At 73.6% G+C, this 57,671-nt stretch carries 47 protein-coding genes, 1 tRNA gene and 1 riboswitch; of the genes, 31 read left to right on the forward strand and 17 right to left on the reverse strand.

The window, feature by feature from the left end; translation table 11 throughout:
• Nucleotides 1–737: 737 nt before the first annotated feature.
• Nucleotides 738–1,361, reverse strand: coding sequence for an alpha-ketoglutarate-dependent dioxygenase AlkB (locus tag ACI78V_RS11570; protein WP_456851048.1), 624 nt, complete (start codon nt 1,359–1,361; stop codon nt 738–740).
• 39 nt (nt 1,362–1,400) lie between these two features.
• On the reverse strand, nt 1,401–3,620 hold the full coding sequence (locus ACI78V_RS11575) for a RecQ family ATP-dependent DNA helicase (protein ID WP_456851049.1): 2,220 nt from the start codon (nt 3,618–3,620) through the stop codon (nt 1,401–1,403).
• Between the two features lie 81 nt (nt 3,621–3,701).
• Here ACI78V_RS11575 and ACI78V_RS11580 point away from each other — a divergent pair, with 81 nt between their 5' ends.
• From ACI78V_RS11580 to bar, 3 genes are all read left to right on the forward strand, one after another.
• Nucleotides 3,702–4,520, forward strand: coding sequence for a PHP domain-containing protein (locus ACI78V_RS11580; RefSeq protein ID WP_456851050.1), 819 nt, complete (start codon nt 3,702–3,704; stop codon nt 4,518–4,520).
• A gap of 61 nt (nt 4,521–4,581) precedes the next feature.
• Nucleotides 4,582–5,556 (forward strand): carbamate kinase, encoded by a 975-nt coding sequence (locus ACI78V_RS11585; protein ID WP_456851051.1) that lies wholly within the window; start codon nt 4,582–4,584, stop codon nt 5,554–5,556.
• 28 nt (nt 5,557–5,584) lie between these two features.
• The gene (gene bar / locus ACI78V_RS11590; protein WP_456851052.1) at nt 5,585–6,688 is read left to right on the forward strand and encodes a barbiturase; all 1,104 of its coding nucleotides are present in this window, start codon (nt 5,585–5,587) and stop codon (nt 6,686–6,688) included.
• 201 nt (nt 6,689–6,889) lie between these two features.
• Here bar and ACI78V_RS11595 read toward each other — a convergent pair whose 3' ends face one another.
• Together ACI78V_RS11595 and ACI78V_RS11600 are read right to left on the reverse strand one after the other, a co-directional pair.
• On the reverse strand, nt 6,890–7,426 hold the full coding sequence (locus ACI78V_RS11595) for an RNA 2'-phosphotransferase (protein WP_456851053.1): 537 nt from the start codon (nt 7,424–7,426) through the stop codon (nt 6,890–6,892).
• A 4-nt stretch (nt 7,427–7,430) separates the two neighbouring features.
• Nucleotides 7,431–8,222 (reverse strand): IclR family transcriptional regulator domain-containing protein, encoded by a 792-nt coding sequence (locus ACI78V_RS11600; RefSeq protein WP_456851054.1) that lies wholly within the window; start codon nt 8,220–8,222, stop codon nt 7,431–7,433.
• A gap of 121 nt (nt 8,223–8,343) precedes the next feature.
• On the opposite strand from ACI78V_RS11600, the gene ACI78V_RS11605 reads away from it, so the two are divergent.
• The 7 genes from ACI78V_RS11605 to pcaD all read left to right on the forward strand — a co-directional run bounded on the left by ACI78V_RS11605 (nt 8,344) and on the right by pcaD (nt 14,333).
• Nucleotides 8,344–8,910 (forward strand): flavin reductase family protein, encoded by a 567-nt coding sequence (locus tag ACI78V_RS11605; RefSeq protein ID WP_456851055.1) that lies wholly within the window; start codon nt 8,344–8,346, stop codon nt 8,908–8,910.
• A gap of 118 nt (nt 8,911–9,028) precedes the next feature.
• Complete coding sequence (locus ACI78V_RS11610; protein ID WP_456851056.1) at nt 9,029–10,627, forward strand: 4-hydroxyphenylacetate 3-hydroxylase family protein; 1,599 nt, start codon at nt 9,029–9,031, stop codon at nt 10,625–10,627.
• Between the two features lie 56 nt (nt 10,628–10,683).
• On the forward strand, nt 10,684–11,556 hold the full coding sequence (gene catA, locus ACI78V_RS11615) for a catechol 1,2-dioxygenase (RefSeq protein ID WP_456851057.1): 873 nt from the start codon (nt 10,684–10,686) through the stop codon (nt 11,554–11,556).
• Between the two features lie 78 nt (nt 11,557–11,634).
• Nucleotides 11,635–12,756, forward strand: coding sequence for a muconate/chloromuconate family cycloisomerase (locus ACI78V_RS11620; protein WP_456851058.1), 1,122 nt, complete (start codon nt 11,635–11,637; stop codon nt 12,754–12,756).
• Nucleotides 12,757–12,781: 25 nt separating this feature from the next.
• Entirely contained in the window at nt 12,782–13,069 is a 288-nt protein-coding gene (catC, locus tag ACI78V_RS11625) for a muconolactone Delta-isomerase (RefSeq protein ID WP_456851059.1), read from the forward strand.
• Nucleotides 13,066–13,575, forward strand: a complete 510-nt coding sequence (locus ACI78V_RS11630; protein WP_456851060.1) for a nuclear transport factor 2 family protein — start codon at nt 13,066–13,068, stop codon at nt 13,573–13,575. Before catC ends, ACI78V_RS11630 begins: the two co-directional genes overlap by 4 nt.
• A complete protein-coding gene (pcaD, locus tag ACI78V_RS11635) occupies nt 13,572–14,333 on the forward strand; it encodes a 3-oxoadipate enol-lactonase (protein ID WP_456851061.1) in 762 nt (253 codons plus the stop codon). The genes ACI78V_RS11630 and pcaD overlap by 4 nt, the downstream gene beginning before the upstream one ends.
• A gap of 94 nt (nt 14,334–14,427) precedes the next feature.
• On the opposite strand, the gene rpsD is transcribed toward pcaD, so the two are convergent.
• Nucleotides 14,428–15,030, reverse strand: a complete 603-nt coding sequence (gene rpsD / locus ACI78V_RS11640; RefSeq protein ID WP_456851062.1) for a 30S ribosomal protein S4 — start codon at nt 15,028–15,030, stop codon at nt 14,428–14,430.
• 69 nt (nt 15,031–15,099) lie between these two features.
• Here rpsD and ACI78V_RS11645 point away from each other — a divergent pair, with 69 nt between their 5' ends.
• Nucleotides 15,100–15,870 carry a DUF2470 domain-containing protein gene (locus ACI78V_RS11645; RefSeq protein ID WP_456851063.1) on the forward strand — a complete coding sequence of 257 codons (771 nt, stop codon included), beginning with the start codon at nt 15,100–15,102 and terminating at the stop codon, nt 15,868–15,870.
• Nucleotides 15,871–15,889: 19 nt separating this feature from the next.
• Here ACI78V_RS11645 and ACI78V_RS11650 read toward each other — a convergent pair whose 3' ends face one another.
• Complete coding sequence (locus ACI78V_RS11650; protein WP_456851064.1) at nt 15,890–17,311, reverse strand: DUF1116 domain-containing protein; 1,422 nt, start codon at nt 17,309–17,311, stop codon at nt 15,890–15,892.
• On the reverse strand, nt 17,308–18,810 hold the full coding sequence (locus tag ACI78V_RS11655) for an FdrA family protein (protein ID WP_456851065.1): 1,503 nt from the start codon (nt 18,808–18,810) through the stop codon (nt 17,308–17,310). The genes ACI78V_RS11650 and ACI78V_RS11655 overlap by 4 nt, the downstream gene beginning before the upstream one ends.
• 177 nt (nt 18,811–18,987) lie before the next feature.
• On the opposite strand from ACI78V_RS11655, the gene ACI78V_RS11660 reads away from it, so the two are divergent.
• From ACI78V_RS11660 to ACI78V_RS11680, 5 genes are all read left to right on the forward strand, one after another.
• Complete coding sequence (locus ACI78V_RS11660; RefSeq protein ID WP_456851066.1) at nt 18,988–20,460, forward strand: uracil-xanthine permease family protein; 1,473 nt, start codon at nt 18,988–18,990, stop codon at nt 20,458–20,460.
• A 341-nt stretch (nt 20,461–20,801) separates the two neighbouring features.
• Complete coding sequence (locus ACI78V_RS11665) at nt 20,802–21,680, forward strand: FAD binding domain-containing protein (protein WP_456851067.1); 879 nt, start codon at nt 20,802–20,804, stop codon at nt 21,678–21,680.
• A 73-nt stretch (nt 21,681–21,753) separates the two neighbouring features.
• Entirely contained in the window at nt 21,754–22,269 is a 516-nt protein-coding gene (locus tag ACI78V_RS11670) for a (2Fe-2S)-binding protein (RefSeq protein WP_456851068.1), read from the forward strand.
• A 73-nt stretch (nt 22,270–22,342) separates the two neighbouring features.
• Nucleotides 22,343–24,763 (forward strand): aerobic carbon-monoxide dehydrogenase large subunit, encoded by a 2,421-nt coding sequence (cutA, locus tag ACI78V_RS11675; RefSeq protein WP_456851069.1) that lies wholly within the window; start codon nt 22,343–22,345, stop codon nt 24,761–24,763.
• A complete protein-coding gene (locus tag ACI78V_RS11680; RefSeq protein WP_456851070.1) occupies nt 24,760–25,446 on the forward strand; it encodes an SRPBCC family protein in 687 nt (228 codons plus the stop codon). Before cutA ends, ACI78V_RS11680 begins: the two co-directional genes overlap by 4 nt.
• A 152-nt stretch (nt 25,447–25,598) precedes the next feature.
• Here the strand turns inward: ACI78V_RS11680 and ACI78V_RS11685 are convergent, their stop codons facing one another.
• Nucleotides 25,599–26,684, reverse strand: a complete 1,086-nt coding sequence (locus ACI78V_RS11685) for an alkene reductase (protein WP_456851071.1) — start codon at nt 26,682–26,684, stop codon at nt 25,599–25,601.
• Nucleotides 26,685–26,875: 191 nt separating this feature from the next.
• Nucleotides 26,876–27,030: riboswitch (cyclic di-AMP (ydaO/yuaA leader) on the forward strand.
• A gap of 247 nt (nt 27,031–27,277) precedes the next feature.
• On the opposite strand from ACI78V_RS11685, the gene ACI78V_RS11690 reads away from it, so the two are divergent.
• The 9 genes from ACI78V_RS11690 (at nt 27,278) to ACI78V_RS11730 (ending at nt 41,163) form a co-directional block, all read left to right on the forward strand.
• Entirely contained in the window at nt 27,278–27,715 is a 438-nt protein-coding gene (locus ACI78V_RS11690) for an aggregation-promoting factor C-terminal-like domain-containing protein (RefSeq protein ID WP_456851072.1), read from the forward strand.
• A 394-nt stretch (nt 27,716–28,109) separates the two neighbouring features.
• Nucleotides 28,110–28,919, forward strand: a complete 810-nt coding sequence (gene trpC, locus ACI78V_RS11695; protein WP_456851073.1) for an indole-3-glycerol phosphate synthase TrpC — start codon at nt 28,110–28,112, stop codon at nt 28,917–28,919.
• Between the two features lie 118 nt (nt 28,920–29,037).
• Nucleotides 29,038–30,387, forward strand: coding sequence for a tryptophan synthase subunit beta (gene trpB / locus ACI78V_RS11700; protein ID WP_456851074.1), 1,350 nt, complete (start codon nt 29,038–29,040; stop codon nt 30,385–30,387).
• A complete protein-coding gene (trpA, locus tag ACI78V_RS11705) occupies nt 30,384–31,187 on the forward strand; it encodes a tryptophan synthase subunit alpha (RefSeq protein ID WP_456851075.1) in 804 nt (267 codons plus the stop codon). The genes trpB and trpA overlap by 4 nt, the downstream gene beginning before the upstream one ends.
• Nucleotides 31,184–32,155, forward strand: a complete 972-nt coding sequence (lgt, locus tag ACI78V_RS11710) for a prolipoprotein diacylglyceryl transferase (protein WP_456851076.1) — start codon at nt 31,184–31,186, stop codon at nt 32,153–32,155. The genes trpA and lgt overlap by 4 nt, the downstream gene beginning before the upstream one ends.
• 386 nt (nt 32,156–32,541) lie before the next feature.
• Entirely contained in the window at nt 32,542–37,158 is a 4,617-nt protein-coding gene (gene gltB / locus ACI78V_RS11715; protein WP_456851077.1) for a glutamate synthase large subunit, read from the forward strand.
• A 53-nt stretch (nt 37,159–37,211) separates the two neighbouring features.
• Nucleotides 37,212–38,702 (forward strand): glutamate synthase subunit beta, encoded by a 1,491-nt coding sequence (locus tag ACI78V_RS11720; protein ID WP_456851078.1) that lies wholly within the window; start codon nt 37,212–37,214, stop codon nt 38,700–38,702.
• Between the two features lie 173 nt (nt 38,703–38,875).
• Nucleotides 38,876–40,291: a pyruvate kinase gene (gene pyk / locus ACI78V_RS11725; protein ID WP_456851079.1), complete on the forward strand. Its 1,416-nt coding sequence runs from the start codon at nt 38,876–38,878 to the stop codon at nt 40,289–40,291.
• On the forward strand, nt 40,288–41,163 hold the full coding sequence (locus ACI78V_RS11730) for an acyl-CoA thioesterase (RefSeq protein ID WP_456851080.1): 876 nt from the start codon (nt 40,288–40,290) through the stop codon (nt 41,161–41,163). Before pyk ends, ACI78V_RS11730 begins: the two co-directional genes overlap by 4 nt.
• Nucleotides 41,164–41,173: 10 nt before the next feature.
• Here the strand turns inward: ACI78V_RS11730 and ACI78V_RS11735 are convergent, their stop codons facing one another.
• Both ACI78V_RS11735 and ACI78V_RS11740 read right to left on the reverse strand, forming a co-directional pair.
• A complete protein-coding gene (locus tag ACI78V_RS11735; protein WP_456851081.1) occupies nt 41,174–42,997 on the reverse strand; it encodes a pyridoxal-dependent decarboxylase in 1,824 nt (607 codons plus the stop codon).
• Between the two features lie 145 nt (nt 42,998–43,142).
• Nucleotides 43,143–43,216 (reverse strand) — tRNA-Leu (locus ACI78V_RS11740).
• A 78-nt stretch (nt 43,217–43,294) separates the two neighbouring features.
• On the opposite strand from ACI78V_RS11740, the gene ACI78V_RS11745 reads away from it, so the two are divergent.
• Both ACI78V_RS11745 and ACI78V_RS11750 read left to right on the forward strand, forming a co-directional pair.
• The gene (locus tag ACI78V_RS11745; RefSeq protein WP_456851082.1) at nt 43,295–43,891 is read left to right on the forward strand and encodes an ANTAR domain-containing response regulator; all 597 of its coding nucleotides are present in this window, start codon (nt 43,295–43,297) and stop codon (nt 43,889–43,891) included.
• A 191-nt stretch (nt 43,892–44,082) separates the two neighbouring features.
• Nucleotides 44,083–45,414: an ABC transporter substrate-binding protein gene (locus ACI78V_RS11750; RefSeq protein ID WP_456851083.1), complete on the forward strand. Its 1,332-nt coding sequence runs from the start codon at nt 44,083–44,085 to the stop codon at nt 45,412–45,414.
• Between the two features lie 112 nt (nt 45,415–45,526).
• Here the strand turns inward: ACI78V_RS11750 and ACI78V_RS11755 are convergent, their stop codons facing one another.
• The 5 genes from ACI78V_RS11755 to ACI78V_RS11775 all read right to left on the reverse strand — a co-directional run bounded on the left by ACI78V_RS11755 (nt 45,527) and on the right by ACI78V_RS11775 (nt 50,195).
• Nucleotides 45,527–45,946, reverse strand: a complete 420-nt coding sequence (locus tag ACI78V_RS11755; protein ID WP_456851084.1) for a DUF7712 family protein — start codon at nt 45,944–45,946, stop codon at nt 45,527–45,529.
• Between the two features lie 151 nt (nt 45,947–46,097).
• The gene (locus tag ACI78V_RS11760; protein WP_456851085.1) at nt 46,098–46,955 is read right to left on the reverse strand and encodes an ABC transporter ATP-binding protein; all 858 of its coding nucleotides are present in this window, start codon (nt 46,953–46,955) and stop codon (nt 46,098–46,100) included.
• Complete coding sequence (locus ACI78V_RS11765) at nt 46,952–47,998, reverse strand: ABC transporter ATP-binding protein (RefSeq protein WP_456851086.1); 1,047 nt, start codon at nt 47,996–47,998, stop codon at nt 46,952–46,954. Before ACI78V_RS11765 ends, ACI78V_RS11760 begins: the two co-directional genes overlap by 4 nt.
• The gene (locus tag ACI78V_RS11770; protein ID WP_456851087.1) at nt 47,988–48,986 is read right to left on the reverse strand and encodes a branched-chain amino acid ABC transporter permease; all 999 of its coding nucleotides are present in this window, start codon (nt 48,984–48,986) and stop codon (nt 47,988–47,990) included. Before ACI78V_RS11770 ends, ACI78V_RS11765 begins: the two co-directional genes overlap by 11 nt.
• A 3-nt stretch (nt 48,987–48,989) precedes the next feature.
• On the reverse strand, nt 48,990–50,195 hold the full coding sequence (locus tag ACI78V_RS11775; RefSeq protein ID WP_456851088.1) for an ABC transporter permease subunit: 1,206 nt from the start codon (nt 50,193–50,195) through the stop codon (nt 48,990–48,992).
• A gap of 343 nt (nt 50,196–50,538) precedes the next feature.
• On the opposite strand from ACI78V_RS11775, the gene ACI78V_RS11780 reads away from it, so the two are divergent.
• The gene (locus tag ACI78V_RS11780) at nt 50,539–51,180 is read left to right on the forward strand and encodes a GNAT family N-acetyltransferase (protein ID WP_456851089.1); all 642 of its coding nucleotides are present in this window, start codon (nt 50,539–50,541) and stop codon (nt 51,178–51,180) included.
• Nucleotides 51,181–51,211: 31 nt separating this feature from the next.
• Here the strand turns inward: ACI78V_RS11780 and ACI78V_RS11785 are convergent, their stop codons facing one another.
• Complete coding sequence (locus ACI78V_RS11785; protein ID WP_456851090.1) at nt 51,212–51,622, reverse strand: PaaI family thioesterase; 411 nt, start codon at nt 51,620–51,622, stop codon at nt 51,212–51,214.
• Nucleotides 51,623–51,712: 90 nt separating this feature from the next.
• Between ACI78V_RS11785 and polA the strand changes: the two genes are divergently transcribed.
• Complete coding sequence (polA, locus tag ACI78V_RS11790; RefSeq protein WP_456851091.1) at nt 51,713–54,457, forward strand: DNA polymerase I; 2,745 nt, start codon at nt 51,713–51,715, stop codon at nt 54,455–54,457.
• Nucleotides 54,458–54,517: 60 nt separating this feature from the next.
• Complete coding sequence (locus tag ACI78V_RS11795) at nt 54,518–55,051, forward strand: GNAT family N-acetyltransferase (protein WP_456851092.1); 534 nt, start codon at nt 54,518–54,520, stop codon at nt 55,049–55,051.
• Nucleotides 55,052–55,132: 81 nt separating this feature from the next.
• Here the strand turns inward: ACI78V_RS11795 and ACI78V_RS11800 are convergent, their stop codons facing one another.
• On the reverse strand, nt 55,133–55,984 hold the full coding sequence (locus ACI78V_RS11800; protein ID WP_456851093.1) for a class I SAM-dependent methyltransferase: 852 nt from the start codon (nt 55,982–55,984) through the stop codon (nt 55,133–55,135).
• 214 nt (nt 55,985–56,198) lie between these two features.
• On the opposite strand from ACI78V_RS11800, the gene rpsA reads away from it, so the two are divergent.
• A complete protein-coding gene (rpsA, locus tag ACI78V_RS11805; protein WP_456851094.1) occupies nt 56,199–57,659 on the forward strand; it encodes a 30S ribosomal protein S1 in 1,461 nt (486 codons plus the stop codon).
• Nucleotides 57,660–57,671: the final 12 nt, after the last annotated feature.

Raw genomic sequence — 57,671 nt, forward strand, 5'->3', positions numbered from 1 at the left:
GCTAGCACTCTTGATGTCAATCAACCAAAGGAATCCCTCACCACACAAACCTGTGCAGTGCGGGGGAAATAAAACTTGGCACTGACTTTCGGCACGCTGTTGAGTTCTCAAGGAGCGGACGCGCAGGAACCCCGGCCTTTTCGGCCTTCGTTCGAGGCGGTGTCTCCACTGTACACCGCGCTCCGCAGCAGTCAAACCGCGGGGGCTCGGCTGGCGGTGGACCAGGCTGGCGGCCCGGTCCGTTCTCGCTCGGTGCAGGAAGAACAGTACACCATCCGCGGGGCCCTCTGCAGGGGGGTCCGCGGAGGGGCTCGCCCTCCCGGCCGACCACCCTGTCGTCAGGGCTTCGGCACCGCCGAGGGTGGGTGGTGGGTCCACCGTCCGGAGGCATCGGGGACAACGCCGTCGGTCGGCTCCCTGTTCCCGATGCCGCCGGCCCGGCGTCCCCGGGGCGGGCGCAGGCCCCGAGCGCCCGGCGCGCATCCCGGTGTCGGTGTCGGTGTCGGTGTCGGTGTCGGTGACCACGATGCACTGCGGCGCCTCCGTCCCGCCGCGTCCGAGCTGCCCGTCGTGGAGCCGGGACGGAGGTGGACGGTGGGGTCGCCGTCCCGACCTGGGGTGGCCACGACGCGGGCCGACCGCACGCGGTCGGGACCGGGGCGCCGGGGCGGTGGACCGGTGCCGCGGGGAGACCGCCCGGGGACCGCGGTCTCGCGGGCGCGGAGAGAGGGGAGCGCTCAGAGCACCCCGCGGGGGCGGAACTGGACGCTGACGCGAGGCCCGACCGGCTTGGCCGTCTTGGGGATGCAGTGCTCCCACGTGCGCTGGCAGGAGCCGCCCATGACGACCAGGTCACCGTGCCCCAGCGGGAGACGCAGGCTCGCGCCGCCACCGACGGGTCGCAGCAACAGCGGCCGCGGACACCCGAAGGAGACGATCGCGACCATCGTGTCGGCGCTGCGCCCCCGGCCGATGCGGTCGCCGTGCCAGGCGACGCTGTCACGGCCGTCCCGGTACAGGCACATGCCGGCGCTCACGAAGGGTTCACCGAGCTCGGGCCCGTAGTGGGCGTTCAACGCCGACCGCGCCTCGGTCAGGAGCGGATGGGGCAACGTCTCGTCGCCGCCGTACCACCGGAGCAGCCGCGGGACCGCGACCTCGCGCTCGTACATCTGTCGGCGGTCGGCCCGCCACCCGATGTCCCCCAGCAGGACCTCCAGGACGGTGTCCGAGCCGGAGACCCAGCCGGGGAGGTGGTCCACCCAGGCGCCCCGGCTCAGGTGGTGGCGGGCCACGGTCAGCGGGCCCAGGGCCGGCTCCTCGGCGACGTCCCACATGGACGGCTGGTGCGCGAGCGACATGGGCGCAGGCTACGCCGGATCGAACGTGTGTACGACGGCCTACGCCGTGAGGGCCAGGGCGAACGGCAGGACCCGCGACGCGCCGGCCAGTCGCAGCTCGCGGCCGGCGACGGTCATCGTCCACCGGGAGTCGGCTAGGTCGTCGACGAGGAGCACGGGCGCCGGGCCCAGCGCCGCCAGCCGCTCGGCCAGCTCGGGACCCACCACGATGCGCTGCCACACCCCCGCCAGGCGGAAGGCGCTGTTGCCGCCGGGATGGCCCGTCGGCCCGCCGTGGGCCAGGGAGAGCTCACCGAGGTAGGGCAGGCGACCGAGGCCGGCCAGCCCCTGTGCCAGACCGGAGACCAACCGCGGCCGGCGCCGGGAGGGCACCGCCACGACCGCCGCGGGCCGTTCGGCCCAGTCCCAGGCGCCCAGCACGCGCGCGCACGCGCGCAGGAGCTCGTCGTCCGGCGGGGCGTCGGAGACGGCGTGCCGCACCGGGACGTCGAAGGCGGCGTCCGGGTCCTCCTCGAGACCCGGTGCCTCCAGGTCGACGACGCCACCGACGCCGTCGTCACCCAGCAGGGTGCGCAGCCGCTGCCCCCAGCCGAGGTCGGTGAGCCGGGCGACGGCCCGGCCGGGGTCGAGCTGCTCGCCTGCGGCGATCCTGCCCTTCACCGACACCCCGAGGCGGTCGGCCCCGGTCGGCCACTGCGCGCGGGGCGGGAGCTCCACACCGGGGCGGTCGAGCACCGCCGAGGCCGCCTCCGCGGCCGCCGCGGGCACCTCCGTCGAGTACCAGGGCCCGGCGCACACGTCGCAGCGTCCGCACGGTGCGGCGGTCGGGTCGTCGAGCGCCTCCTGCAGGAACGCCATCCGGCACCGGGCCTCGTCCACGGGCCCGGCGTAGGCGATCATCGCCCGCTGCTCGGCCTCCCGGGTGCGCGTCACCCGGGCGTAGCGGTCGGCGTCGTAGACCCAGGGCCGCCCGGTGGCTCGCCAGCCGCCCTGCACCCGCTCGACCGCGCCGTCGACGGCGAGCACCTTGAGCAGCAGCTCCAGCCGTGACCGGCGGACGTCGGCGACGGTCTCCAGCCGTGCGACCGACCACGCCTTCCCGTCCGCCATCGCGCCGAGCACCGCCGCGGCGTGGTCCTCCCGGGGCATGGAGGAGGTGGCGAACCACTGCCAGATCGCGAGGTCCTCCGGGCCGGGGAGCAGCAGCACGTCGGCGTGCTCGACGGCGCGGCCGGCGCGGCCCACCTGCTGGTAGTAGCTCACCGGCGAGGAGGGGGCGCCCAAGTGGACGACGAAGCCGAGGTCGGGCTTGTCGAAGCCCATCCCGAGGGCGGAGGTGGCGACCAGCGCCTTCACCTCGTTGGCGCGCAGGGCCTCCTCGGCGTCCTTGCGGTCGGCGTCGTCGAGCCGGCCGGTGTAGGCGCGGACCTCGTGCCCGGCGTCGCGCAGGAGCGCGGCGGTCTCCTCGGCCGCGGCGACGGTGAGGGTGTAGACGATGCCGCTGCCCGGGAGGTCGCCGAGGTGGGTGGCGAGCCAGGCCAGCCGGGCGCGGTCGGTCGGCAGCCGCAGCACGCCCAGGCGCAGGGAGTCGCGGGCCAGCGGGCCGCGCACCGTCGTCACCGAGACACCGCCGGCGCCCAGCTGCTCGGCGACGTCGGCGACCACGCGCTCGTTCGCCGTCGCGGTGGTGGCCAGCACGGGGGTCCCCGCGGGCAGGGTGCCCAGCAGGTCGCGGATGCGGCGGTAGTCGGGGCGGAAGTCGTGCCCCCAGTCGGAGACGCAGTGGGCCTCGTCGACCACCAGCAGGCCACAGCGGGCGACCAGCCCGGGCAGCTGCTCCTCGCGGAACCGCGGGTTGGTGAGCCGCTCCGGGGAGACCAGCAGGACGTCGACGTCGTCGGCGGCGAGGCGGGCGGCGACGTCGTCCCACTCCGTGGCGTTGGCGCTGGAGATCTCCACCGCCCGGATGCCCGCGCGAGACGCCGCGGCCACCTGGTCGCGCATGAGCGCGAGCAGCGGGCTGACCAGCAGGGTGGGGCCGGCGCCGCGGCGGCGCAGCAGGGCGGTGGAGACGAAGTAGACCGCCGACTTGCCCCATCCGGTGCGCTGCACGACCAGCGCCCGCTCGGAGCGCTCGACCAGCGCGGCGACGGCGGCGTCCTGCCCCTCGCGGAACTCGGCGTCGGCGCGGCCGGTCAGCTCGCGGAGGACCTCGAGGGCCTCCGAGGTCAGCGCGGACGGCGGCGCGGCAGTGCTCATGGCTCCCGACAGTAGGCAGCGCGGCCGACGGAACCGGCCGCCGCGCGCGGGCCGGGGACGGAGGAGGACAATCCACAGGCGATGCGACCGCCGGACAACCACGTGCACACCAGGTGGTCCTGGGACACCTCGGGGACCTCGACGATGGCGCGCGCCTGCGAGCGCGCGGTCGCCCGCGGCCTGCCCGCCATCGCCTTCACCGAGCACCTGGACTTCACGACCTGGTCGCCGGACGACCGCGCCACCGCGGAGGGCCTGGTGGACCGGCACGCCTCCCGGCACCTGCCCATCGACGTCGAGGGCTACTTCGCCGAGCTGGAGGAGTGCCGCGGGCGTTTCCCGGAGCTGCGGATCTGGTCGGGGGTGGAGACAGGGGAACCGCACCTGTTCGCCGCCAGCGTGGCGCGGCACCTCGGCGACGCCCCGGTGGACCGGGTGCTCGGCTCCCTGCACTCGCTGAGCCAGGACGGGCGGCTCCACGGCGTCGGCCGGCTGCTCTACCCGGACCCCGACTCGACGATGCGCCGCTACCTGGCCGAGGTCGTCGACATGGTGGAGAGCAGCGACGTCTTCCAGGTGCTCGCGCACGTCGACTTCCCGCGGCGCTACTGGCCGGGCGGCAGCGACCGGTACGCGGAGAAGGACTACGAGGAGGAGTACCGGGCGGTGTTCCGGGCGCTGGCCGGCACCGGGCGTGCCCTGGAGGTCAACACCTCCAGCCCGCTGGCGTCGGTCGACCAGGTGCGCTGGTTCTTCGAGGAGGGCGGCGAGGCGGTCAGCTTCGGCAGCGACGCCCACCAGCCGGCCGCCGTCGGCCAGTACTTCGACCTGGCCGTGGACGTCGTCGAGGCAGCCGGGTTCCGCCCCGGCCGGGACGCGTTCGACTTCTGGCGCCGCTGACCGTCCCGCAGCCGGAAACAGGTACTTCACCGCTAAGGCACTTTCCCGCTAGGGTCCTCGGGTGACCTCTTCCCGCCGCGTCGTGATCGCCCTCGGCGGCAACGCGATGACCGGACCCGACGGGTCGGCGACCCCGGGCGCGCAGCAGGCCGCGATCGCCGCCGCGTGCGCGCACGTCGCGGCCGTCGTGGCCACCGGGGTCGAGGTCGTCCTCACCCACGGCAACGGGCCGCAGGTGGGCAACCTGCTGGTCAAGAACGAGCTCGCCGCGCACGAGGTGCCCCCCGTCCCGCTGGACTGGTGCGTGGCCCAGACGCAGGCGACGATCGGTTTCACGCTGGCCGACGAGCTGGACGCCGCCCTGGCCGCGCGCGGGCTCCCGCAGCGCACCGCCAGCCTGATCACCCGGACGCTCGTCGACGGCGACGACCCCAACTTCCGCGAGCCGTCGAAGCCGGTCGGTCGCTTCCTGCCGCGGGAGAAGGCGGAGACCTTCATCGCGCACGGCCAGATCTGGGAGGACCGCGGTCCCCGCGGCTGGCGACGCGTCGTCGCCTCCCCGGAGCCGCGCTCGGTGGTCGACGTCCCGGCGATCTCGGCGCTGGCCGGTGCCGGCTTCGTCGTCGCCTGCGCGGGCGGCGGCGGCATCCCGGTGGTGGACAGCGGCGACGGTGGCGCGCTGCGCGGCGTCGAGGCGGTCATCGACAAGGACCTCACCGCCGCGCTGCTGGCCGCCGAGCTGGGCGCCGACACCCTCGTCATCGCCACCGACGTCTCCCACGTGATGGTCGACTTCGGCACGCCCGCCGCCCGGCCGCTGGAGGGGGTGACCGCCGCCGAGCTGCGCGCGCACGCCGCCGCCGGGCAGTTCGCCCGCGGCAGCATGGGCCCCAAGGTCGACGCCGCGCTGCGGTTCGTCGAGGGCGCCGGCCCCACGGCCACCCCCGGGCCGGCCCGCCGCGCCGTCATCACCAGCCTCGAGCACATCTCCGACGCCGTCCGTGGGGACGCCGTCGGCACCGTCCTGACCGCCTGAGCCGTCCGAACCGACCGAGAGGAACGCCGTGCCCGCACCGATCGAGGTCCGCAAGGTCCCGCTGCACAACGTCAGTGACGCCTCCGAGCTGGCCAAGCTCATCGACGAGGGCGTCATGGACGCCGACCGGGTCGTCGCCGTCATCGGCAAGACCGAGGGCAACGGCGGGATCAACGACTACACCCGGATCATCGCCGACCGCGCCTTCCGCGAGGTGCTGCTGGAGAAGGGCACCCGGTCGCTGGAGGAGGTCAAGCAGATCCCGATCGTGTGGTCCGGTGGCACCGACGGTGTCATCAGCCCGCACGCGACGGTCTTCGCCACGCTGCCGGAGGACGCCGTCGAGAAGACCGACGAGCCGCGCCTGACCGTCGGCTTCGCGATGAGCGAGGTGCTGCTGCCCGAGGACATCGGCCGCGTCGCGATGGTGGAGAAGGTCGCCGCCGGCGTGAAGCAGGCGATGGCCGAGGCCGGCATCACCGACCCGGCCGACGTGCACTACGTGCAGACCAAGACGCCGCTGCTGACCGTCGACACGATCCGCGACGCCCACGAGCGCGGCCAGACCACCATCCTGGAGGAGCCGCACGGCTCGATGGACATCTCCAACGGCACGACGGCGCTGGGCATCGCGGTGGCGCTCGGCGAGATCGAGATGCCGACGCAGGAGCAGATCATGCGCGACCTGTCCCTGTACTCCTCGGTGGCCTCCTGCTCCTCGGGTGTGGAGCTGGACCAGGCGCAGATCGTCGTCGTCGGCAACGCCCGCGGGCACGGCGGCGACTACCGCGTCGGCCACTCGGTGATGAAGGACGCCCTCGACCAGGACGGCATCTGGGCCGCGATCCGCGACGCCGGTCTCGACCTGCCGGAGCGTCCGCACCACACCGACCTCGGCGACCGCCTGGTCAACGTGTTCCTCAAGTGCGAGGCCTCCCCCGACGGCAAGGTGCGCGGCCGTCGCAACGCCATGCTCGACGACTCCGACGTCTCCTGGCACCGCCAGATCAAGGCGTGCGTCGGTGGCGTGACGGCGTCGGTGACCGGCGACCCGGCCGTGTTCGTGTCGGTCGCCGCGGTGCACCAGGGCCCCTCGGGCGGCGGCCCCGTGGCCGCGATCGTCAAGGCCTGACGACAGCACGCAGACGCCGGAGGCGCCGGTCGGGGGACCCCCGGCCGGCGCCTCCGTCGTCCACCGGGGCCCGGTCCTGCCGCGTGACCGGTGCGCTCCCGCCGATCGGGTCCCTCGGCGTCGCCGGCGGATCGACCTCCACCTCCACCGGCGGACGCCGCACGCGGACCGCCCGCGGGACCGACCGCCCACCGACCGCGGTCAGCGCCGGACGACCGAGAGGTACGCGGGCGGAACGGCGTCGACCAGCCAGACGCCGTTGGCCGAGCGGGTGAAGGCGGCACCGGCTGCGGCCAGCCCGCCGGCGTCGACCCGCAGGAGGACCGGGTGGCCACGGCGGGCACCCACCCGGCGCGCGGTCCCGGCGTCCGGGCTCAGGTGGACCGCGTGCCGGCGTCCCGGGCGCAGGCCCTCGGCGAGGATCGCCGGCAGGAACCGCTCGACCGTCCCGTGGAACAGCACCGCCGGCGGCTGCTGCGCCGCGTAGCCGAGGTCGACCGCGACGCTGTGCCCCTGGCTGGCGCGGATCCGGGTGCCCGTCGCGTCGAAGGCGAACCGCTGCTTGTCGTCGGTGGCGACGACGTGCTCGAGCTCCCCGCGGGTGAGGTGCAGTGCGGCCAGCAGGTCGTCGACGTCGACCCAGCCGGCGGCGTCCAGCTCGAGCCCCGCGCTGGACGGCGCGTGCCGCAGCACGTACGACAGCCGCTTGCCCAGCCGGACGACGTCGCGGGGCGCCACGCGGTCACGACCGGCCGCTCAGGTCGACGCTGATCCGGTTCGCCGTCTCGACCAGGAGCGGGACCACCTCCCGCTGCAGCTGCCCGAGGGTCGACCGCCCGGCGGACGTGGACGACGCCAGCGCGGCGACCACCCGCCCCGACCGGTCGCGGACCGGCGCGGAGGCCGACAGCAGCCCGGCCTCCAGCTCCTCGCCGACGATCGACCAGCCCTGCTCGCGCACCCGGGCCAGCTCCGCCCGCAGCGCCGAGGGGTCGGTCACCGTGTTCCGCGTGATCGCCCGCAACGGCCGGCGGTTGAGGGCCGAGTCCACGACCTCCGTCGGCGCCCAGGCCAGCAGCACCCGGCCCATCGACGTGGCGTAGGCCGGCACGCGGGTCCCCACGGAGACGTTGATGCTCATGATCCGCCGCACCGGCACGCGGGCGACGTAGACCACCTCGTCGCCGTCCAGGGTGGCCAGCGAGGCCGACTCGTGGGTCTCCTCGGCGAGCTTGAGCAGGTGCGGCTGGGCGAGGTCGATCAGCGCGTTGGACGCCGTGTAGTGCTGGCCGATGCTGAGCACCCGCGGGGTGAGGGACCACCGGCCGCTGCTGCCGCGCACGTACCCGAGCCGCTCGAGGGTGATGAGGAACCGCCGCACCGCCGGGCGGGAGAGACCGGTCAGCTGGGCGAGCTCGGCGAGGGTGGGCTCCGGGTGGTCGGCATCGAAGGCCAGGAGGACGGCGAAACCGCGCTCCAGGCTCTGCACGTAGTCGCGGTCCCCGTTCGCGGAGTCGCCACCCTCGCCGGTCATCGCCCCCATCTTCCTGCACGCAGGGGGTTGACGGTCGTCCGTGACGTGGAGCACACTCGCTGCACGCTCTGCGGACGCCTAGTACGCACAGCGTACACACTCCCCGCGAGGAGGAGCACGGATGCTCGACTCACGCACGGTCCGGAACGCCTTCGGCCGGTTCGCCACGGGCGTCACCGTGGTCACCTGCGCGAAGGAGGACGGCGTGCCGCACGGCGCGACCGTCAACGCCTTCACCGCCGTCTCGCTGGAGCCGGCGCTGTGCCAGGTGACGCTCACCCGCCGCTCGAAGGCGTGCGGCTACCTCGAGGGGGCGCCGTTCGCGGTCAACGTCCTGGCCAGCGACCAGCTGGACACGGCGTGGCACTTCGCCGGCCGCCCCCAGGAGAAGGAACCGGAGTGGGCCGAGGGCCCGACGGCGCCGGTGCTGGTCGGCAACGCCGCCACGCTGTCGTGCCGGCCGTGGCGCACCTACGACGGCGGTGACCACCTGATCGTGATCGGCGAGGTCGTCGACCTCGACATCACCGACGAGGACCCGCTGCTGTTCTTCGGCGGCCGGTTCCGCGAGCTGGCCGCGCCGGCCACCGGCGTCCACTGGAGCGGCTCGCTCGACTGCCCCGAGCTGGGCTGGTTCGACGCCAGCTCGTCCTTCACCACGCTGCACCCGCACCGCGCGGCGTCCTGAGCCAGGACCCCGTCCTGCTCACCCCTCGCAATCCGAGACGAGCCCCGGACGGGCCTGCGCACCAGTTGTCCAGCACCGCACGCAGTACCCGACTCCACCGACGAAGAAGGGTCTCCCCGTGACGCTCGAGCAGGAACGCGAAGTCGTCAGCCCCCGTGGTACCGACGGCACCCCCGACCCGGACAAGCCGACCGCATCGCGGCCGATGACCGGCGACGAGTACATCGAGAGCCTCCGCGACGACCGGGAGGTGTGGATCTACGGCGAGCGTGTCAGCGACGTGACGACGCACCCGGCCTTCCGCAACCCGATCCGGATGACCGCCCGCCTCTACGACTCCCTGCACGACCCGGCGAACAGGGACGTCCTCACCACGCCGACCGACACCGGTTCCGGCGGGTTCACCCACCCGTTCTTCCGTGCCCCCCACTCGGTGGAGGACATGGTCCGCGACCGCGACGCGATCGCGGCCTGGGCGCGGATGTCCTACGGCTGGATGGGCCGCGCCCCCGACTACAAGGCCGCCTTCCTCGGCACCCTGGGCGCCAACAGCCCGTTCTACGAGCCCTACGAGGCGAACGCGAAGCGCTGGTACAAGGAGTCGCAGGAGAAGGTCCTGTACTGGAACCACGCGATCATCAACCCGCCGGTCGACCGCAACCTCCCGCCCGACGAGGTCGGCGACGTCTTCATGAAGGTGGAGAAGGAGACCGACGCGGGGCTGGTCGTCTCCGGCGCCAAGGTGGTGGCCACCGGCTCGGCGATCACCAACTACAACTTCATCGCCCACTACGGCCTGCCGATCAAGAAGAAGGAGTTCTCCCTCATCTGCACGGTGCCGATGGACGCACCGGGCGTGAAGCTGATCTGCCGGAGCAGCTACACCCAGCAGGCCGCGGTCATGGGCAGCCCCTTCGACTACCCGCTGTCGTCCCGCATGGACGAGAACGACACGATCTTCGTCTTCGACAAGGTGCTCGTGCCGTGGGAGAACGTCTTCCTCTACGGCGACCCGGAGAAGACCAACGGGTTCTTCCCGGTCTCCGGGTTCCTCCCCCGGTTCACCCTGCACGGCTGCACCCGCCTGGCGGTCAAGCTGGACTTCATCGCCGGCCTGCTCATGAAGGCCCTGGAGGCCACCGGCAGCAAGGACTTCCGCGGCGTGCAGACCCGGGTCGGCGAGGTCATCGGCTGGCGCAACGTGTTCTGGGCGCTGACCGACGCGATGGTGCACAACCCCGACGAGTGGGTCGCCGGCACCAAGCTGCCCAAGCTCGACTACGGGCTGACCTACCGGATGTTCATGATCCACGGCTACCCGCGGGTCAAGGAGATCATCGAGTCCGACGTCGCCAGCGGGCTGATCTACCTCAACTCGCACTCCATGGACTTCAAGACCCCCGAGGTGCGGCCCTACCTGGACAAGTACGTCCGGGGCTCCAACGGCATCGACGCCGTCGACCGCGTCAAGGTCATGAAGGCGCTGTGGGACTCCGTCGGCACCGAGTTCGGCGGCCGGCACGAGCTCTACGAGCGCAACTACTCCGGCAACCACGAGAACGTCAAGGCCGAGCTGCTGTTCGCCGCCGAGGCCCAGGGCACCACCGGCGCGATGAAGGGCCTGGCCGAGGCCTGCCTGGCCGAGTACGACCTCGACGGCTGGACCGTGCCCGACCTCATCGGCAACGACGACGTCTCGTTCTTCCGCAACCGCTGACCCGTCCACCCCGCGCCGGGGAACCGGCGCACCCGACCACCGAGGAGCACGTCCGCATGACCGCCACGCAGAACTCGCCCACCGCGGCCGGCTCGGGCGCCAACGCCACCGCGTCGTTCCGGACCACCGAGCAGTACCACGCGGGAGCCGCCGAGGTCTCCCCCGAGCGGGTCAGCACCGTCGTCAGCGCCGTCCTGGCCGGTGTCCACCAGGCCATCCGCGACCACGACGTCACCTATCCGGAGTTCCAGGCGGCCAAGGCCTGGATGATCGAGGTCGGGGAGGGCGGCGAGTGGCCGCTGTTCCTCGACGTCTTCGTCGAGCACGTCGTCGAGGAGGTCGCCGCCCGCGCCCAGACCGGCACCAAGGGCAGCATCCTCGGCCCCTACTACCTGCCCGGTCAGAAGCGCCTGCCGGCGAAGGCCACCCTGCCCATGCGGGACGACGAGCAGGGCACCCCGCTGGTCTTCGCCGGCCAGGTCCGCGACGTCGACGGCACCCCGCTGGCCGGCGCCGAGGTCGACATCTGGCAGGCCGACCACCAGGGCTACTACTCCGGGTTCGCCCCCCACATCCCCGACGGCAACCTGCGCGGCGTCGTCGTCACCGACGACGAGGGCCGGTTCGAGATCCGCACGATCCAGCCCGCGCCCTACCAGATCCCGACCGACGGGCCGACCGGCAAGCTCATCACCGCCGCCGGCTGGCACCCCTGGCGGCCGGCCCACCTGCACCTGCTGGTCCGCGCCCCCGGGCACCGCACCATCACCACCCAGCTGTACTTCGCCGGCGGGGAGTGGCTCGACAGCGACGTCGCCGAGGCCGTGAAGCCCGAACTCGTCCTCGACCCGCAGGACCAGGGCGACGGCACGCGGGCGGTCAGCTACGACTTCGTCCTCGAGCCGGAGAGGGAGGCCGCCGCCGCCTGATACGCCCTCCGGGCCGTGTGGGCGGTCCCCGCACGGCCCGGGCGGGCCCACCCATCGACCAGCGGAGAGCGGCGGCGCATGCACGACCTGACGATCGACCACGTCCGGACGACGGTCCTCGACGTCCCCCTTCGGCGCCCGCACCGGTTCGCCCGGACCGGCATGGACGCCCAGCCGGTCCTGCTCGTCACCCTCCGCACCCGCGGCGGGGCGACCGGAGTCGGGGAGGGCGTCGTCCCGGGCGGCCCGTGGTGGGGCGGTGAGTCGGTGGAGACCATGCAGGTCGTCGTCGAGCGCTACCTCGCCCCGCTGCTGCTCGGCCGTCGCGTCGACGACGTCGCCGGCATCCAGCAGGCGATGGACGACGTCGTCAACGCCAACCTCTTCGCCAAGGCCGCCGTCGAGGTGGCGCTGCACGACGCCTGGGCCCGCTCCCTCGGCGTCCCGGTGCACACCCTGCTCGGCGGGCTCGCCCGGACCTCGGTCCCGGTCACCTGGGCGCTGGGCACCGAGTCGGCGGCCGAGGTCGTCGAGGAGGCGCGGGGGAAGCTCGACGCCGGCCTGCACACCAGCTTCAAGCTCAAGATGGGCGCGCAGGAGCCGGCCGACGACGTCGCCCGCGTCGTCGAGGTCGCCCGGGAGCTGGCCGACGACGCCAGCGTCCGGGTCGACATCAACGCCCGCTGGGACCTGCTGACCTCGCTGCGCTGGCTGCCCCGGCTGGCGGAGGGCGGCATCGACCTGGTCGAGCAGCCCGTGCCCGGCGCCGAGGTGGAGTGGCTGGCCGAGATCAACGCCGCCCTCCCGATCCCCGTCATGGCCGACGAGAGCCTGCGGACGCCGTCGGACGCGCTGCGGCTGGTCCGGCTGCGGGCCGCGGACGTCTTCTCCCTGAAGACGACGAAGTCCGGCGGGCTGCGCCACACCCGGCAGATCGCCGACGTCGCCGCCGCGGCCGGCGTCCCGTGCCACGGTGGGACGTCGATCGAGGGCCCGATCGGCACCGCGGCCTCGCTGCACCTGGCCTGCGCGATGCCCGGCGTCACGTACGGCAGCGAGTTGTTCGGTCCCCTGCTCATGCGCGAGGAGCTGCTCACCGAGCCGCTGCGCTACGCCGACGGCGCCTTGCACCTGCCGGAGGGCCCGGGTCTCGGCGTCGAGCTCGACCCGGCCGCCGTCGCCCGCTTCACCCGGTCCTGACCCCTACCTGCAAGGAGCCCCCAGCATGCTTTTCCACGTGCGGATGGACGTCGCCATCCCCCGGGACCTCGACCCCGAGGAGCGCACCCGGCTGGTGACCACGGAGAAGGCCCGCGCACTGGAACTGCAGCGCAGCGGGAAGTGGGTCCACCTGTGGCGGGTGGTCGGCGCGTACAGCAACGTCAGCGTCTTCGACGTCGAGGGCAGCGACGAGCTGCACGAGATCCTGTGGAACCTGCCGCTGTTCCCCTTCATGACGATCGCGGTGACCCCGCTGACCGAGCACCCCTCGGCCCTCTCGGCGAACCCGTGACCGGCGGGGTCGCGTCGGCCTCCGTCGAGGAGCGGCTGCGGCGGCTGGAGGACGTCGAGGAGATCCGCCGCCTGGACGCCGTCTACTGCCGCTTGCTCGACGACGGCGACTGGCCCGCGCTGGTCGCCCTGTTCACCGAGGACGGCGTCTTCGACGGGCTGTCCCGGGTGGCGGGCCGGTCCGGTCTGCTGACCTTCTTCTCCGGCCTGGCCGCCGGCGGGCTCACCGCCTTCTGGCACCACGTCTCCAACCTGGAGGTGGAGGTGGCCGGCGACGCGGCGACGGTGCGCTCCCTGCTGTGGCAGCCGTGCGTCGTCGACGGCGTGCCGCACGTGGCGGCCGGGCGGTACACCGACCAGCTCGTGCGGACCCGGGAGGGGTGGCGGTACCGCGTCAAGCAGGTCCGGTTCTCCTACTGGGCACCGATGACGGTTGGATGGGACCAGCACCGGTTCAGCCTCGAGGCGGCTCGCGCCGCCGCCGTCCCCAGGGGAGTCCACGCATGACCGCACGCCTGTCCGCCGTCGTCGACGGCCCGGACGACGCCCCCGTCCTCGTGCTCGGCCCGTCGCTGGGCACCGACACGGGACTGTTCGACGCCCAGGCCGCCGAGTTCGCCGGCGACTTCCGCGTGGTCCGCTACGACCTGCGCGGGCACGGCGGGTCGGAGGTCGTCCCGGGCCCGTGCACGATGGCCGACCTCGCCGACGATGTGATCGCCCTGCTCGACCGGCTCGGTGTCGACCGGTTCTCCTACGCCGGGGTCTCCATCGGCGGCGCGATCGGGCAGCAGCTGGCACTGACCGTGCCCGAGCGGCTGGAGAAGCTGGCGATCATCGCCTCGGCCGCACAGTTCGCCGACCCGCCGTCGTGGCCGGTCCGCGCCCAGCAGGTCCGCGAGCACGGCACCGAGACGCTCGTCGGCTCCCGCACCGGCACGTGGTTCACCGCGACCTGGGCCGAGAAGAACCCCGACGAGGCGGTGCGGCTGCTGCAGATGCTGCGCGACACCCCCGACGAGGGCTACGCCGCCTGCTGCGAGGCGATCGGCGCCTTCGACGTCCGCGACCGCCTGGGCGAGATCAGCACGCCGACGCTGGTGGTGGCCGGCGAGGAGGACCCGGCCACCCCGCCGGACATGGTGCGGCTGATCGCCGACGGCATCGCCGGCGCCCGGTTCCTCGTCGTCCCCGCGGCGGGCCACCTGCCCAACGCCACCGACCCGGAGACGGTGAACGCGGCACTGCGCGACCACCTGGGCTGAGCCCGGCGCCGCGGGCGCGAGATCGGCGATCCGGTGGCCCTCAGCCGCTGATCGCCAGGAGATCGCCGATCTCGCGCCCGGGGTCGCGCGCGGGTCAGCGGGAGTAGTACTCCACGACCAGCTGCTCCTCGCAGATCACCGGGACCTCGTCGCGGCCCGGCGTCCGCTCGTAGCGGGCGACCAGGTCGGCCAGGCGCACCTCGAGATAGGCCGGCGCGGCCGCGTGCGCACCGGAGGCGGCGACGACGAACGGCTCCTTGGCGCGGGACCGCTCCGCGATCTGCACGAAGTCGCCCGGCCGCAGCCGGTAGGAGGGCCGGTCGACCCGCTCGCCGTTCACCAGCACGTGCTGGTGCGTGACGAACTGGCGGGCCTGGTAGATCGTGCGCGCGAAACCGGCCCGCAGCACGGTGGCGTCCAGCCGCGACTCGAGGTCCTGGATCAGGGCCTCGCCGGTCTTGCCGCCGGAGCGCCTGGCCCGGTCGAACGCCGCTCGCAGCTGGCTCTCGCTGATGTCGTACTGGGCCCGGAGCCGCTGCTTCTCCTTGAGACGGGTGGAGTAGTCGCTGTCCTTGCGGCGCTTGCGTCCGTGCTCACCCGGCGGGTAGGGACGGCGCTCGAAGTACTCGACGGCCTTCGGCGTGAGCGGGATGCCGAGAGCGCGACTGATCCGGACCTTGGGGCGCGGGGTGTTCACGGGACCTCCTGGTTTGGTTAGGCTCACCTTACTCGCGCACGACACCCTGCCGTCCACCCCGAGGAAGCCATGACCGCAGCACCCCGCCCCGCACCACGGACGCCCGCCGGCGGCGCCGCCCGCGCCACCGCGGCCGACGCCGCCGAGCGGGCCCGCACGGTCGCCGCCGAGCAGGCCGCCTCGATCACCGCGCTGGGGCTGGGCACCAGCCGGCTGCTGGCGGCCACGACCACCGACGACGGGGACGTGCTGGTCGTCGTCCCTCGGTCCGGTGGGCTGGCCGCCGCGGTCGCCGCCGCACCCGAGGGCGACCTGCCCGCGCGGGTGACCGTCACCTCCCGCTCACCGCTGCCCCTGCGCAACCCGCTGCGGGCGCGCCTGGAGCTGGCCGGCTGGCTCTCCCCGGTACCGGCCCGCGACGAGCCCGAGCAGGTGCTGGCCTTCGCCGCCGCACACCCCGCCGACGTGCTGCTCGACGTCGGGCTCACCGCGACGCTGCTGCGCCTGGACCTGGCCGAGGTCCTCCTCCACGAGGGCGGCGGGTGCACCGAGATCACGCCGGAGGAGTACGCCGCGGCCCGGCCCGACCCGCTCGGGTCCGCGGAGACCGACCTGCTCGCCGACTCGGCCGCTCCGCTGGCCGAGCTGTGCGCGCGGGTGCGGGCGTGGACCGGCGACGACGACGTCCACCTGCTGGGCGTCGACCGCTTCGGCGTCGTCTTCCGCGTCGAGCACCGCCGCGGCTGCTACGACCTGCGGACGCCGTTCGCCGCCCCGCTGGCCGGCCCGGCCGACTTCCCCGCCGCCGTCGACCGGCTGCTGGCCTGCGCCCGCGCCTGAGGACGCCGGGGGACGTGCGTCAGGCCGCGGTGCGGGCCTCCTCGGCCAGCGCCACCAGCGCCTGCTCGAAGCACTGCTGCGGCGGCTGGACCAGCCCGGCACCGACCTGCCCGGTGCCGGCCACGCGGCCGGCCATCCCGGTGTTGATCTGCGGCAGCCAGCCCGAGCGCGCCACCTTGAGGACGTCGATGCCGGTCGGCGAGCCGCGGAAGCCCAGGATCGGCACCTGCATCGCCGGGTTCTCGGCGAGGGTGAGCTGGTACATCCGCTCGGTGGTGGCGAGCGCGTCGGGCACCGTGCCGCCGACGAACCGGACGATCGCGGGGGCGGCCGCCATCGTGAACCCGCCGACGCCGTAGGTCTCCATGATCGCGGAGTCGCCGATGTCGGGGTTGGCGTCCTCGGGGCCGTAGTCGCCGAGGAACAGGCCGACCGGGGTGTTGGCGGGTCCGGTGAACCAGCGGTCGCCGGTGCCGGCGGTCTGGATGCCGAACTCCGTCCCGTTGCGGGCCATCACGGTGACCATCGACGAGCCGGGGATGCCGCGGGCGGCGTCCATGGCCAGCTTCGCCGTCGGCATGCCGAGGTTGAGGAAGAAGTGTTCGTTGCCGCCGATGAAGGCCAGCACCTGCGCGATGTCGGACGACGGCGCGTCGACGGCCACGATGGCCGGCGACAGCTCGCGGAGGGTCATCAGCGAGCCGGCGCGGTTGCGGTTGTGCCCCTCGTCGCCCATCTGCAGCATCTGGGCGAGCACGGCCTTGACATCGAGCGGGTCGGCGCCGGCGTCGATCGGGCCGCGCACCGCCTTGGCCAGCACCGGGCCCAGCACGTCGCGCATCCAGCGCAGCCGGGTGATCACCTCGTCGTTGTAGGCGCCCATCCGCAGCACCTTGCCCAGGCCCTCGTTGAGGTTGCAGAACGCCTGGCCGCCGTGGACCGGGTCCTGCAGGCACCACATCCACATCGACGGGCTGGTCACCCCTGCCATCGGGCCCACGGCGCGGTGGTGGTGGCACGGGTCGAGGGTGATCTCGCCGGCGGCGAGGACCCGCTCCGCCTCCTCGGCGGTGTCGGCCCAGCCCTCGAACAGGCACGCGCCGATCAGCGCCCCGCGCAGCGGGCCACTGGCGTCGGCCCACGCGATCGGGGGCCCGGCGTGCAGCAGCGTGCGGTCGGGCAGGCCGAGCACCTCGCGGGCCGGCCGGACGTCGACGAGCTGGGACCCGGCGGCCATCACCCGCTCCACCGCGGTCCGGTTGGCCGCGGCCCGGCGCGTGTCGAGGGCGAGCACGGCGAGGTCGGCGGGGTCGCCGAAGCCCGGCGGGCGCCAGTCGACGTCGTGCACCTGCGCGCCCTGGGCGCGCAGCGCGTCGGAGAAGACGTCGACACCGGCGGCGACGATCACCGGCGGGGCGGAGAGCAGGTCGGCGAGGGTCATCGGGCGGCTCCCAGCAGGTCGAGGGCGTACCGCGTGGCCGCGGCGTTGGAGGCGAAGACGGTGGCACCGGCGGCGGCGAGGGCGTCGGCCTGACGGGACCAGCCCTGCGGGTCCCCCTCGGTGCCGACCAGCGCGACCACGACCGGCAGCGGGCCGGCCGCGGCCTGACGGGCGGCGTCCAGCGCGGGCACGAGCGAGGCCGCGGGGTCGGCGTCGGCCCCGTACCCGAGGACCACGTCCAGCAGCAGGACGGCGGGCTCGTCGGCGGCCGCGACCGCGGCGAGGGCCTCGAGCCGCAGCGTGGGGTCGATCATCGGGTGCGCCCGGCCGACGGTGAGCGCGTCGTCCCCGAAGTCGATGACGACGTGCCCGGGGGCGGACAGGTCCGTCCCGAGGTCGAGCTCGGGGCGCAGCGGGGTGTTCGAGCGGATGTCGCCGAGCGCGGGGGCGGCCAGGAGCATGGCCTCGTCGGCGAGGGTGCCGCCGGAGTAGAGGCCCTTGAGCACCGCGCCCGGGGCGGCGGTCGCGCCGTCGCCGGGCCGGGACGGCCACTGGGGCACCGCGACGCCCATGTCGTCGAGCAGCGCCTCGACCGCGGCGGTGAGGTCGGGGGTCTGCGCCGACAGCGCGGCCGACCGGACCGGGACCGACAGCTGCGCCGCCGCCTCGGCCACCGCGGCGGCCACCGACGGCGCCGGCGGCTTGGAGACCAGCAGCACCCGCTCCGTGGCCGGGTCGGCGTCCAGGGCCGCCAGCGCGTCGAGCGTGGCGAGGCCGCCGACGGCCTCGGACAGGTCGCGGCCGCCGACGCCGATCACGTGGCTGACGCCGACACCGGCCATGTCGAGCAGGCAGGAGACCTGCTGGGCGCCGGTGCCGCTCGCCGCCACGAGCCCCACCGGCCCGGGCCGGACGACGTTGGCGAAGCCCAGCGCCACCCCGGAGACGATCGCCGTCCCGCAGTCGGGGCCCATGACGAGGACGCCGGCGTCGTGCGCGGCACGCTTGAGCGCGACCTCGTGCTCGACGGGGACGCCGTCGGAGAAGACCAGCACGCTGCGGCCGGCGGCGATCGCGTCGGCGGCCTCGGCGACGGCGTACTGCCCGGGGACGCTGACGATGGCCAGTGCCGAGCCGTCGGTGGGCAGGGCGTCGAGGCCGGCCCCGATGGTGCGCGCCGGGATGGCGTCGGCGGTGGTGGCGGTGCGCTCGCGCGCGGCGAGGGCGGCGTCGACGGCGGCGACCGCGGCGACGAGCGTCTCGTCGTCAGCGGCCTTGACGGCGATGAGCAACTGGTCCGGGGAGACGTCGCCCTCCGGCGCCAGGCCCATGTTCTGGGCCAGTTCCAGGTTCAGCGGCGTGGCCATCGCGACCAGGACGGCGGAGACGCCGTCGCGGGCGCCGATGTCCCGGCTGACCTGCATCAACTTGACCGAGTCGGCGTAGACGCCGCTGCGGAGGGAGACGTGCCGGGCTCCGGCTGCGGATGGGGCGGTCACGACGCGAACCGTACCTGCATGTTGCCTCAGCGTTAAGAGATCTCCCGCAATAACGATTTAGCACTGAGGTACTTCCGCTTCCCCGCCCGCGGTGACAGATTGGCGCCTCATCTGGTGCCGGGACACGCCATCATCCGGTTGCCGGCCTGGTCTGTGGTGCACGTCGAGGAGGCACTCATGGCGTTCGGTTGGAAGCTCTACGGGGACGGCAAGACCCCGCCACTGGGCGAGGCCGTCGCCCCGGACGAGCGGCTGTCGTGGCCGCGCACCGTCGGCATCGGCGCGCAGCACGTGGTCGCCATGTTCGGGGCGACGTTCGTCTTCCCGATCGTCATGGGGCTCGACCCCAACCTGGCGATCATGATGAGCGGCATCGCGACGATCGTCTTCCTGCTCATCGTGAGGAACAGGGTGCCCAGCTACCTGGGCACCAGCGCGGCGTTCGTCGGCGGCGTGGCCGCCATCCGCGCCAACGGCGGTGACTCCGGCGACGTCGTCGGGGCCATCCTGGTCGCCGGTGTGGTGCTGGCGCTGGTCGGTCTGCTGATCCACTTCGCCGGCCTCGGCCTGATCAACAAGGTGCTGCCGCCGGCGGTCACCGGTGCCGTCGTCATGCTGATCGGCTTCAACCTGGCTCCGGTCGCGGCCGGCATCTACTGGCCGCAGGACCAGTGGGTCGCCCTGGCCACGATGGCCTTCGTCATCGTGGCGTCGCTGGCGCTGCGCGGCTTCCTCGCCCGCATCGCGATCCTGCTCGGGCTGGTCTTCGGCTACCTGCTGTCGGTACTGCTCGACGTCACCGCCGGTCAGATCACCTCGCCCGACGGCACGGGCACGGTGAGCACGCGTGACCGGATCAACTTCGACGCCGTGGGCCAGGCGGACTGGTTCGGTCTCCCGGACTTCACCGCGCCGAGCTTCTCGCTGAACTACAGCCTGCTGGTCATCCCCGCGGTCATCGCGCTGGTCGCCGAGAACGTCGGTCACGTCAAGGCGGTCGCCGAGATGACCAAGCGCGACCTCGACCCGGTGATGGGCCGCGCCGTCTTCGCCGACGGCGTGGGCACCGTCCTCGCCACGTCGGTCGGCGGCTCGCCGACCACGACGTACGCCGAGAACATCGGCGTCATGGCCGCCACCCGCGTCTACTCGACGGCGGCCTACTACGTGGCCGCACTCGTGGCCATCCTGCTCGGCCTGTGCCCGAAGTTCGGCGCGCTGATCAACATCGTCCCCGGTGGCGTGCTCGGCGGCATCACCGTCGTCCTCTACGGGATGATCGGTCTGCTCGGTGCCAAGATCTGGAAGGAGAACCGGGTCGACTTCGCCAACCCGATCAACCTGGTGCCGCTGGCCGCCGGGATCATCATCGGCATCGGCAACGTCACACTGACCTTCACCGACGAGTTCTCGCTCAACGGGATCGCCCTCGGCTCGATCGTCGCCGTCGCGGCCTGGCACGTGGCGCGGGCGCTGGCCCCTGCCGAGATGAAGAACGCCCTGCTGCGCGAGGGCTCCCACCCCGCCGCGGGGTCCACGCTGGGCCACGGCGGCGAGGCCGTCACCCCCGACCCGTCGTCGGTGGACGAGGTCGGCCGGCCCGGGGTCCCCGGCTCGCGCACCCCGGGCGACAACCGGCTCAACAAGTGACCGCCCGCGTCGGGTCCTGAGGCCCTGAGGCCCGACGCGGCACTCGACGGAGGGGACCTCGCCGGCTCGGCGGGGTCCCCTCCGCGCGTCCGGGGCCGCTTCCCCGGGCCCCGCGGAGCCGCCGTCCGCGGGGCCTCCGGGCTCGTGTCGCGGCGTCCTGACGGGGCCGAGACAATTTAGCGCTGAGGTACTTCCGTCCCGGCTGACCTCGTGAAAGATTCGCCTCTCCGGCCAGCACCGCTCCTCCAGCGGCGCCTCCACCCGGACCCGTACGACGAGGAGGCACTCGTGGCGTTGCCCCAGACGTTGCACCGCGGTGACGGCCGGGGAGCCGGCGCCCGGTGAAGCCCGCTCCGTTCCGGTACACCGACCCGCGCTCCCTGGACGAGGCCCTCGAGGTGCTCGCCACGGAGGAGGGCGCCAAGGTCCTCGCGGGTGGCCAGTCGCTGCTGCCCCTGCTGTCGATGCGGCTCGCGGCCCCGGCCACGCTGGTGGACATCAACAAGGTGCCCGGCCTCGACGCGGTCGAGGTCACCGGGGAGGGCGTGCGGGTGGGCGCCCTCGTCCGGCACGCCGCGCTCCTCGCGCACGACGCCGCGGCGGGGGTCCAGCCGCTGCTGGCCCGGGCGACGGCGAACGTCGCCCACCCCGCGATCCGCAACCGCGGGACGACGGTCGGCTCGATCGCGCACGCCGACCCCTCCGGCGAGATGACCTCCGTCCTCGCCCTCACCGACGGCTCCGTCACCGTGGCCACGCCCGGCGGCGTCCAGACCGTGCCGTGGCGGGAGCTGTTCGTCGGCCCGCTGGAGACGTCGCTGTCCGGGCCCGCCCTGGTCACCTCGGCCTTCTTCCCGGCCCTCCCCGGGCGCTCGGGCACCGCCTTCGCCGAGGTCGCCCGCCGCAAGGGCGACTACGCGGTCTGCGGCGCCGGCGTCGTCGTCACCCTCGACGACTCGCGTCGGGTGTCGGCCGCGAAGGCCGCCTACATCTCCGTCGGGCTGGTGCCCGAGGTGCACGACCTGACCGACGCCGTCGCCGGCCAGCCGGTGGACGAGGCCGACTGGGCCGCCGCCGGCGAGTTGGCCCGCACGCTGGTCGAGCCGGACGGCGACATCCACGCCAGCGCGGACTACCGCCGCCTGCTGGTCGGCGTGCTGACGGAGCGGACGCTCGCGTCGGCCGCCGCCGAAGCCGCCGCGGGGGTGTCCGGCGGGTGAGCACCGCAGGCAACGCCGGCGCCCGAGGAGCGGGGCGGGTCCGGAACCGAGCCATGAGCACCGAGAGGACCGCATGAGCACCGTCGACACCGAGCGGACCGTCACCATCACCGTCAACGGTGTTCCACGTGAAGCCACCGTGCCGGTGCGCCGGCTGCTGTCCGACGCGCTGCGCCACGACCTCGGCCTCACCGGCACGCACGTGGGCTGCGAGCACGGCGTCTGCGGAGCGTGCACGGTGCTGGTGGACGGCGCCCCGACGCGCTCCTGCCTCGTGCTCGCCGTCCAGGTCGACGGCGCGTCGGTGGAGACGGTGGAGGGCCTGGCCCGCGAGGACCACCAGGGCGGCCAGGTGCTGCACCCCGTGCAGGAGGCCTTCCGCGAGTGCCACGCGCTGCAGTGCGGCTTCTGCACCCCCGGCTTCCTCATGACCATCAAGGCCGGGCTGGAGAACCGCGACGCGTCGGCCGAGCTGACCGAGGACGAGGTCGAGGAGATGGTCGGCGGCAACCTCTGCCGGTGCACCGGCTACGCCAACATCAGGAAGGCCGTCCACCACGCCGCCGCAGCGATGAAGGGCGCCCGGTGATCCCGCGTCCGTGCACATCCGCGGATGAGCGCGGCGCGGATCCGCAGACGTGCACGACGGACGGGGGATGGCGATGACGACGAAGCTGTTCGGTGAGCCGGTCCGCCGGCGTGAGGACGCCCGCCTGATCACCGGCAAGGGGCGCTACCTCGACGACATCGGGCACACCGCCCTGGCCGCCGCCTTCGTGCGCAGCCCGCACGCGCACGCCCGCATCGTCGACATCGACGTCGAGGCCGCGCTGGACGTCGAGGGCCTGGTCGCGATCTACACCCACGAGGACCTCACCGGCCCGCTCGCCGAGCCGCTGCCGGTGCTCATCCCGCACCCGCAGCTGCACGCCCCGCGCACCGGGTACCCGCTGGCCAAGGGGGAGGTCAACCACGTCGGGGAGCCGATCGTCATGGTGGTGGCGACCGACCGGTACCTCGCCGAGGACGCCGCCGAGCGGATCGTGGTCACCTACGAGGAGCTGCCGGTCGTCGTCGGCGTCGACGCCGCTCGCGAGGCCACGGCCGCCGTCCACCCCGACGTCCCGGACAACGTGGCGGCACGGCACCACCAGGAGACGGGGGACGTCGAGCCGGCCCTGGCGTCGGCGCCGCACACGCTGTCGTTCACGCAGTACATCGAGCGCAGCGCGTGCATGCCGATGGAGGGCAAGGGCGTGCACGCGCGGTGGGACGCCGCCGACTCCTCGCTGCGCGTCTACACCAGCACCCAGGCCTCGACGTCGGTGCGCGCGGCCATCGCGGCGAAGCTGGGGCTCTCGCTGGACAGGGTCGAGGTCATCGCGCCTGACGTGGGCGGGGGCTTCGGCGTCAAGATCGTGCACCCGTGGCCGGAGGAGCTGCTGGTGCCGATGGCGGCCATCGCGCTGGGCCAGGAGGTGAAGTGGGCGGAGGACCGCCGCGAGCACTTCATCTCCAGCGCCCACGAGCGCCAGCAGCGGCAGGAGATCACCGTCGGGTACGACGACGACGGCCGGATCACCGCCCTCGACGTCCACATCTGGCACGACAACGGCGCGTACACGCCCTACGGGATCATCGTGCCGATCGTGACGGCGACCCAGCTGGTCGGCCCGTACGCGATCCCGGTGTACCGGGTGATCGTGGAGAGCGTCTTCACCAACACCGTCATCGTGACGCCGTACCGCGGCGCCGGGCGGCCGCAGGGCTGCTACGCGATGGAGCGGACGATGGACCGCGTCGCCGACGCGCTCGGGCTCGACCGCGCGGTCGTCCGGGAGCGGAACCTCATCCGGCCCGACCAGTTCCCCTACGACCACCGGCTGACGTTCCAGGACGGCCGGCCGGTCATCTACGACTCCGGCGACTACCCGGGCCTGCTGGACAAGCTGCGCACGCTGGTCGGCTGGTCCGCCGCGGACGAGCTGCGGGCCGACGCCGAGGCGCGCGGGAAGCTGCTCGGCGTCGGCATGGCGCTGTACGTGGAGGGCACCGGGCCCGGTCCGTACGAGGGCGGGCACGTGCAGGTGCTCGGCAGCGGCAAGGTGCTGGTCTCGACCGGGCTGACCTCGCAGGGCCAGGGCCACGAGACGGCGTTCGCGCAGATCGTGGCCTCGGAGCTCGGCGTGCCCATCGAGGACGTCGAGGTGACCACCGGCGACACCCGGCGCTTCGGGTACGCCGTCGGCACGTTCGCCTCGCGCGCGGCGGTGATGAGCGGCAACGCCATCGCCCTGGCCGCGCGCGGCGTGCGGGAGAAGGCGCTGCGGATCGCCGCCGACGTCCTGGAGGCCGACCCCGGCGACCTGGAGATCGAGGACGGCGTCGTCCAGGTGCGCGGCACCCCCGGGGCCTCGATCCCGCTGCGGACGGTCGCGGTCCTCTCCAACCCGCTCCGCTACGCGTTCGACGAGGCCGCCAAGCAGGCCACCCAGTTCGCCACGCACGACGACACGAAGCCGCCGGTGGCCGAGGGCGACGCACCCGGCCTGGAGCACCGTGACTACTACTCGCCGATCCGGTCGACGTTCGCGTCAGGGGCCCACGCGGCGGTGGTGGAGATCGACCCGACCACGTGGGAGATCGACGTCGTGAGGTACGCGGTGGTCCACGACTGCGGGAACATCGTCAACCCGATGATCGTCGAGGGCCAGGTGCACGGCGGCGTCGCGCAGGGCATCGGCGGCGCGCTGTACGAGCGGATGGTCTACGACGACTCCGGCCAGCTGCAGAACGCCTCGTTCATGGACTTCCTCATGCCGTACGCGTCGGAGATCCCGGACGTGGTGATCGACCACCAGCAGACGCCCTCGCCGCTGAACCCGCTCGGGCTCAAGGGCGCCGGTGAGGCCGGCGTCATCCCGGGGACGGCGGCGATCGCCTCGGCCATCGAGGACGCGACCGGACGCCGGATCGCCGCCATGCCCATCTCACCCACCGAGCTCTACGACCTGATGCGATCACCCGATTCGGAACGGACCGCCGCGGCCGCGCGCCGGGCGAGGACAGGAGTGAGTGCGTGAACCTCGACGGCTCTGCGGTGCTGCACGCCGACCCGGACCGCGTCTGGAGCGTGATCACCGACCCCGCGGTGCTGGCCCGCACGATCCCGGGTTGCGAGTCGCTGCGGAAGGTCGGGGACGACGAGTACGAGATGAACGTCTCGGTCGGTGTCGGCGCGATCAAGGGCACGTACGCCGGCGAGGTGCGGCTGACCGACCAGAACAGGCCGAAGTCCTACGTCATGCACGCGTCGGGGGCGGGCGCGCCGGGGAACGCGCGGGCGCAGGTCACGATCAACCTCGAGCCGTCCGACGCCGGGACCACCACGCTCACCTACTCCGCCGACGCGGTGATCGGCGGCCCGGTCGCGGGTGTGGGGCAGCGGATGATCAGCGGCGTCGCCAAGCGGATGGCCGGGCAGTTCTTCAAGGCGATCGACGACGAGCTGACCGGTGCCGCGGCGCCGGTGGCGGCTCCGGCCGAGGCCCGCCCGTCGGCGGCCGCGGTGAGCGACACGCAGGTGGCCGCTCCGACCGCTGCCCCTGCGGCCGCCGGCCAGCCGCAGGTGTTCGCCGGCCGGGCCGCCGCGGCGCCGGCTGCGCCGTCCGACGTCCGGACCCTGGTGACCGGCGCGCTCGGCGGTGCCGGGCTCACCCTGCTCGGCGTCCTCGTCGGCTGGCTCCTGGGCCGCCGCCGGGGCTGAGTCCCCGGGGAGGGGCCGACCTCTCCCGTACACGCGTCGAGGGCCCTCCCGATCCGATCGGGAGGGCCCTCGACGTCCGGTCGTCACGCGTCCTGGACGGGGGTCGCGGTCTCGGGCGACGCGAGACCACGACCCGTGCACGGACTGCGGGCTCAGCTGGCCTGACGGTCCTGCAGCGTCGGGTAGTCGGTGTAGCCCTCGGCGCCGCTGGCGTAGAACAGGTGGGCCCTCGGCTCGTTCTCCGGGTGCTCCCCGGCCCAGCGCTCGACCAGGTCGGGGTTGGCGATGACCGGGCGGCCGACGGCGACGGCATCGGCGTGGGCGGCCTCGATGAGCTGCACCGCCTCCTCCCGGGTGGTGACCGAGCCGAAGCCGCTGTTGGCGATCAGCGGGCCACCGAAGCGCCGGCGCAGCTCCTGCACCAGGTCACCGGCGGGCTCGCGGTGCAGCACCGACAGGTAGGCCAGGCCCAGCGGGGCCAGCTGGTCGAGGAGGGTGCCGTAGGTGGCGAGGACGTCGTCCCGGTCGGTCTCGAGGGCGTCCTGGATGCCGTGCTCCGGCGAGATCCGCAGCCCGACCCTGCCGGCGCCGATCGCCGCGGCCACCGCGGCCACCACCTGGACGACGAACCGCGCCCGGTTCGCAGGGGAGCCGCCGTACTCGTCGGTGCGCTGGTTGGACGTCGGCGAGAGGAACTCGTGCAGCAGGTAGCCGTTGGCGCCGTGGATCTCCACGCCGTCCAGGCCGGCCTCGATCGCCCGGCGGGAGGCGGAGACGAAGTCCTGCACCGTCGCCCGGGCCTCCTCGACGGTCAGCGCGTGGGGCACCGGGTAGGCCTGCTTGCCCTTCTCGGTGTGCCCCTCGCCGTTGATGGCGATGGCGCTGGGGGCGACGACTCGGCGACCGCCGTTGACGTCGGGGTGCGTGACCCGGCCGCCGTGCATGACCTGCAGGACGATCCGGCCGCCGCGGGCGTGCACGGCCTCGGCGACGCGGCGCCAGCCCTCGACCTGCTCGTCGGTGACGATGCCGGGCTGGCCGACGAACGCCTGGCCCGCCTGGTCGGGATAGGTGCCCTCGGTGATGATCAGGCCGACGCCGGCGCGCTGCCGGTAGTGCTCGACGACCAGGTCACCGGGGACGCCGGACGCGCCGGAGCGCATGCGGGTCAGGGGGGCCATCACGACGCGGTTGGCGAGCTCGAGGTCGCCCAGGGTCACGGGAGAGAACAGGTCCACGTGGGTTCCAAGGGGCCGCCCACGGCGCCCATTCCGGAACGCCACGGTCATGACGCTCACAGTGACGCACATCCCGCCGCCAGGCGCATGGCGCCACAGAGGACCGGCGACCATCGAGTGGCGCGATGTGCGTTGCGTTCTTACGGTGGCGGTGTCCGGCCGATCGTCGCCTCCCGAGCCTGGGGAGCCCGCGCCGGACGCCGCCGAGTCGCTCCCACCGTGGGCGCGAGCCGGGGACCCACCCGCACCACCGGGGTGAGTCCCGCTCCCGGGCACACCCGGGAGCGGGTAGGGCACTCCCAGCCCGAACCCGTCAGCTGACCCGGTAGGCGGCCAGGGAGGAACGGAGAACCACCCCGCCCGGGGCCTCAGCTCCCGCGCGCCCCCGCAGGTCCGGGACCGTCGCGCTCCCGCCTGCCCACATCCCAGGAACCAGCCGTGCGGCCCGCACTGTCGACCGACGGCTCCAGCCGGGCGCCTGTGTCCGGCCGGTGCCGCATGCCCGGTTGACGGCACGACCACCGCCGCGGCCGGTCCCGCACGCCCGCCGGGCGCCGACGGCGCCGGGCTCCACACAGCTCGAGGACCGCACCATGCACAACCAGCACACCCACCGATCCGGCTCCCTGCACCGGCTCGCCACCGTCGGCGTCCTGACCCTCGCCCTCGCTCTCGCCCCCACCGGACAGTCGGTCGCCCGGGCGGACGGGGCGTCCACGACGTCGACCAGCGCCGGTGAGAAGCAGGCCTACAAGAACCACGCCCTGGGCCAGGTCGGTGGCAACAGGACCCAGTTCGGCTGCCTCGACCGGCTCTGGGAGCGGGAGAGCGGCTGGAACCCCAGGGCCCAGAACCCGAGGAGCACCGCGTACGGCATCCCCCAGTTCCTCGACTCGACGTGGGCCATGACCGGCATCCGCAAGACCTCGGACCCGTACCGGCAGATCAAGGCGGGGCTGATCTACATCGGAAAGCGGTACGGCACCCCCTGCGGGGCGTGGAACCACAGCCAGGCCCGCGGCTGGTACTGATCCCGGCACGCCCGGGGGGCCCCCCCCCCCCCCCCCGGGGGGCCCCCCCCACCCCCCCCCCCCGCCCCCCCCCCCCCCCGCCGCGCCGGGCGCCCCCCCCCCCCCCCCCCCCCCCCCCCCCCCCCCCCCCCCCCCCCCCCCCCCCCCGCCGCGGACCGACGAGGACCGCGCCCTCGACGCCTGGCGCGCTCTGGACCGGGGGGTGGACCCGACGGAGCCGGGTGGACGCGAACCCTGATCCCTACCCCGGACCGGATGGCGCCAACCGCCCCGCCGCAGCGTGCAGCGGCCCCCCGGGCAGGCGGGGTCCGCGCCGCCTCTAGAGTGGGAGCCCGGGTCCGGTGGAGGCCGGGTCCGGACCGCCAGGCCAGTCCGACGATCAGCGGGAGGACACGTGTCCGTGCTCGACGAGATCGTCGCCGGTGTACGTGAGGACCTCGCGGCCCGTGAGGCCCTGACCCCCCTCGCCGAGGTGAAGGCCGCCGCGCAGGACGCCCGGCCGGCGCGCGACGCCCTCGCCGCCCTGCGGGCCCCCGGCGTCGGGGTCATCGCCGAGGTGAAGCGGCAGAGCCCGTCGAAGGGTGCCCTCGCCGCGATCCCGGACCCGGCCGTCCTGGCCGCGCAGTACGCCGACGGCGGGGCGCGGGTGATCAGCGTGCTCACCGAGCGGCGCCGGTTCGGCGGTTCGCAGGCCGACCTCGCCGCCGTCCGGGCCGCGGTCGACGTGCCGATCCTGTGCAAGGACTTCATCGTCAGCAGCTACCAGGTGCACGAGGCCCGCGCGCACGGGGCCGACGTCGTCCTGCTGATCGTGGCCGCACTCGAGCAGAACGCACTGGTGGGCCTGCTCGAGCGGGTCGAGTCCCTGGGGATGACGGCGCTGGTCGAGGTGCACACCGAGGCCGAGGCCGACCGCGCCCTGACCGCGGGCGCGGCGGTCATCGGGGTCAACGCCCGCGACCTCACCACCCTGCAGGTCGACCGCTCCACGTTCGAGCGCATCGCCCCCGGGCTGCCGTCGGGGGTGGTGAAGGTCGCCGAGTCCGGCGTCCGCGGGCCGCACGACCTGATCAGCTACGCCGCCGCCGGGGCCGACGCCGTCCTCGTCGGCGAGGGTCTGGTCACCGCCGGGGACGCCCGCCAGGCGGTCGCCGACCTGGTCACCGCCGGCTCGCACCCCGCCACGCCCCGCACCAGTCGCTGATCTTGGTCGCCCGGTAGGGGCCCGCCGCCGGCCTCGTCCGGGGCTCGTCCCGAGCGTGCGGACGAGGAGGACGGGGTCCTTCCACGGTGGCGGGCCTGGAGGTCCTTAGGCTGGGGGCATGACGACGACCAGCCCACCGCAGCCCGAGGAGCAGCTCCTTCCGGCGCGCCCGGGCTGGCCCGACGCCACCGGCCACTTCGGGGTCTTCGGCGGCCGCTTCGTCCCCGAGGCGTTGATCGCCGCCCTCGACGAGCTCACCGAGGCCTACGAGGCGATGCGGGTCGACCCGGCGTTCCTCGAGGAGTTCGCCCGGCTGCAACGGGACTACACCGGCCGGCCCAGCCCCATCACCGAGGTGCCGCGGTTCGCCGCCCACGCCGGCGGCGCGCGCGTGCTGCTCAAGCGCGAGGACCTCAACCACACCGGCTCGCACAAGATCAACAACGTGCTGGGTCAGGCCCTGCTGACCAGGCGCATCGGCAAGACGCGCGTGATCGCCGAGACCGGCGCCGGCCAGCACGGCGTGGCCACCGCCACGGCCGCCGCGCTCATGGGGCTGTCCTGCACGGTGTACATGGGCGAGGAGGACACCCGCCGGCAGGCGCTCAACGTCGCCCGGATGCGGCTGCTCGGCGCCGAGGTCATCCCGGTCACCACCGGTTCGCGCACCCTGAAGGACGCGATCAACGAGGCGTTCCGCGACTGGGTCACGAACGTGGAGACCACCAACTACGTCTTCGGCACGGTGGCCGGCCCGCACCCGTTCCCGGCGATGGTCCGTGACTTCCAGCGGGTGATCGGCGACGAGGCGCGCGCGCAGGTGCTCGAGCGGGAGGGCCGGCTGCCCGACGCCGTCCTGGCCTGTGTCGGCGGCGGTTCCAACGCCATCGGCATCTTCACCGCCTTCGTGCCCGACGAGGGCGTGCGCCTGATCGGCCTCGAGGCCGGCGGGGACGGCGTGGAGACCGGCCGGCACGCCGCCACGATCACCGGCGGCTCGCCGGGCGTGCTGCACGGCGCCCGTTCGTTCCTGCTGCAGGACGACAACGGCCAGACCATCGAGTCGCACTCGATCAGCGCCGGGCTGGACTACCCCGGCGTCGGTCCCGAGCACTCCTACCTGCACAGCATCGGACGGGCCGAGTACCGCCCGGTCACCGACGCCGAGGCCATGGAGGCCTTCGCGCTGCTGTGCCGCACCGAGGGGATCATCCCGGCGATCGAGTCCGCCCACGCGCTGGCCGGCGCGATCACGCTCGGCAAGGAGCTGGGACCGGACGCGCTGCTGCTGGTGAACCTGTCCGGTCGCGGCGACAAGGACGTCGAGACGGCGTCGCGCTGGTTCGGGCTGGGTGACCGCGAGGAGGTCGACCCGGGCCCCGGCCTGGACACCGACCAGCAGCCCACCGAGGGCGCGGTCAGCAACGACGAGGCCGTCGCCGGCCAGGACGCGGGGGAGACGGCGTGAGCCTGCTGGCAGACCGGATCGCGGCGGCACGGGCGGAGGGGCGGTCGGCCCTGGTCGCCTACCTGCCGGTCGGCTACCCGGACGTCGACGCCTCCATCGAGGCCATGGTCGCCGCCGTCGAGGGCGGCGCCGACGTCGTCGAGGTCGGCGTCCCCTACAGCGACCCCGGCATGGACGGGCCGGTCATCCAGCAGGCCGTGGACGTGGCCGTGCGCGCCGGCGTCGGCCTGCGCGACGCGCTGCGGGCGGTCGCGGCGGTCGCCGCCGCCGGCGCGGTGCCGGTCGTCATGAGCTACTGGAACCCGGTCGAGCGCTACGGGGTCGAGAGGTTCGCCACCGACCTGGCCGCCGCCGGGGGAGCGGGGGCGATCACGCCCGACCTCATCCCCGACGAGGCCGCGGAGTGGCTGGCAGCCGCCGAGCGAGCCGACCTCGACCGCGTGTTCCTCGTCGCGCCGTCGTCCACCGACGCCCGGCTGGTGTCCACGACGGCCGCCTGCCGGGGGTTCGTCTACGCCGCCTCGACCATGGGTGTCACGGGTACGCGCGCCACGGTCGGCGACGCCGCCGAGAAGCTGGTCGCCCGCACCCGCGCCGCCGCTCCCGACCTCGCCGTCTGCGTGGGCCTGGGCGTCTCCGACGGCGACCAGGCCGCCGAGGTGGCCGCCTTCGCCGACGGCGTCATCGTCGGCTCGGCGTTCGTGCGCACCCTGCTCGACGGCCGCGGCCCGGCCGGTGTCCGTGCGCTCGCCGCCGAGCTCGCCGAGGGCGTGCGCCGCCGGGCCGGGGCGCCCGCATGACGACGCTGGCCGCCATCCCCAGCCCCACCCAGGGCGTCTGGGAACTCGGGCCGCTGCCGATCCGCGCCTACGCGCTGTGCATCATCGCCGGCATCGTCGCCGCCATCTGGCTGACCGACCGGCGCTGGCGGGCCCGCGGCGGGGCGGAGGGCGACGTCCTGGACATCGCCGTCTGGGCGGTCCCGTTCGGGATCGTCGGCGGCCGGCTCTACCACGTGGTCACCAGCCCCCGCCCCTACTTCGGTGAGGGCGGCGACCCGCTGCGCGCGCTGGCCATCTGGGAGGGGGGCCTCGGCATCTGGGGGGCGATCGCCCTCGGTGGGGTGGGCGCGTGGATCGCCTGCCGCCGCCGCGGCATCCCGCTGCCGGCCTTCGCCGACGCGCTGGCGCCCGGCCTGCTCGTCGCCCAGGCCATCGGCCGGCTGGGCAACTGGTTCAACAACGAGCTCTACGGCGGCCCGACCGACCTGCCGTGGGCGCTGACGATCCACCAGTGGAACGGCACCGGGGCGGTCGTGGGCGCCGACGGGCAACCGGTGGTGCTGGGCACGTTCCACCCGACGTTCCTCTACGAGCTGCTGTGGAACCTCGCCGCCGCGGCGTTCGTCATCTGGGCCGACCGCCGGTTCAGCCTCGGCCACGGCCGGGCCTTCGCCCTCTACGTGGCCAGCTACTGCGCCGGCCGGCTGTGGATCGAGCTGATGCGCACCGACCCGGCGGAGACGTTCTTCGGCGTCCGGCTCAACGTCTTCACCTCGGTCGTCGTCGGCCTGCTGGCCGTCGCCTACCTGGTCTGGCAGCGCGGCCGTCCGCGCGAGGTGGTCACCCGCGGACGTGAGACTCCCGACACTGTCGGGGCCGGTCAGGACCGCGCCGCCGCGTCCCCGGCGATCGCGCCCGGTGGGGCCGAGGCCGCCGCCGGCGAACCCCCAGGTGAGGACGACCACCGGCGCCCCACGGAGAGTTGAGCGCGACGCGCCGCGAGCGGGGTTTGGCGGTGTGAGGCCCGTGTTACGTCTGTGTACCCTTCTGTCCAGCCCTCCCAGTGATCCTGTCGAGGGCGCTTGCGTCGGAACCGGGCCAGCGCCGCCCCGCGGACGACAGCCCCGGGGGCACCTCTTCCGGGGCTCGTGAGCCAGGGTGGGACAGGCGATCACGGATCGCCCCCCGCTCGGGCTCTCCCGCAGTGCCGCACCTCTGCCCTCTGACCACCGGCCCCGGGCCTCCGCCCCCCGCCCGCTCCGTCATCGACGACGGCCGCGGACGGCGCGCCGACGACGGGAGTGACATGTCCGAGTTCCCCGCCCCCGCCGCTGCGTCCCCCGCCCCACGCGGGACCGCCGTCCCCTCCTCCGTGCCGTTCTCGGCAGTCCCGGCCGCCTCCGGTCTCTACGACCCGGCCAACGACAAGGACGCCTGTGGCGTGGCCTTCGTCGCGGACGTCCAGGGACGGCGCAGCCGGCGGATCGTCGCCGCCGGCCTGACCGCGCTGCACAACCTCGACCACCGTGGCGCGGCCGGCTCCGAGCCCAACTCCGGTGACGGCGCCGGCATCCTGACGCAGGTCCCCGACGCGCTGCTGCGCGCCGAGGTCGACTTCGACCTCCCCCCGATGGGCGAGTACGCCGTCGGCATCGCCTTCCTGCCCGTCGACGAGGCCGAGCGGGCCGCCCGCCACGAGGACGTCGCCCGTCTCGCCGCCGAGGAGGGGCTCACCGTCCTCGGCTGGCGCGAGCTGCCGGTGGACGCCGAGGGTGCCGACGTCGGCCCCACCGCGCGCGCGGTGATGCCGCACTTCGCCCAGCTGTTCGTCGCCGAGACCATGGGCGCCCGCGCCGACACCACCGCCTTCGGCGGCGGCGCAGCCGTCAACGGCGTCACCCGGCTCGAGCGGCGGGCCTTCGTGCTGCGCAAGCGCGCCGAGCGGGCCGCGACCGAGGCCGGCAGCTCCCTCTACATCGCCTCGCTGTCGTCGCGGACGATCACCTACAAGGGCATGCTGACCACCGACCAGCTGCCGGCGTTCTTCCCCGACCTGCGCGACGAGCGCTACGAGTCGGCGATCGCCCTGGTGCACAGCCGGTTCTCCACCAACACCTTCCCGAGCTGGCCGCTGGCCCACCCGTTCCGGCTGATCGCGCACAACGGCGAGATCAACACCATCAAGGGCAACCGGAACCGGATGCGGGCCCGCGAGGCCAAGCTGGAGACCGCCCTGTTCGACGGGCCGGCCGGCCCGGCCTCCGAGCTCGGCCTGGAGCGGATCTTCCCGGTCACCGCCAGCGACTTCAGCGACTCGGCGACCTTCGACGAGGTGCTCGAGCTGCTGCACCTGTCGGGTCGCTCGCTGCCGCACGCGGTGCTCATGATGATCCCGGAGGCGTGGGAGAACCACGACGAGATGGACCCGGCCCGCCGGGCCTTCTACCGGTTCCACTCCTCGATCATGGAGCCCTGGGACGGGCCGGCCGCGGTGGCGTTCACCGACGGCACCCTCATCGGCGCCGTCCTCGACCGCAACGGCCTGCGCCCCGGCCGCTGGTGGCACACCAAGGACGACCTCGTCGTCCTGGCCAGCGAGGTCGGCGTCCTGGAGATCCCCGACTCGGAGGTCCTCGCCAAGGGCCGGCTGCAGCCGGGCCGGATGTTCCTCGTGGACACCGCGGCGGGGAAGATCGTCTCCGACGAGGAGGTCAAGGGCGCGCTCGCGGCCGAGCACCCCTACGAGGACTGGCTGCACGCGGGCCTCGTGCACCTGCCCACGCTGCCCGAGCGCCGCCGCGCCCGGCCCAGCCACGAGTCCGTCGTCCGCCGGCAGCAGCTGTTCGGCTACACCGAGGAGGACCTGCGCGTCCTGCTCACCCCGATGGCGTCGACCGCCGCGGAGCCGATCGGCTCGATGGGCACCGACACCCCCGTCGCGGCGCTGTCGGACCGCTCCCGGCTGCTCTACGACTACTTCGGGCAGCTGTTCGCCCAGGTGACCAACCCACCGCTGGACGCCATCCGCGAGGAGCTGGTGACCAGCCTCGGGCGCACCTTCGGCCCGGAGCAGAACCTGCTGCAGGCCACCCCGGCGTCCTGCCGCCAGGTGTTCCTGCCGTTCCCGGTCATCGACAACGACGAGCTGGCCAAGATCCTGCACATCGACGACGACGGCGACCTGCCCGGGTACGCCGCCGTCCGGATCACCGGCCACTTCGACGTCAACGGCGGCGGGACGGCGCTGGCCGAGGCGATCGAGCAGCTGCGGACCAAGGTCAGCAAGGCGATCGCCGCCGGCGCCCGCGTCATCGTGCTGTCCGACCGCGACTGCGACGAGCGGCGCGCCCCCATCCCGTCGCTGCTGATGACCGCCGCCGTCCACCACCACCTCGTGCGGCAGAAGACCCGCATGGAGGTCGGGCTGGTCGTCGAGTCCGGCGACTGCCGCGAGGTCCACCACGTCGCGCTGCTGCTCGGCTACGGCGCCGCCGCGGTGAACCCCTACCTGGCGTTCGAGTCCATCGAGGACCTCATCCGCGACGGCGTCCTCACCGGCGTCGAGCCCGCCCAGGCGGTCCGCAACGTGGTGAAGGCGCTGGGCAAGGGCGTCCTCAAGGTCATGAGCAAGATGGGCATCAGCACCGTCGGCTCGTACACGATGGCGCAGATCTTCGAGGCCGTCGGCCTGTCCCAGGAGGTCGTCGACGAGTACTTCACCGGCACCTCCTGCCCGCTGGGCGGTGTCGGCATCGACGTCCTCGCCGAGGAGGTGGCCATGCGCCACCGCCGGGCCTACCCGGAGAACCCCACCGAGCGCGCCCACCGGCGCCTGGAGACCGGCGGCGAGTACCAGTGGCGCCGCGAGGGGGAGGTGCACCTGTTCAACCCCGAGACGGTGTTCCTGCTCCAGCACGCCACCCGGTCGCGCCAGTACGAGGTCTTCGAGAAGTACACGAAGACCGTCGACCAGCTCTCCGAGGACGCCGCGACGCTGCGCGGGCTGTTCACGCTGCGCACCGGCGTGCGCCCCCCGGTGCCGCTGGAGGAGGTCGAGCCGGTCAGCGCGATCGTCAGGCGGTTCTCCACCGGCGCCATGAGCTACGGCTCGATCTCGCAGGAGGCGCACGAGACCCTCGCGATCGCCATGAACCGGCTGGGCGGCAAGTCCAACACCGGTGAGGGCGGCGAGGACCCCGACCGCTTCGTGCCCGACCCGAACGGCGACCTGCGCCGCTCGGCGATCAAGCAGGTGGCCAGCGGCCGGTTCGGCGTCACCAGCGAGTACCTGGTCAACGCCGACGACATCCAGATCAAGATGGCCCAGGGCGCCAAGCCCGGCGAGGGCGGTCAGCTGCCCGGCCAGAAGGTCTACCCGTGGGTGGCCCGCACCCGGCACTCGACGCCGGGCGTCGGCCTGATCAGCCCGCCGCCGCACCACGACATCTACTCGATCGAGGACCTCAAGCAGCTGATCCACGACCTGAAGAACGCCAACAACGAGGCGCGGGTCCACGTCAAGCTGGTCAGCGAGGTCGGGGTCGGGACGGTCGCGGCCGGGGTGAGCAAGGCCCACGCCGACGTCGTCCTGATCTCCGGGCACGACGGCGGCACCGGCGCGGCGCCGCTGACCTCCCTCAAGCACGCCGGCTCGCCGTGGGAGCTGGGCCTGGCCGAGACGCAGCAGACGCTGCTGGCCAACGGCCTGCGCGACCGCATCGTCGTGCAGTGCGACGGGCAGATGAAGACCGGCCGCGACGTCGTCATCGCCGCGCTGCTGGGCGCCGAGGAGTACGGCTTCGCCACCGCTCCGCTGGTCGTCTCCGGCTGCGTGATGATGCGCGTCTGCCACCTGGACACCTGCCCGGTCGGCGTCGCCACCCAGAACCCGGAGCTGCGCAAGCGGTTCACCGGGCGGCCGGAGTTCGTGGTCACGTTCTTCGAGTTCCTCGCCGAGCAGGTCCGCCAGTACCTGGCCGAGCTGGGCTTCCGCTCCCTCGACGAGGCCATCGGTCACGCAGAGCTGCTCGACACCCGCAAGGCGGTGGACCACTGGAAGGCCGCGGGGCTGGACCTCACCCCGGTGCTCGCCGTGCCGGAGCTGCCCGAGGGCGCCTCCCGGCACCGGGTGCGGGAGCAGGACCACGGCCTGGACGTCGCGCTGGACCAGACCCTCATCCAGCTGTGCGAGGGCGCGCTGTTCGACGCGCGGCCGGTGAGCCTCGAGCTGCCGGTCCGCAACGTCAACCGCACCGTCGGCACGATGCTCGGCTCGATGGTCACCCGGCGCTTCGGCGGCGAGGGGCTGCCCGACGGCACGATCGACCTGACCTTCACCGGGTCGGCCGGCCAGTCCTTCGGCGCCTTCGTGCCGCGGGGCATCACCATGCGGCTGCTGGGTGACGCCAACGACTACGTCGGCAAGGGCCTGTCGGGCGGGCGGGTCGTCGTCCGGCCCGCGCGGGAGGCCACCTTCGCCGCCGAGGACAACGTCATCGCCGGCAACGTCATCGGCTACGGCGCCACCGCGGGGGAGATCTTCCTGCGCGGCCGGGTCGGCGAGCGGTTCTGCGTGCGCAACTCCGGCGCGCTGGCCGTCGTCGAGGGCGTGGGCGACCACGCGCTGGAGTACATGACCGGCGGGCGCGCGGTGATCCTCGGCCCGACCGGGCGCAACATCGCGGCCGGCATGTCCGGCGGCATCGGCTACGTGCTCGACCTGGCCCGCCACCGGGTCAACGGCGAGATGGTGGACGTCGAGCCGCTGGACGGCGAGAACGCCCAGTGGCTGCGCGACGTGCTGGTCCGCTACGCGACCGACACCGAGTCGCCGGTGGCCTCGGCGCTGCTGGCCGACTGGGGACGCTGGTCCGAGCGCTTCAGCGTGATCATGCCGCGTGACTACCGTCGCGCGGTCGAGGCCCGGCGCGCCGCCGAGGCCGCCGGTACCGACGTCGATCGCGCACTCATGGAGGCAGCTCGTGGCTGAGCCGCGCCCCCGCCCCTGCCACTCGTCCCGACCTGAGCTCATGGAGGCCACACGTGGCTGACTCGACGGGTTTCCTCAAGCACGAGCGGGCGCTGCCGCCGCGGCGTCCGGTCGACATCCGGATCCTGGACTGGAAGGACGTCTACCTCTCCCGGCAGAACGGTGAGGACGCGGTCTTCCCCGTGGCGGCGGTCCGCCAGCAGGCGGCGCGCTGCATGGACTGCGGCATCCCGTTCTGCCACCACGGCTGCCCGCTGGGCAACCTGATCCCGGAGTGGAACGACCTCGCCCGCCGCGACGACTGGACCGAGGCGATCGAGCGGCTGCACGCGACCAACAACTTCCCGGAGTTCACCGGGAAGCTGTGCCCCGCGCCGTGCGAGGGCTCCTGCGTCCTGAACCTGCAGGAGTCGCCGGTCACGATCAAGCAGATCGAGTGGGAGATCATCGACCAGGCGTTCCAGCGCGACCTGGTCAAGCCGGTGCCGCCGCAGGAGCACACCGGCAAGAAGGTCGCCGTCATCGGCTCGGGCCCGGCCGGTCTGGCCGCCGCCCAGCAGCTGACCCGCGCCGGCCACGACGTGACCGTGTACGAGCGGGCGGACCGGGTCGGCGGGCTGCTGCGCTACGGCATCCCCGAGTTCAAGATGGAGAAGGCCGTCCTCGACCGGCGGCTGGACCAGATGCGGGCCGAGGGCACCCGGTTCGTCACCGGCGTCGAGGTCGGGGGCAGCGGCGCCGGCGACCCGTCGGCCGAGCAGCTGCGGGCCGAGTACGACGCCGTGGTCCTCGCCGGTGGCGCCACCATGGGCCGCGACCTCCCGGCCCCGGGCCGGGAGCTCTCGGGCATCCACCTGGCCATGGAGTACCTGCCCCTCGGCAACCGGCAGGCCCTCGGTGAGCTCGACGACCCGCCGATCAACGCCCACGGCAAGCACGTCGTGATCATCGGTGGCGGCGACACCGGCGCGGACTGCCTGGGCACCGCCCACCGCCAGGGCGCGGCCTCGGTGACCCAGCTGGAGATCATGCCGGCGCCGCCGGACCGCCGGGACCAGGCCAGCAACCCCTGGCCGACCTATCCCATGATCATGCGCGTCTCCAGCGCGCACGAGGAGGGTGGCGAGCGGCTCTACAGCGTGAACACCGAGCGCTTCCTCGGTGACGACGCGGGCAACGTGCGAGCACTGCTGCTGCACGAGGTGGAGCGGGTCGACGGCCGGTTCCAGAAGGTCGAGGGCACCGAGCGCGAGCTGCCCGCCGACCTGGTGTTCCTCGCCATGGGGTTCACCGGTGCCCAGCGCGCCGGCCTGGTCGACGCCCTCGGTGTCGAGGTCGACGGGCGGGGCAACATCGCCCGCGACGGCGAGTTCATGTCCACCGTGCCCGGCGTCTTCGTCGCCGGCGACATGGGCCGCGGCCAGTCGCTGATCGTGTGGGCGATCGCCGAGGGGCGCGCCGCGGCCGGCGCCGTCGACACCTGGCTGACCGGGGCGTCGATGCTGCCGCGGCCGGTGACGCCCACCGCGGTGGCGCTGCGCTGAGGACCCCTCCCTCGGGCCCCTCGTAGGAGGACCCGGTCCCCCTCCCCGTCACAGGCTCGCCCCGGGTCTGCGACGGGTGAGGGGGCGGGGTCCTCCGCGCATCCGGAGCCGGATGTGAGCGCTCACAGGGGTCCTCCCTACATAGCCGCCCCGAGCCGGATAGCGTTTGGGTCATGTCGCGTCGCGCCAAGATCGTCTGCACCCTGGGGCCGGCGACCGGTTCGCTGGAGCAGGTCACCGCCCTCGTCGAGTCCGGGATGGACGTCGCCCGGTTGAACTTCAGTCACGGCGCGCACGCCGACCACGAGAAGGCCTACCACCTCGTGCGCGAGGCGTCGGACCGCACCGGGCACGCCGTCGCCGTCCTCGCCGACCTCCAGGGCCCCAAGATCCGCCTGGGCACCTTCTCCGACGGCCCGGTCGTGTGGCCCACCGGCAGCCGGGTGTGCGTCACCGTCGACGACGTCGAGGGCACCGCCGAGCGGGTCTCCACCACCTACAAGGGCCTGGCCGCCGACGCCCGCGTGGGCGACCGCCTGCTGGTGGACGACGGCAAGCTGGCGCTCTCGGTCGTCGGCGTCGACGGCCCCGACGTCTGGTGCCTGGTCGTCGAGGGCGGGGAGGTGTCCAACAACAAGGGCCTCTCGCTGCCCGGCGTGGCGGTCAGCGTGCCCGCGCTGTCGGACAAGGACGAGGAGGACCTCCGCTTCGCGCTGCACCTGGGCGTGGACTTCATCGCCCTGTCGTTCGTGCGGTCCCCGCGCGACGTCGAGCTGGTCCGCGACATCATGCGGCAGGAGGACGTCTACGTCCCCGTCATCGCCAAGCTGGAGAAGCCCGAGGCGGTGGAGAACCTCGAGGCGATCGTCGAGGCCTTCGACGGCGTCATGGTTGCCCGCGGTGACCTCGGCGTGGAGCTGCCGCTGGAGCAGGTGCCGCTGGTGCAGAAGCGCGCGGTGCAGGCCGCCCGCGAGCGCAACAAGCCGGTCATCGTGGCCACCCAGATGCTCGAGTCGATGATCAGCTCCTCGCGGCCCACCCGCGCCGAGGCCTCCGACGTCGCCAACGCCGTCCTCGACGGGGCCGACGCGGTCATGCTGTCGGGGGAGACCTCGGTCGGCCGGTACCCGATCGCCGCCGTCCGCACGATGGAGCGGATCATCGACGCCGTCGAGAGCGCCGACACCGCCGTCCCGGACCTGGTGCGCATCTCCCGGTCGCGCTCGGGCGCCATCGTGCGCGCGGCCAAGGACGTCGGCGAGACCCTCGCCGTCAAGGCCCTGGCCACCTTCACGCAGACCGGGGACACCGCCCGCCGCCTGGCCGCGCTGCACCCGCGGCAGCCGCTGCTGGCCTTCACCGTCGACGCCCGGGTCCGCAGTCAGCTGGCGCTGTCCTGGGGCGTGGAGACCTTCCTCGTGCCCGAGGTGCAGCACACCGACGACATGGTCCGGCAGGTGGACTTCTCCCTGCTGTCCATCGGCCGCCTCAAGGAGGGCGACCGGGTCGTCGTCGTCGCCGGCAGCCCGCCCAACACCGTCGGCTCGACCAACCTCATCCGGGTCCACGAGGTGGGTACCGACTCATGAGCGCCCCGGCGGGGGACGGCGACAGCCAGGCCGCCGCTCTCCTGCAGGTGCTCGACCTCGAGGAGCGGGAGCCCGATGTCCTCGTCGGGCAGACGCCCACCACGCGCCTGCAGCGCATCTTCGGTGGGCAGGTCGCCGGGCAGGCCCTGATGGCGGCCGGGCGCACGGTGCCGGGGGGCCGCGACGTGCACTCGCTGCACGCCTACTTCCTGCGACCCGGTGACCCGCACGAGGAGATCCGCTACACCGTCGACCGGATCCGTGACGGGCGGTCGTTCACCACCCGCCGGGTGATCGGCTGCCAGCGGCGCCGGGGCGAGGACGTCGCCATCTTCGCGCTGACCGCCGACTTCCACGCCGGGGAGCCGGCCGTCGTCGAGCACTCGCTGCCGATGCCGGCGGTGCCCGCGCCCGAGGAGCTGCCGGCACTGGCCGACCTCGCCGCCCGCCACGGCAAGGAGGGGTCCGCGGCGATGGAGATCAGCCGGGCCGTCGAGCAGCGGCTGTTCGAGGACCCGTTCGACGGGCAGGTCAAGGAGCCGCCGACGCGGGTCTGGATGCGCGTCGCCGGGCGGCTCCCCGAGGACGCCGCCGTCCACGCGGCCGCGCTCACGTTCGCCAGCGACCTCACGCTGCTCGGTGCCGGGCTGGTCCGCGTCGGCGGGTGGCAGGACCGCTACGCCGGCGCCAGCCTGGACCACGCCGTGTGGTTCCACGCACCGGTCCGCGCCGACGACTGGTTCCTCTACGAGACCGACAGCCCCGCCGCCTCCGGGGGGCGGGCGCTGTGCTTCGGCCGCATCTGGTCGGCCGACGGCACGCACGTGGCGACCGTCGCCCAGGAGGGGCTGCTGCGCGCCGTCGGGCGCTGACCCCGGCGGCTCAGGACCCGGTGCCCCGGACGCCCGCGGCGTCGTCGGTGCCGGCCGCGGCCACCACGGCCGCGGCGTCCTCGGGCCCCTCGTCGACCTCCGCGGCGACGTCCGCCTCCGGCAGCGCGGCGGCCGGTTCCGGACCGGTGCCGTCCTCCACCGCGGTGCCGTCCTCGGGGGACGTGTCGTCCGGGCCGGTGCCGTCCTCGGGGCTGACCGTCAGCGACTGCTGGGCGGCCGCCTGGGCGGCGGTCTCGTCCTGGGCGGCGGGGACCTCGGGGAGGACCTCGGCGGACGTGCGGGCCGCCGCGGCCGCCTGCTCGGCCGCCCGGCGCTCGGCCTCGGCGCGCGCCCGCTCGGCGGCGGACTCGGCGAAGTCGGCGGCGAGCCAGTCGTGGCCCTCGCACAGCAGGGCCCAGGCCCGCTCGACGTGCGCGCGGGTCGTGGTGGGCGCGCCGATCGCCACCCGCAGCACCACCTGCCCGCGGACGGTGGTGTGGGTCAGGAAGACCTCGCCGCCGTCGTTGAGCCGCTCCAGCAGGGTCATCGTCGCGACGTCGGCGTCGACCTCGGCGGGCCACCGGGGACGCAGGCAGACCAGGGACAGCGGGTGCCGGGTGACGACGTCGAAGCGGTCGTCGGCCTCGGCCCAGGCGGCCAGCTCCTGGGCCAGCGCCACCCCGGAGCGGATGTGCGCGCGCAGCCCCTCCGCGCCGTACCAGCGCAGGACGAACCACAGCTTGAGGGCGCGGAAGCGGCGGCCCAGCTCGATCTGCCAGTCGCGGTAGTCGACGACGCTGCCGGCGTCCGTGGCGGCGTTGCGGAGGTACTCCGGCAGGATCGACAGCGCCCCGGTCAGCGCGGCGCGGTCGGCGACCCAGAACAGCGTCGCGTCGAAGCCGGTGAGCAGCCACTTGTGCGCGTCGGTGGTGTAGCTGTCGGCCCACTCGACGCCGGCCTGCAGCTCCCGGAGCTCCGGGACGACGGCGCTGACGCCCGCGTAGGCGGCGTCCACGTGCAGCCAGACGCCGTACCGCTGGCAGATCGGCCCGAGTGCGGCCAGCGGGTCGACGGCGGTGGTGGACGTCGTCCCCACCGTGGCGCACACCAGGACGGGACGGAAGCCGCGGGCGGTGTCGCGCTCCAGGCGGGCGGCGAGGGCGGCGGGGCGCATCGCGAGGTCACCGTCGACCTCCACGATGCGGACGGCGTCGGTGCCCAGGCCGGCCACGCGCACCGCCTTCTCCATCGACGAGTGCGTCTCCGAGGAGACGTAGACCGTGTACTCCTCGGGGCGCACCCCGTCGCGGACCGTGCCGCCGCCGCTGGCCCGGTGCAGCGCGGCCAGCAGGGCGACCAGGTTGGCTCCGGAGCTGCTGTCCTGGACCACGCCGCCGCCGGTGCCGGTGGAGCGGAAGGAGGACGGCAGGCCCAACAGCCCGGCGAACCAGTCCAGGACGTGCTGCTCGAGCTCGGTGGCCGCGGGGCTGGTCACCCACGACATCCCCTGCACGCCGAGGCCCGAGGACACGAGGTCGCCCAGCACCGAGGGGCCGGAGGTGTTGGCGGGGAAGTAGCCGAGGAAGCCGGGGTGCTGCCAGTGCGTGACGCCGGGCAGGACGACGCGCTCCAGGTCACCGAGGACAGCCGAGAACGGCTCGCCGTGCTCCGGCGGCGCGGCGGGCAGGGACTCGCGGACGTCCCCGGGCGCGGCGGGGGAGCGGACCGGGAACGTGGCGATGCGGGTCCAGTAGTCGGCGATCCAGTCGACGACCTCGTGCCCGTGCTGCCGGAACTGCTCGGGGGTCATGTGCGGCGGCGTCGGCGAGCTCACGGTGCCACCGTATGGCCGCCGTCCGCGGGCCGTGCGAGGTGTCCCTGCGAGTGGGGCGCCGGAGGCCTCCGCGGCGAGGGCCGGTGGGCCGGCGCTCCACCGGCCGGCACGGCACGCGGCGGTCCCGAGGACCGCGGTGCCGGAGTGCCCCCGGTGCGACTCGAACGCACACTGCGCGGGTTTTGAATCCGCTCCCTCTGCCGATTGGGGTACGGGGGCTCGCCGGTGGTCGGGTCCGGCTGCCCGAGCAGCCTAGCTGCCCGTCGCCGACCCTCCGGCATCGCTAGGCTCCCGCGCGTGAGCAGCGAGTCGATCCGGGTCCTCATCGCGGAGGACGAGGCGCTCATCCGCCTCGACCTCAAGGAGATGCTCGAGGAGGAGGGGTACACCGTCGTGGCCGAGGTCGGCGACGGCCAGCAGGCCGTCGACCGCGCCACCGAGCTGCGGCCGGACCTCGTCATCCTCGACATCCAGATGCCGGTGCTCGACGGCCTGTCGGCGGCCGAGCAGATCGCCACCGCCCGGGTGGCACCGGTCATCGTCCTCACCGCGTTCAGCCAGCGGGAGCTGGTGGAGCGGGCGCGGGACGCCGGTGCCATGGCCTACCTGGTGAAGCCGTTCTCCAAGAACGACCTCGTGCCGGCGATCGAGGTGGCCCGGGCGCGGTTCGCCGAGATGGCCGCTCTCGACGGCGAGGTGCGGACGCTCGAGGAGCGGCTGGAGACCCGGAAGGTCGTCGAGCGGGCCAAGGGCGTGCTCATGTCCGAGCAGGGCATGACGGAGGCGGAGGCGTTCCGCTTCATCCAGCGGACGGCGATGAACGAGCGGACGTCGATGAAGGCCCTCGCCCAGCGCATCCTCGAGCCGCAGGAGGCCGAGGCCCCGACGGAGTGACCTGCGTCGCCGCGTGAGGCGCGGCGTGTGCGCTGTGTGTCCGAGCGGGAGCCGGCAGGTCACGACCTCATCACGGTCCGGCCGACCCTCCGTCCGGGCCCGGATCCGGCAGCTACCTTCCCCCCACTGACCAGGCCACCCCGCCACGGGCTGGCCGAGTGCACGACCGACACCACAGTGGGAGTTGTTTGATGCGCACAGGCATCCTCGCCCGGAGCGCCGCCATCAGCGCTGCGGCCCTGCTCGTCCTGACCGCCTGCGGCGGCGGCGAGGAGGAGGGCGGCACCGGCGGAGGCGACGGCGGTGGCGAGAAGCAGGTCAACGTCTACGGGTCCGACGGCAACATGGGCAACGCCCTCGGCGAGCGCCTCGAGGAGCAGGGGTCCCTCGTCGGCATGAAGGGGACCCTGCCCCTGACCGAGCTGTCCGGCGAGTTCCGCGACCGGCTGCTCGAGATCAACCCCGACCTCGTCGACTTCAACTACGCCGGTGAGACCTACGACGCCATCGTCATCACCGCGCTCGCCGCGCAGATGGCCGGCACCACCGACGCCAACGTCTTCAAGGCCTACGTCAACGGTGTCACCGTCGGCGGCGACAAGTGCGAGGACTTCACCTCGTGCCTGGAGACCGTCAACGGCGGCGGAAACCCCGACTACGACGGCCAGTCCGGCCCGCTGAGCTTCACCGACGCCGGCGAGCCCGCCCAGGCGAGCATCGGCATCCAGCAGTTCGGCGAGGACAACCGGATCGACGACAGCGCCACGCGCTACGTCATCCCCGGTGACGAGGCGAACGCCACCACCGACGAGGGCCCGGCCCCCGCGCCGGCCGGCACCACCTCGCCGACGCCGCTGATCATCGGCACCCTGCTGCCGCAGACCGGCAACCTGGCCTTCCTCGGCCCGCCGGAGATCGCCGGCGCCCAGCTCGCGGTCAACGACATCAACGCTGCCGGCGGCGTGCTCGGCCAGCAGGTGCAGCTCATCCAGCGCGACTCGGGTGACACCACCACCGACATCGCGACGCAGTCGGTGGACGCGCTGCTCCAGGCCGGTGCCAACGCGATCATCGGTGCGGCGTCCTCGGGCGTGAGCCTCACGGTCATCGACACGATCACCGGCGCGGGCGTCCTGCAGTTCTCGCCGGCCAACACGTCGGACCAGTTCACGACGTACAACGACAACGGGCTGTACTTCCGCACCGCCCCGCCGGACACCCTGCAGGCCGAGGCGCTGGCCGACCTCATCATCGAGGACGGCAACAACACGGTCGGCATCCTCGCCCTCAACGACCCGTACGGCACCGGGTTGGCGGAGAACGTCGCCAACAACCTGCAGGCCGCCGGCCTCGCCGAGGACGACATCCGGTCGATCATCTACGACCCGCAGGCGGCGAACTTCGACTCCGAGGTCCAGCAGATGGTCGACTTCAACCCCGACGCCATCGTGGTCATCGGGTTCGACGAGTCCTCCCGGATCATCGAGGGTCTGAACGCGAACGGCATCGGCCCGGCTCGCTGACCCACCCACCCCGGGTCGTCACTGACGAACCGGGGGCGCCACCCACAGTGGCCCGGCACCGCGCGGCGGTGCCGGGCCACCGTGCTGTCCGGGGCCGGCTGTCCGGGGCCGCTCAGCGCTGCAGGCGCTGCCCGGGCGGCTGCCAGTCGGCGGGCCGGCCGGTGTGGTTGGAGAACTCGACCGACCACCGCCACCAGCTGCGGTCGGCGGCGTGCTCCCAGGCGGTCAGGACGCCGACCTCGCCGCCGGGCAGGAGCACCGGCAGGCCGAGCAGCTCGGGGCCGGGCCACACCTCGCTGCGGGTCAGGGACCCGCCCTCGAGCCGGAGCAGCGTGATGGGGGAGTAGTCGCCGTCCCGGTCGGCGTCCCCACGCACGACCAGACCGTCGTCCTCGGCGACCACCTCGACCTGCAGGTGGGCCGGCGCGGCGTGCACCAGCACGCGGGAGAAGCCGCCGGCGGTGGTGGCGCGGGCGAACTCGAGGCCGTTCATCCCGCCGTCGCGGGACCGCAGGTTCCACGTCCAGTTCATGCCGGGCCGGTACCCGGGCCGGGTGCGTGCCCACCGACGACGACGGCGCCGGACCGAGGTGGGTCCGGCGCCGTCGTCGGGGCCGTGGCCTACGGAGCGACCTCGTCCCGGGCCTGCCCCGAGCACGCGAGGGGGCGGGCGGGCTCCTGCCTCAGTGCGCCTTGGCGAGGGTGCCCAGGTAGAGCTCGATGACCTTGGGGTCGGTCATCAGGGCGTTGCCCGTGTCGGTGTAGGCGTTGCGGCCCTGGTCGAGGACGTAGCCGCGGTCGCAGATCTGCAGGCAGCGCCGGGCGTTCTGCTCGACCATGATGATCGACACGCCGGTGGCGTTGATCCGGCGGCACCGGATGAACACCTCGTCCTGGTACGCGGGCGACAGGCCGGCCGAGGGCTCGTCGAGCAGCAGCACCGACGGGTCCATCATCAGCGCCCGGCCCATGGCGACCATCTGCCGCTCGCCGCCGGAGAGCGCGCCGGCCTTGCCCTTGCGCCGTTCGCCGAGCAGCGGGAACAGGTCGATGACGTAGTCGAACCGCTCCTTGAACGTCTTCGGCCGCAGGTAGACGCCCATCTGCATGTTCTCCTCGATGGTGAGCGAGGGGAACACGTTGTTGTTCTGCGGCACGTACCCGACGCCGAGGGAGACCAGCCGGTGGGCGGGAGCGGAGGTGATGTCCTCCCCGCGCAGCGTGACCGCCCCCGACCGGACCGGGATGAGCCCGAACAGCGTCTTCAGCAGGGTCGACTTGCCGGCCCCGTTGGGGCCGATGATGCCGACGAGCTCGCCGTCCTGCAGGTAGAAGTCGCAGCCCCGCAGGATGTTGACGCCCGGCACGTAGCCGGCGACGAGGTCGTCGGCGCGGACGAGGGCACCCTCGGCCAGGCGGAGGTGCTCCTCGCGGGTGGCCGCCTTCTCCGCTGGGGAGAGCTCCGTCGTCGACGAGGCGGCCTGGTCGGCGCGGGTGAGGTCCTCACCGGACTCGTCGACCTCGAACAGGGGGTCGCTCATCGGTCGGTCCTCTCCTCGGGCGGGACGTCGGAACTGAAGACGTCGCCGCCGTCGACGTGCTCCTCGCGGGCGATCGCACGCTCGGCCTGGGCGAGGACGCGGTCCTCCTCCTCGACGGTGAGCGGCGCGTCGTGGTGGGCGCCCAGGTACGCGTCCACGACGGCCTGGTTCTGGCTGATCGACTCCGGCGGTCCCTCGGCGATCACCCGACCGGCCGCCATCACGACGACCCAGTCGCTGATGTCGCGGACGACGTCCATGTCGTGCTCGACGAAGATCACCGTCATGCCCTCCTCGCGGAGGTCCTTGACGTGCCCGAGCAGGCTCTGGGTCAGCGCGGGGTTCACCCCGGCCATCGGCTCGTCGAGCATCACCACCTTCGGGTCGCTCATCAGCGCCCGGGCCATCTCCAGCAGCTTGCGCTGCCCGCCGGAGAGGGTGCCGGCGAAGTCGTCCTTCTTGGCGTCGAGCTTGAACCGGGCGAGCAGCTCCAGCGCCCGCTCGGTGTTGGCCCGCTCCTGGGACCGCCAGGCCCCCGGCCACAGCGCGCCGAGGAAGCTCTCGCCCTTCTGGCCCTGGGCGCCCAGCAGCATGTTCTGCAGCACGGTGAGCCGGGACAGCGCCTTGGTGAGCTGGAAGGTGCGGACGACGCCGAGCCGGGCCACCTTGTGCGGCGGCAGGTTCGACAGCGACCGGCCGTCGAAGGTCCAGCTGCCGCTGTTGGGCTGGTCGAACCCGGTCAGCAGGTTGAACAGCGTGGTCTTCCCGGCCCCGTTGGGGCCGATCAGGCCGGTGATGCCACCCCGCTGGACCTCCAGGTGGTCGACCGACACCGCGGTGAGCCCGCCGAACTGCCGGGTCACGCCGTCCACGACGACGACCGGGTCGGGCTTGGCGACGCCGACCTCCCAGGGGACGTCGCGCAGGGCGGCCTGGGCCAGCCGCCGCGGGACGGCGCCGCCGGCGTCCACCGGGGCGGCGTGCGCGCCGGACGCGGCCGGCTCCGTGCGACCCGGCTCCTCGGACGTGGGGTCAGCGGGCATCGAGCATCACCTCTCGTCGGTCACCGAAGATCCCCTGTGGCCGGAAGACCAGCAACAGCATGAGCCCGAGACCCACCAGGACGAACCGGATCTGGGCCACGTCCGTGGAGGTCAGCAGGCCCTCGGGGATGACCCCGTTCTCGATCAGCGCCCGCAGGCCGGCGTCGGCGAACTGCAGGATGAACAACAGGATCATGCCGCCGATCACCGGGCCGAGCACCCGCGCCGCACCGCCCAGGATGAGCGCGGCGTAGGCCAGGAAGGTGTTGGCGTTCTGGTACTGGTCCGGGATGGCCGAGCCGGTCCCGACGGCGTAGACCATGCCGCCGAGGGCGCCGAGGATGCCGCCGAGGACCAGCGCCTGCATCTTGTAGACGTAGACGTTCTTGCCCAGCGCTCGGACGGCGTCCTCGTCCTCCCGGATGGAACGGACGACCCGACCCCACGGGCTGCGCATGAGCGCCCAGATCAGCAGGCAGGACAGCGCCACGAGCAGCCAGCCGACGAAGGCCACCCACAGCTCGCCACCGGACCAGCTCGTGCCGAGGATGCGGTAGCGCTCGTTGGTGGTCCACGGCGCGAGCGCCAGGAAGTCGCCGTTGAAGGCCGAGATGCCGCGCGTGCCGTTGGTGAGCGGCGTGGCCGACACCGACCGGAACACCAGCCGCAGCCCCTCGGCCGCGGCGATGGTGACGATCGCCAGGTAGTCGGCCCGTAGCCGCAGCGTCGGCAGTCCGAGCAGCAGGGAGAGCACGACCGCGGCGAGCAGGCCGACGGCCACCCCGACCCAGAAGTCGAGCCCCCACTTGGTGACGGAGATGGCGATGCCGAACCCGCCGAGCATCGCGAAGGCGATCTGCCCGAAGTTGAGCAGGCCGGTGTAGCCGAACTGCACGTTGATGCCGACGGCCAGCAGGACGAAGAAGATGGCCTGGAACCCCAGCGCCGCCTTGCCGGCTACCGCGAGGGCGTCGATGACTTCACTCATGGCTCAGCCCACCCGGACGCGGCTGCCCAGGATCCCCTGGGGCCGGATGACGAGGATGACGATCAGCAGCAGCAGCCCGCCGACGTACTTGACGTCGTTGGGGATGACGAGGGTCGACATCTGGACGAACACGCCGACGACGAGGCTGCCCAGGAGCGCGCCGTAGGCGGTCCCGAGCCCGCCCAGGGTGACGCCGGCGAACATGAGCAGCAGGAGGCGGAAGCCCATGTCCCACTGCACCTGGTCGGACAGGCCCAGCAGCACCCCGCCGAGGGCGGCGAGCGCGCCGCCCATCATCCAGACCACGAGGATCACCCGGTTGACGTCGATGCCGGAGGAGGCCGCGAGGTCCCGGTTGTCGGCGACCGCGCGCATCGCCTTGCCGATCTTCGTGCGCTGCAGCATCAGCGCGACCAGGACCAGCACGACGATCGAGATGACCACCGAGGTCAGGTCGGCATTGCTCATGCGGAACAGGCCGTAGTCCACGGCCCGGCCGCCGCCGACGCCCTGGTAGGCGTTGGAACGACCGCCGTAGACCAGCTGGATCAGGTACCGCAGCAGCAGCGACAGGCCGATCGAGACGACCAGCGCCGCGATGAGGCCGGTGCCGCGCCGGCGCAGCGGCCGCCAGATCCCGAGCTCGTTCAGTGCGCCGACGGCGGCTCCCACGAGCATCGCTATCAGCGCCGCCGGGATGAGCGGGACGCCACCCTGCACGTTGATGAAGTAGGCGGCCACCGCGCCGATCGTGACCAGCTCGCCGTGGGCGAAGTTCGTCAGCCCCGTCGTCCCGAAGATGAGCGACAGGCCGACGGCGCACATGGCGATGAGCAGGCCGAAGCGGAGGCCGTCGACGAGCAGCTGGACGGCGCGGACCGTGCCGCCGCCGCCCTCCCGGCTGCCGTCGTTGAGGCCGATGATCGCCGCCTGCCGGCGGCCCTCCTCGACGGTGACGGTGCGGCTGTCCTCGCCGGCGAGCACCACGCCCTCGGGCAGGTCGTCGGCCTCGAGGGTGACGACGTACTCGCCGGGGCCGGGCAGGTCGACCTCCCAACGGCCCTGCTCGTCGGTCTCGACGGAGTCGACCTCCCGACCGTCGGGCGTGGTGACGGTCATCTCCACGCCCTCGATCGGGCCGCTGCGGCTGGTCTGGAGCGTGCCGACCAGTTGCTCGCCCTCGGCCTGCGCGACGCCGGGGACGAACACGGCGAGTCCCAGCCCGAACGCGGCGACGAGGACGACCCGGACCAGGGCGCGCCGGCGGGCGCCGGGGCGCGGGCGGCCTCCGGATCCGGCGGTGTCCTCGGCGGTTCGGAGTCGGCGACCGCGTCGTGGGACACGGCCTGGCGCGTGCGTCACTCGACCTCCTAGGCGTGTGAGTGAGGGTGGGACCGTAACTCAGCGGTGTTTCCCGCTGAGGTCCACAGCGCGAGCTGTGACCTTTCCGCGACACGCCGCTCCTGTAACGCCCGTCCCACGGGCGGCGCGCCGTCGTGACCGGCGGGCGCCGGGCGGGCACTCTCTGGCCACCGTCCAGGGGAGGGCTCCTGTGCCAGGAACAGGTTCACGGTCCCGCGTCACGACGCGCGCGGCGCGTCCCGACGACCTGCCCGCCGTCCTCGCCCTGGTGCGGCAGCACCGGGCCGAGGCCCACGCCGAGGGCGTGCTGACCGGTCAGACACCGGGCGCGGCCGCGGCCACCGGGTTCCGTCGCCTGCTGGCCGACCCCTCGCACCGGGTGGCCCTCGCGGTGCTGCGCGGCCCCGACGCGCCGGACGGCGGCGCGGCCGGCGAGCTGGTCGTGGGCCTGGCGATCCTCGGGCTGGACCCCCTGTCGGTGGTCCTCGGCGTCCCGCAGGTGACCGTCGACAACCTCGTGGTGCACCGCGCGCACCGCCGGCGCGGTGCCGGAGCCGCGCTGCTGGGTGCCGCCGTCGCCTACGCCGCGGACTCGGGCGCCGACCACGTGGTGGCCGCCGTGGGCGGGCACGAGGCGGAGCGGCAGCGGTTCTTCGCGCGGATGGGTTTCGCGCCCCTCACCACCCGGCGGATCGTGCCGCGCGAGACCCTCGCCCGCTCACTGGCCGCCTGGCAGCGCGGCGGCGTGACCATCCCGGTCCCGCGGCGTCCGCCGGTGCGCCGCCGGCCGGTCGCCCGGGTGCTGCCGGCGCTGGGGGCCGCGGAGGGCTGAGCCGGCGCCGGCGGGCGGGGCGTCAGGGCTCTCAGCGGCGGTCGTCGGAGAGCATGCAGGTCAGCCGGGCCGTCGCGGTGGGCCGGCCCCGCTCGTCGCTGACCTCGACGCGGAAGGTGGCCAGCGTGCGCCCGCGGCGGACCGGCGTCGCCACCGCCGTCACCGTCCCGCTGGTCGCCGCCCGCAGGTAGCTGACGTTGAGCTCGACGCCCACGCACCGCCGGCCCGGGCCCGCGCCCAGCGCCGCCGCCCAGGACCCCACCGTCTCCACCAGCGCGCAGGTGGCCCCGCCGTGCAGCAGCCCCGCGGGCTGCTGGTTGCCCTCGACCGGCATGGTGGCGACCAGGTGGTCGGGGTCGTAGTCGGTGATCTCGATGCCCAGCTTCTCGTCGAGCGGGCTGGTGAACGCGGCGGGCAGCCAGTCGGGACGGGCGAGGGTCACCCCGGCACGGTAACCAGGGCCCGGGCGACGCCCCGCCGGACCCCGTCGTCGGGACGGCGGTGTCGGTGCCCGGACATAAGCTCTACGGCGATGTCCGCTCCGGTCTCCGCCCCCGCGTCCCGCTCCGCCGACCCGACAGCTGCCGGGGTGCGCCCGCGGCTGCTGTTGCTCGACGGGCACTCCCTGGCCTACCGCGCCTTCTTCGCGCTGCCGGTGGAGAACTTCTCCACGACCACGGGCCAGCCGACCAACGCGGTCTACGGCTTCACCTCGATGCTGATCAACATCCTGCGCGACGAGCAGCCCTCGCACCTCGCGGTCGCCTTCGACGTCGGGCGCAAGACCTTCCGCAGCGAGATCTACGCCGAGTACAAGGCCAACCGCGCGGAGAGCCCCACGGACTTCCGCGGCCAGGTGAGCCTCATCCAGGAGGTGCTGGGGGCCCTGCGCGTCCCGGTCATCACCGCGGAGGGCTTCGAGGCCGACGACGTCATCGCCACGCTGACCGTGCAGGCGGTCGAGCAGGGCATGGACGTGCTGATCGCCACCGGCGACCGCGACGCGTTGCAGCTGGTCAACGAGCACGTCACCGTGCTCTACCCGCGCAAGGGCGTCTCCGACCTCACCCGGTTCACCCCCGAGGAGGTGGAGGCCAAGTACGGCCTCTCGCCGGTCCAGTACCCCGATTTCGCGGCCCTGCGGGGCGACCCCAGCGACAACCTGCCGAGCATCCCGAGCGTCGGGGAGAAGACCGCGGCCAAGTGGGTGCGCGAGTACGGCTCGCTCGACGCGCTGGTCGACCAGGTCGACACCGTCAAGGGCAAGGTCGGGGAGAAGCTGCGGGAGCACCTCGCCTCGGTGCTGCAGAACCGGCGCCTCACCGAGCTCGACCGCACCGTCCCCCTCGAGCTGGGTCCCGCCGACCTCGCCGTCCGCGCGTGGGACCGCAACGAGGTGCACACCCTCTTCGACAACCTGCAGTTCCGGGTGCTGCGCGACCGCCTGTTCGCCACGCTGACCAGCGCCGAGCCGGAGGTCGAGGGCGGCTTCGACGTCGCGGTCGACGAGGTGCCGGCCGGTGGCCTGGGCGGCTGGCTGGACCAGCACGCGCGCACCGGCCGGACCGGCGTGATCTTCCGGGGCACCTGGGGGCGGGGCACCGGGGAGCTGACCGGGATCGCGCTGGCCGCCGCCGACGACAGCGCCACCTTCGTCGACCTCGGGCCCGGCCTCGACGTCGCCGACGAGCAGGCCCTCGCCGTCTGGCTCGCCGACCCGGCCGCCCCGAAGGTGGTGCACGAGGTCAAGGGGCCGCTGCTGGCGATCTGGGCCCGCGGGTGGGAACTCGACGGGCTGGTCAGCGACACCGCGCTCGCGGCCTACCTGGCGCTGCCCGGGCAGCGGTCGTTCGACCTCGGCGACCTCGCCGTCCGGTACCTGCGCCGGGAGCTCAAGGACGTCGCGGCGGAGGAGACCCAGCTCACCCTCGACGGCCTCGGCCCGTCGGAGGAGGACGTCGCCCGGGAGGCCGCGCACGCCGACGTCCTCAAGGCGATGGCGGTCAACGACCTCTCCGACGCCCTGGAGTCGGTGCTCGGCCAGCGGGGCGGGGACGCCCTGCTCGGCGCCATCGAGCTGCCGCTGACCCGGGTCCTCGCCGCCATGGAGTACCGGGGCATCGCCGCGGACCTGGAGTTCCTGCAGGAGCTGCAGCGGGAGTTCGCCGAGGGCGTCGCCGCCGCGGCCGCCGAGTGCTACGCGGTCATCGGCCGCGAGGTGAACCTCGGTTCGCCCAAGCAGCTGCAGGCGGTGCTCTTCGACGAGCTCGGCCTGCCCAAGACGAAGAAGATCAAGTCCGGCTACACGACCGACGCCGACGCGCTGACCTGGCTGCTGGCGCAGACCGGTCACCCGTTCCTCGAGCACCTGCTGCGCCACCGGGACGTCACCCGGCTGCGCACCGTCATCGACGGGCTCATCCCGATGGTCGACGACTCCGGGCGCATCCACACCACGTTCGGGCAGACGATCGCCGCGACCGGCCGGCTGTCCTCGACCGACCCGAACCTGCAGAACATCCCGATCCGCACCGCCGAGGGGCGGCGGATCCGCCAGGCCTTCGTGGTCGGCTCCGGTTACGAGTCGCTGATGACCGCCGACTACAGCCAGATCGAGATGCGGATCATGGCGCACCTCTCCGGGGACGAGGGGCTCATCGAGGCCTTCACCTCGGGGGAGGACCTGCACTCCTTCGTCGCCTCCCGGGCGTTCAACATCCCGATCGAGGACGTCGACCCCGAGATGCGCCGGCGGATCAAGGCGATGAGCTACGGGCTGGCGTACGGGCTGTCGGCCTACGGCCTGTCCCAGCAGCTGCGCATCTCCACCGAGGAGGCGCGCGAGCAGATGCACGCCTACTTCGAGCGCTTCGGCGGCATCCGCGACTACCTCGACAGCGTGGTCGAGGAGGCCCGGCTGTCCGGGTACACCGAGACCACCCTGGGCCGGCGCCGCTACCTGCCCGACCTGACCAGCGACAACCGGCAGCGACGGGAGATGGCCGAGCGGATGGCACTGAACGCCCCCATCCAGGGCTCGGCGGCCGACGTCATCAAGGTCGCCATGCTCAAGGTGGAGGAGGCGATCGCCGCCGAGGGCCTGCGCTCCCGGATGCTGCTGCAGGTGCACGACGAGCTCGTGCTCGAGGTCGCGCCGGGGGAGAAGGAGGCGCTGGAGGAGCTGGTGCGTCGCGAGATGGCCGGCGCCGCCGAGCTGTCGGTGCCCCTGGAGGTCTCGGTCGGTTTCGGCCCCAGCTGGGACGCCGCCGCCCACTGAGTCGCCGGCCTGGCCTTCACCTCCACCTCAGGTCGAGGGTCGGGCTGCGAGGATCCCGGGATGGCCGTGGTCGAGCTGCTGCACACCGCTCACGTGCCGGCGCGGACCCTCGCCGCGGCGCGGGCGCTGCTCGACGACGCGTTCGGCGGCGACTTCGACGACGCGGACTGGGACCACGCGCTCGGCGGGCTGCACGCGCTGGCGTGGGCCGACGGCGAGCTGGTCGGTCACGGAGCCGTCGTCCAGCGCCGTCTCCTGCACGGCGGCCGGGCGCTGCGCGCCGGCTACGTCGAGGCGGTCGCGGTCGCGGCGGCCCACCGGCGCACCGGTGTGGCGTCGGCGGTCATGGCCGGGCTCGAGGGCGTCGTCCGTGGCGCCTACGACCTCGGCGCCCTCGGCGCGACCGACGACGGCGCCGCCCTCTACACCGCCCGCGGCTGGCGGCGGTGGCGCGGCCCGACGTCCGTGCTCGGCCCGGCCGGGACGGTCCGCACCCCGGACGACGACGGGGCGGTCCACGTGCTCCCCGGCGCCGTGCCCCTCGACCTCGACGGCAGCCTGACCTGCGACTGGCGTGACGGCGACACCTGGTGACGGCGCAGCCACCCGGTCCGCCTCCCCGTCGCAAGCCGAGGGGGGCTGGGGCGGCGCCGCGGGGACGGCGTCCCCGCGGCGTCAGACCGGCCGGCGGCAGACCAGGATCAGCGTCCCGGGGACCAGCGCGCCCCGGGCCGGTGACCACTGGCCCCACTCCTGCACCCGGCCCGGCGTCCACTCCGGTTCCTGCAGGTCGTCGAGCACCAGACCCGCCCCCACGACCGCCCGCACCCAGTCACCCACCGTCCGGTGGTGCTCGACGTAGACGGCGCGGCCGTCGTCGTCGGTCTCAACGTACGGCGTGCGGTCGAAGTAGGAGGAGGTGACCTGCAGGTCGTCGGGATCGGGGGAGTCGGGGAACGGCCAGCGCATGGGGTGGTTCACCGACGCGACGAACCGCCCGCCCGGCCGCAGCACCCGCGCCACCTCAGCGAGCGCACCCCCGACGTCGGCCACGAACGGCAGGCCGCCGAACGCCGAGCAGGCGAGGTCGACGCTCGCCGTGGCCAGGGGCAGCGCGCCGACGTCGGCCTGCACCAGCGGCACGGCGACGCCGGAGCTGCGGTTGAGCTCGGCCGCCCGGGCCAGCATGCCGGCGGAGAGGTCGAGCGCGACGACGTCGGCACCGGCTCGGCGCAGCCACCGCGCGCACGGCGCCGAGCCGCAGCCGACCTCCAGGACGCGCCGGCCGGCGACGTCGCCCAGGAGGTGCGCCTCGCTCTCCCGCAGCCCCTCGGGGCACCACAGGAAGTCGACGACGCCCAGGTCCTCGCCGTGCTCGGCGAGGTAGGCGGGGGCGGCGGCGTCCCACCACCGCCGGTTGGCCCGGACCGACTCGGCGTCGCCGGCCGGACGCCGGGTGACCCCACCCGGCGCGGGGTAGCCGTCGGCGGCCAGCGGCAGGGGCGGGGGCGGGGGAGGCGCGTGCATGACCCGCCGATCGTGACACGCCGGGCAGCCCGCAGCCGGTCGCGCACCCAGGTGGACCCGGGGTGCCGATGCTCCGTACCATGGGGGGTGCGCCAGAGGTCTGTCAGTGCTGTCCCCGTCGGGGATCGGCGCGCGCCGGCTCTCCCCGCTCCCCGCGGCACCCGGCCGCGGGTTCCCTGTCCCTACGCATCCCCCGTCCGGAGCACTCGACCACATGACCTCCACCCAGGTCCGTCCTAACAGCACCCCCCAGGTCGCCATCAACGACATCGGCACGGCCGAGGACTTCCTCGCCGCCATCGACCAGACGATCAAGTACTTCAACGACGGCGACATCGTTGAAGGCGTCATCGTCAAGGTCGACCGGGACGAGGTGCTGCTGGACATCGGCTACAAGACCGAGGGCGTCATCCCCTCGCGCGAACTCTCCATCAAGCACGACGTCGACCCCAACGAGGTCGTCAGCGTCGGCGACGAGGTGGAAGCCCTCGTCCTCCAGAAGGAGGACAAGGAAGGCCGGCTGATCCTCTCCAAGAAGCGCGCTCAGTACGAGCGCGCCTGGGGCACGATCGAGGCCAAGAAGGAAGCCGACGAGGTCGTCACCGGCACCGTCATCGAGGTCGTCAAGGGTGGTCTCATCCTCGACATCGGCCTGCGCGGGTTCCTCCCCGCCTCGCTGGTCGAGATGCGCCGCGTCCGCGACCTGCAGCCCTACGTGGGGCGCGAGCTCGAGGCCAAGATCATCGAGCTGGACAAGAACCGCAACAACGTCGTCCTCTCCCGTCGCCAGTGGCTGGAGCAGACCCAGTCCGAGGTCCGCAGCGAGTTCCTCAACAAGCTCGCCAAGGGTCAGGTCCGCACCGGCGTCGTCTCCTCGATCGTCAACTTCGGTGCGTTCGTGGACCTGGGCGGCGTCGACGGCCTGGTGCACGTCTCCGAGCTGTCCTGGAAGCACATCGACCACCCGTCGGAGGTCGTCGAGGTCGGCCAGGAGGTCACCGTCGAGGTCCTCGACGTCGACCTGGACCGTGAGCGGGTCTCCCTGTCGCTGAAGGCGACGCAGGAGGACCCGTGGCGTCAGTTCGCCCGCACCCACCAGATCGGCCAGGTCGTGCCCGGCAAGGTCACCAAGCTGGTGCCCTTCGGTGCGTTCGTCCGGGTCGACGAAGGCATCGAAGGTCTGGTGCACATCTCCGAGCTGGCCGAGCGCCACGTGGAGATCCCGGAGCAGGTCGTGCAGGTCGGCGACGAGATCCTCGTCAAGGTCATCGACATCGACCTCGACCGTCGGCGCATCTCGCTATCCCTCAAGCAGGCCAACGAGGGTGTCATCGGCGACGAGGAGCAGTTCGACCCCGCTGCCTACGGCATGGCCGCCTCGTACGACGAGCAGGGCAACTACATCTACCCGGAGGGCTTCGACCCGGAGACCGGGGAGTGGCTCGAGGGCTACGAGGAGGCCCGCGAGACGTGGGAGCGGCAGTACGCCGAGGCCCAGGCCCGCTTCGAGGCGCACCGCAAGCAGATCGCGGCGGCCAAGGAGGCCGACGCCGAGGCTGCGGCCGGTGGCAACTACTCCAGCGGCGACGCGGAGGTGGGCGACACCTCCGGCGGCACCCTGGCCAGCGACGAGGCGCTCGCGGCTCTGCGCGCCAAGCTGGCCGGCGGGGAGTGAGCTCGCTCCGCT

It is taken from the genome of Geodermatophilus sp. SYSU D00742 (assembly GCF_054049935.1).

What these genes read in the sequence shown, in the direction of transcription:
- pcaD (WP_456851061.1), top strand. Translation starts at nt 13,572, where the DNA reads ATGACCGCACGCCTGTCCGCCGTCGTCGACGGCCCGGACGACGCCCCC.
- ACI78V_RS11770 (WP_456851087.1), bottom strand. Translation starts at nt 48,986, where the DNA reads ATGAGTGAAGTCATCGACGCCCTCGCGGTAGCCGGCAAGGCGGCGCTG.
- catC (WP_456851059.1), top strand. Translation starts at nt 12,782, where the DNA reads ATGCTTTTCCACGTGCGGATGGACGTCGCCATCCCCCGGGACCTCGAC.
- ACI78V_RS11690 (WP_456851072.1), top strand. Translation starts at nt 27,278, where the DNA reads ATGCACAACCAGCACACCCACCGATCCGGCTCCCTGCACCGGCTCGCC.
- trpB (WP_456851074.1), top strand. Translation starts at nt 29,038, where the DNA reads ATGACGACGACCAGCCCACCGCAGCCCGAGGAGCAGCTCCTTCCGGCG.
- ACI78V_RS11730 (WP_456851080.1), top strand. Translation starts at nt 40,288, where the DNA reads ATGAGCGCCCCGGCGGGGGACGGCGACAGCCAGGCCGCCGCTCTCCTG.
- pyk (WP_456851079.1), top strand. Translation starts at nt 38,876, where the DNA reads ATGTCGCGTCGCGCCAAGATCGTCTGCACCCTGGGGCCGGCGACCGGT.
- cutA (WP_456851069.1), top strand. Translation starts at nt 22,343, where the DNA reads ATGACGACGAAGCTGTTCGGTGAGCCGGTCCGCCGGCGTGAGGACGCC.
- ACI78V_RS11760 (WP_456851085.1), bottom strand. Translation starts at nt 46,955, where the DNA reads ATGAGCGACCCCCTGTTCGAGGTCGACGAGTCCGGTGAGGACCTCACC.
- ACI78V_RS11605 (WP_456851055.1), top strand. Translation starts at nt 8,344, where the DNA reads ATGCTCGACTCACGCACGGTCCGGAACGCCTTCGGCCGGTTCGCCACG.
- ACI78V_RS11670 (WP_456851068.1), top strand. Translation starts at nt 21,754, where the DNA reads ATGAGCACCGTCGACACCGAGCGGACCGTCACCATCACCGTCAACGGT.
- ACI78V_RS11620 (WP_456851058.1), top strand. Translation starts at nt 11,635, where the DNA reads ATGCACGACCTGACGATCGACCACGTCCGGACGACGGTCCTCGACGTC.
- rpsA (WP_456851094.1), top strand. Translation starts at nt 56,199, where the DNA reads ATGACCTCCACCCAGGTCCGTCCTAACAGCACCCCCCAGGTCGCCATC.
- ACI78V_RS11800 (WP_456851093.1), bottom strand. Translation starts at nt 55,984, where the DNA reads ATGCACGCGCCTCCCCCGCCCCCGCCCCTGCCGCTGGCCGCCGACGGC.
- ACI78V_RS11750 (WP_456851083.1), top strand. Translation starts at nt 44,083, where the DNA reads ATGCGCACAGGCATCCTCGCCCGGAGCGCCGCCATCAGCGCTGCGGCC.
- ACI78V_RS11660 (WP_456851066.1), top strand. Translation starts at nt 18,988, where the DNA reads ATGGCGTTCGGTTGGAAGCTCTACGGGGACGGCAAGACCCCGCCACTG.
- ACI78V_RS11650 (WP_456851064.1), bottom strand. Translation starts at nt 17,311, where the DNA reads ATGACCCTCGCCGACCTGCTCTCCGCCCCGCCGGTGATCGTCGCCGCC.
- ACI78V_RS11575 (WP_456851049.1), bottom strand. Translation starts at nt 3,620, where the DNA reads ATGAGCACTGCCGCGCCGCCGTCCGCGCTGACCTCGGAGGCCCTCGAG.
- ACI78V_RS11755 (WP_456851084.1), bottom strand. Translation starts at nt 45,946, where the DNA reads ATGAACTGGACGTGGAACCTGCGGTCCCGCGACGGCGGGATGAACGGC.
- ACI78V_RS11600 (WP_456851054.1), bottom strand. Translation starts at nt 8,222, where the DNA reads ATGACCGGCGAGGGTGGCGACTCCGCGAACGGGGACCGCGACTACGTG.
- ACI78V_RS11795 (WP_456851092.1), top strand. Translation starts at nt 54,518, where the DNA reads ATGGCCGTGGTCGAGCTGCTGCACACCGCTCACGTGCCGGCGCGGACC.
- lgt (WP_456851076.1), top strand. Translation starts at nt 31,184, where the DNA reads ATGACGACGCTGGCCGCCATCCCCAGCCCCACCCAGGGCGTCTGGGAA.
- catA (WP_456851057.1), top strand. Translation starts at nt 10,684, where the DNA reads ATGACCGCCACGCAGAACTCGCCCACCGCGGCCGGCTCGGGCGCCAAC.
- polA (WP_456851091.1), top strand. Translation starts at nt 51,713, where the DNA reads ATGTCCGCTCCGGTCTCCGCCCCCGCGTCCCGCTCCGCCGACCCGACA.
- ACI78V_RS11765 (WP_456851086.1), bottom strand. Translation starts at nt 47,998, where the DNA reads ATGCCCGCTGACCCCACGTCCGAGGAGCCGGGTCGCACGGAGCCGGCC.
- ACI78V_RS11570 (WP_456851048.1), bottom strand. Translation starts at nt 1,361, where the DNA reads ATGTCGCTCGCGCACCAGCCGTCCATGTGGGACGTCGCCGAGGAGCCG.
- ACI78V_RS11580 (WP_456851050.1), top strand. Translation starts at nt 3,702, where the DNA reads ATGCGACCGCCGGACAACCACGTGCACACCAGGTGGTCCTGGGACACC.
- ACI78V_RS11645 (WP_456851063.1), top strand. Translation starts at nt 15,100, where the DNA reads ATGACCGCAGCACCCCGCCCCGCACCACGGACGCCCGCCGGCGGCGCC.